The sequence below is a fragment of the Microbacterium sp. NPDC058389 genome (assembly GCF_042722305.1).
Classification (GTDB): domain Bacteria; phylum Actinomycetota; class Actinomycetes; order Actinomycetales; family Microbacteriaceae; genus Microbacterium.
This window is the reverse complement of sequence record NZ_JBHXJQ010000005.1, coordinates 1-50,517: the sequence shown is the minus strand read 5'-3', so window position 1 is coordinate 50,517 and position 50,517 is coordinate 1. Positions and strand designations below refer to the sequence as shown.

At 71.2% G+C, this 50,517-nt stretch carries 42 protein-coding genes; 14 read left to right on the top strand and 28 right to left on the bottom strand.

What is annotated here, in order from left to right:
• Nucleotides 1-113: 113 nt before the first annotated feature.
• Both ACFWJ8_RS08750 and ACFWJ8_RS08745 read right to left on the bottom strand, forming a co-directional pair.
• A complete protein-coding gene (locus ACFWJ8_RS08750) occupies nt 114-1,931 on the bottom strand; it encodes a glycoside hydrolase family 3 N-terminal domain-containing protein (protein ID WP_378810677.1) in 1,818 nt (605 codons plus the stop codon).
• On the bottom strand, nt 1,931-3,235 hold the full coding sequence (locus ACFWJ8_RS08745; protein ID WP_378810675.1) for an MFS transporter: 1,305 nt from the start codon (nt 3,233-3,235) through the stop codon (nt 1,931-1,933). The genes ACFWJ8_RS08750 and ACFWJ8_RS08745 overlap by 1 nt, the downstream gene beginning before the upstream one ends.
• Nucleotides 3,236-3,361: 126 nt before the next feature.
• On the opposite strand from ACFWJ8_RS08745, the gene ACFWJ8_RS08740 reads away from it, so the two are divergent.
• Nucleotides 3,362-4,642 carry a TetR/AcrR family transcriptional regulator gene (locus ACFWJ8_RS08740; protein WP_378810673.1) on the top strand — a complete coding sequence of 427 codons (1,281 nt, stop codon included), beginning with the start codon at nt 3,362-3,364 and terminating at the stop codon, nt 4,640-4,642.
• Nucleotides 4,643-4,660: 18 nt separating this feature from the next.
• On the opposite strand, the gene recQ is transcribed toward ACFWJ8_RS08740, so the two are convergent.
• Together recQ and ACFWJ8_RS08730 are read right to left on the bottom strand one after the other, a co-directional pair.
• On the bottom strand, nt 4,661-6,688 hold the full coding sequence (gene recQ, locus ACFWJ8_RS08735) for a DNA helicase RecQ (RefSeq protein ID WP_378810671.1): 2,028 nt from the start codon (nt 6,686-6,688) through the stop codon (nt 4,661-4,663).
• Nucleotides 6,689-6,791: 103 nt separating this feature from the next.
• Nucleotides 6,792-7,328, bottom strand: a complete 537-nt coding sequence (locus ACFWJ8_RS08730; RefSeq protein WP_378810670.1) for a DUF1697 domain-containing protein — start codon at nt 7,326-7,328, stop codon at nt 6,792-6,794.
• A gap of 105 nt (nt 7,329-7,433) precedes the next feature.
• On the opposite strand from ACFWJ8_RS08730, the gene ACFWJ8_RS08725 reads away from it, so the two are divergent.
• Nucleotides 7,434-8,309 (top strand): SDR family oxidoreductase, encoded by an 876-nt coding sequence (locus ACFWJ8_RS08725; protein WP_378810668.1) that lies wholly within the window; start codon nt 7,434-7,436, stop codon nt 8,307-8,309.
• Nucleotides 8,310-8,381: 72 nt separating this feature from the next.
• On the opposite strand, the gene ACFWJ8_RS08720 is transcribed toward ACFWJ8_RS08725, so the two are convergent.
• The 4 genes from ACFWJ8_RS08720 to ACFWJ8_RS08705 form a co-directional block, all read right to left on the bottom strand.
• Nucleotides 8,382-9,149, bottom strand: coding sequence for an SDR family NAD(P)-dependent oxidoreductase (locus tag ACFWJ8_RS08720; protein WP_378810666.1), 768 nt, complete (start codon nt 9,147-9,149; stop codon nt 8,382-8,384).
• Between the two features lie 43 nt (nt 9,150-9,192).
• The gene (locus ACFWJ8_RS08715; RefSeq protein ID WP_378810664.1) at nt 9,193-11,736 is read right to left on the bottom strand and encodes a DEAD/DEAH box helicase; all 2,544 of its coding nucleotides are present in this window, start codon (nt 11,734-11,736) and stop codon (nt 9,193-9,195) included.
• Nucleotides 11,737-11,766: 30 nt separating this feature from the next.
• On the bottom strand, nt 11,767-12,318 hold the full coding sequence (locus tag ACFWJ8_RS08710) for an AAA family ATPase (RefSeq protein WP_378810662.1): 552 nt from the start codon (nt 12,316-12,318) through the stop codon (nt 11,767-11,769).
• An 81-nt stretch (nt 12,319-12,399) separates the two neighbouring features.
• Nucleotides 12,400-13,245 carry an SGNH/GDSL hydrolase family protein gene (locus ACFWJ8_RS08705; RefSeq protein ID WP_378810661.1) on the bottom strand — a complete coding sequence of 282 codons (846 nt, stop codon included), beginning with the start codon at nt 13,243-13,245 and terminating at the stop codon, nt 12,400-12,402.
• A 175-nt stretch (nt 13,246-13,420) separates the two neighbouring features.
• Between ACFWJ8_RS08705 and ACFWJ8_RS08700 the strand changes: the two genes are divergently transcribed.
• Nucleotides 13,421-13,756, top strand: a complete 336-nt coding sequence (locus ACFWJ8_RS08700) for a GNAT family N-acetyltransferase (protein ID WP_378810660.1) — start codon at nt 13,421-13,423, stop codon at nt 13,754-13,756.
• Nucleotides 13,757-13,763: 7 nt separating this feature from the next.
• Complete coding sequence (locus ACFWJ8_RS08695; protein ID WP_378810659.1) at nt 13,764-14,753, top strand: pirin family protein; 990 nt, start codon at nt 13,764-13,766, stop codon at nt 14,751-14,753.
• A 110-nt stretch (nt 14,754-14,863) separates the two neighbouring features.
• Here ACFWJ8_RS08695 and ACFWJ8_RS08690 read toward each other — a convergent pair whose 3' ends face one another.
• Entirely contained in the window at nt 14,864-18,343 is a 3,480-nt protein-coding gene (locus ACFWJ8_RS08690) for a S8 family serine peptidase (protein WP_378810657.1), read from the bottom strand.
• 236 nt (nt 18,344-18,579) lie between these two features.
• Here ACFWJ8_RS08690 and ACFWJ8_RS08685 point away from each other — a divergent pair, with 236 nt between their 5' ends.
• From ACFWJ8_RS08685 to ACFWJ8_RS08665, 5 genes are all read left to right on the top strand, one after another.
• On the top strand, nt 18,580-19,131 hold the full coding sequence (locus tag ACFWJ8_RS08685; RefSeq protein WP_378810655.1) for an ECF transporter S component: 552 nt from the start codon (nt 18,580-18,582) through the stop codon (nt 19,129-19,131).
• 80 nt (nt 19,132-19,211) lie between these two features.
• Nucleotides 19,212-21,050, top strand: coding sequence for an ABC transporter ATP-binding protein (locus ACFWJ8_RS08680; protein ID WP_378810653.1), 1,839 nt, complete (start codon nt 19,212-19,214; stop codon nt 21,048-21,050).
• Complete coding sequence (locus ACFWJ8_RS08675; protein WP_378810651.1) at nt 21,047-21,898, top strand: energy-coupling factor transporter transmembrane component T; 852 nt, start codon at nt 21,047-21,049, stop codon at nt 21,896-21,898. The genes ACFWJ8_RS08680 and ACFWJ8_RS08675 overlap by 4 nt, the downstream gene beginning before the upstream one ends.
• A gap of 40 nt (nt 21,899-21,938) precedes the next feature.
• Nucleotides 21,939-22,814: a siderophore-interacting protein gene (locus ACFWJ8_RS08670; RefSeq protein ID WP_378810649.1), complete on the top strand. Its 876-nt coding sequence runs from the start codon at nt 21,939-21,941 to the stop codon at nt 22,812-22,814.
• Nucleotides 22,811-23,383 (top strand): ECF transporter S component, encoded by a 573-nt coding sequence (locus ACFWJ8_RS08665; protein ID WP_378810648.1) that lies wholly within the window; start codon nt 22,811-22,813, stop codon nt 23,381-23,383. The genes ACFWJ8_RS08670 and ACFWJ8_RS08665 overlap by 4 nt, the downstream gene beginning before the upstream one ends.
• Before the next feature lie 68 nt (nt 23,384-23,451).
• On the opposite strand, the gene ACFWJ8_RS08660 is transcribed toward ACFWJ8_RS08665, so the two are convergent.
• The 13 genes from ACFWJ8_RS08660 to ACFWJ8_RS08600 all read right to left on the bottom strand — a co-directional run bounded on the left by ACFWJ8_RS08660 (nt 23,452) and on the right by ACFWJ8_RS08600 (nt 37,897).
• Entirely contained in the window at nt 23,452-24,426 is a 975-nt protein-coding gene (locus ACFWJ8_RS08660) for an N-acetylglucosamine kinase (protein WP_378810647.1), read from the bottom strand.
• Nucleotides 24,414-25,673 carry a 6-phospho-beta-glucosidase gene (locus ACFWJ8_RS08655; RefSeq protein ID WP_378810645.1) on the bottom strand — a complete coding sequence of 420 codons (1,260 nt, stop codon included), beginning with the start codon at nt 25,671-25,673 and terminating at the stop codon, nt 24,414-24,416. The genes ACFWJ8_RS08660 and ACFWJ8_RS08655 overlap by 13 nt, the downstream gene beginning before the upstream one ends.
• Before the next feature lie 41 nt (nt 25,674-25,714).
• Nucleotides 25,715-26,887 carry an ROK family protein gene (locus tag ACFWJ8_RS08650; protein WP_378810643.1) on the bottom strand — a complete coding sequence of 391 codons (1,173 nt, stop codon included), beginning with the start codon at nt 26,885-26,887 and terminating at the stop codon, nt 25,715-25,717.
• Nucleotides 26,884-27,747, bottom strand: a complete 864-nt coding sequence (locus ACFWJ8_RS08645) for an ABC transporter ATP-binding protein (protein WP_378810642.1) — start codon at nt 27,745-27,747, stop codon at nt 26,884-26,886. Before ACFWJ8_RS08645 ends, ACFWJ8_RS08650 begins: the two co-directional genes overlap by 4 nt.
• On the bottom strand, nt 27,744-28,634 hold the full coding sequence (locus ACFWJ8_RS08640) for an ABC transporter ATP-binding protein (protein ID WP_378810640.1): 891 nt from the start codon (nt 28,632-28,634) through the stop codon (nt 27,744-27,746). The genes ACFWJ8_RS08645 and ACFWJ8_RS08640 overlap by 4 nt, the downstream gene beginning before the upstream one ends.
• On the bottom strand, nt 28,631-29,704 hold the full coding sequence (locus ACFWJ8_RS08635) for an ABC transporter permease (protein WP_378810638.1): 1,074 nt from the start codon (nt 29,702-29,704) through the stop codon (nt 28,631-28,633). The genes ACFWJ8_RS08640 and ACFWJ8_RS08635 overlap by 4 nt, the downstream gene beginning before the upstream one ends.
• Nucleotides 29,697-30,701: an ABC transporter permease gene (locus ACFWJ8_RS08630; RefSeq protein ID WP_378810636.1), complete on the bottom strand. Its 1,005-nt coding sequence runs from the start codon at nt 30,699-30,701 to the stop codon at nt 29,697-29,699. The genes ACFWJ8_RS08635 and ACFWJ8_RS08630 overlap by 8 nt, the downstream gene beginning before the upstream one ends.
• A 51-nt stretch (nt 30,702-30,752) precedes the next feature.
• Nucleotides 30,753-32,420 carry an ABC transporter substrate-binding protein gene (locus tag ACFWJ8_RS08625; RefSeq protein ID WP_378810635.1) on the bottom strand — a complete coding sequence of 556 codons (1,668 nt, stop codon included), beginning with the start codon at nt 32,418-32,420 and terminating at the stop codon, nt 30,753-30,755.
• Nucleotides 32,421-32,622: 202 nt separating this feature from the next.
• Nucleotides 32,623-33,597, bottom strand: a complete 975-nt coding sequence (locus ACFWJ8_RS08620; RefSeq protein WP_378810633.1) for an N-acetylglucosamine kinase — start codon at nt 33,595-33,597, stop codon at nt 32,623-32,625.
• Entirely contained in the window at nt 33,585-34,844 is a 1,260-nt protein-coding gene (locus tag ACFWJ8_RS08615; protein WP_378810631.1) for a 6-phospho-beta-glucosidase, read from the bottom strand. Before ACFWJ8_RS08615 ends, ACFWJ8_RS08620 begins: the two co-directional genes overlap by 13 nt.
• A 40-nt stretch (nt 34,845-34,884) precedes the next feature.
• Nucleotides 34,885-35,712, bottom strand: coding sequence for a carbohydrate ABC transporter permease (locus tag ACFWJ8_RS08610; RefSeq protein WP_378810629.1), 828 nt, complete (start codon nt 35,710-35,712; stop codon nt 34,885-34,887).
• Nucleotides 35,709-36,602, bottom strand: a complete 894-nt coding sequence (locus ACFWJ8_RS08605; RefSeq protein WP_378810627.1) for a carbohydrate ABC transporter permease — start codon at nt 36,600-36,602, stop codon at nt 35,709-35,711. Before ACFWJ8_RS08605 ends, ACFWJ8_RS08610 begins: the two co-directional genes overlap by 4 nt.
• On the bottom strand, nt 36,602-37,897 hold the full coding sequence (locus tag ACFWJ8_RS08600) for an extracellular solute-binding protein (protein ID WP_378810626.1): 1,296 nt from the start codon (nt 37,895-37,897) through the stop codon (nt 36,602-36,604). Before ACFWJ8_RS08600 ends, ACFWJ8_RS08605 begins: the two co-directional genes overlap by 1 nt.
• A gap of 201 nt (nt 37,898-38,098) precedes the next feature.
• On the opposite strand from ACFWJ8_RS08600, the gene ACFWJ8_RS08595 reads away from it, so the two are divergent.
• A complete protein-coding gene (locus tag ACFWJ8_RS08595; protein ID WP_378810625.1) occupies nt 38,099-39,247 on the top strand; it encodes an ROK family protein in 1,149 nt (382 codons plus the stop codon).
• 72 nt (nt 39,248-39,319) lie between these two features.
• The gene (locus ACFWJ8_RS08590) at nt 39,320-40,132 is read left to right on the top strand and encodes a PIG-L deacetylase family protein (protein ID WP_378810624.1); all 813 of its coding nucleotides are present in this window, start codon (nt 39,320-39,322) and stop codon (nt 40,130-40,132) included.
• Nucleotides 40,133-40,233: 101 nt separating this feature from the next.
• Here ACFWJ8_RS08590 and ACFWJ8_RS08585 read toward each other — a convergent pair whose 3' ends face one another.
• Together ACFWJ8_RS08585 and ACFWJ8_RS08580 are read right to left on the bottom strand one after the other, a co-directional pair.
• Nucleotides 40,234-41,397 carry an acyl-CoA dehydrogenase family protein gene (locus ACFWJ8_RS08585; RefSeq protein WP_378810623.1) on the bottom strand — a complete coding sequence of 388 codons (1,164 nt, stop codon included), beginning with the start codon at nt 41,395-41,397 and terminating at the stop codon, nt 40,234-40,236.
• A 168-nt stretch (nt 41,398-41,565) separates the two neighbouring features.
• Nucleotides 41,566-42,846: a D-alanyl-D-alanine carboxypeptidase family protein gene (locus ACFWJ8_RS08580; protein WP_378810622.1), complete on the bottom strand. Its 1,281-nt coding sequence runs from the start codon at nt 42,844-42,846 to the stop codon at nt 41,566-41,568.
• Between the two features lie 120 nt (nt 42,847-42,966).
• On the opposite strand from ACFWJ8_RS08580, the gene ACFWJ8_RS08575 reads away from it, so the two are divergent.
• Complete coding sequence (locus tag ACFWJ8_RS08575; protein WP_378810621.1) at nt 42,967-44,094, top strand: Rv2578c family radical SAM protein; 1,128 nt, start codon at nt 42,967-42,969, stop codon at nt 44,092-44,094.
• A gap of 20 nt (nt 44,095-44,114) precedes the next feature.
• On the opposite strand, the gene ACFWJ8_RS08570 is transcribed toward ACFWJ8_RS08575, so the two are convergent.
• A complete protein-coding gene (locus ACFWJ8_RS08570) occupies nt 44,115-44,474 on the bottom strand; it encodes a hypothetical protein (RefSeq protein WP_378810620.1) in 360 nt (119 codons plus the stop codon).
• A gap of 64 nt (nt 44,475-44,538) precedes the next feature.
• Nucleotides 44,539-45,477: an alpha/beta fold hydrolase gene (locus ACFWJ8_RS08565; protein ID WP_378810619.1), complete on the bottom strand. Its 939-nt coding sequence runs from the start codon at nt 45,475-45,477 to the stop codon at nt 44,539-44,541.
• A gap of 70 nt (nt 45,478-45,547) precedes the next feature.
• On the opposite strand from ACFWJ8_RS08565, the gene ACFWJ8_RS08560 reads away from it, so the two are divergent.
• Nucleotides 45,548-46,207: a TetR/AcrR family transcriptional regulator gene (locus tag ACFWJ8_RS08560; RefSeq protein WP_378810618.1), complete on the top strand. Its 660-nt coding sequence runs from the start codon at nt 45,548-45,550 to the stop codon at nt 46,205-46,207.
• A gap of 121 nt (nt 46,208-46,328) precedes the next feature.
• Here ACFWJ8_RS08560 and ACFWJ8_RS08555 read toward each other — a convergent pair whose 3' ends face one another.
• Both ACFWJ8_RS08555 and ACFWJ8_RS08550 read right to left on the bottom strand, forming a co-directional pair.
• Entirely contained in the window at nt 46,329-48,119 is a 1,791-nt protein-coding gene (locus tag ACFWJ8_RS08555) for a glycosyl hydrolase family 18 protein (RefSeq protein WP_378810616.1), read from the bottom strand.
• A 154-nt stretch (nt 48,120-48,273) separates the two neighbouring features.
• Nucleotides 48,274-49,692 (bottom strand): cellulase family glycosylhydrolase, encoded by a 1,419-nt coding sequence (locus ACFWJ8_RS08550; RefSeq protein WP_378810615.1) that lies wholly within the window; start codon nt 49,690-49,692, stop codon nt 48,274-48,276.
• 80 nt (nt 49,693-49,772) lie between these two features.
• Between ACFWJ8_RS08550 and ACFWJ8_RS08545 the strand changes: the two genes are divergently transcribed.
• A complete protein-coding gene (locus ACFWJ8_RS08545; protein ID WP_378810613.1) occupies nt 49,773-50,306 on the top strand; it encodes a hypothetical protein in 534 nt (177 codons plus the stop codon).
• Nucleotides 50,307-50,517: the final 211 nt, after the last annotated feature.

The following is a 50,517-nucleotide window of genomic DNA, read 5'->3' as shown; positions in this document are numbered from 1 at the left end:
GAGCGGGAGCGGTAACGGCGGTGGCGGCCACTCCGGGCTCCGCCCCCCCCCCCCCCGGGCCCGCCCCCCCGGGGCGGGCCCCCCCCCCCACTTCTCGGCGCCGGGGGACGTTGTTACAGCGAGAGCCCGTGGCCGAAGCGGAACAGCGGGTCCTCGGTGTCGAACGGCACGTCGGGGCGCGACGCCTCGACGGCCGCCATCGAGCGCGGGATGTCGAACGGCAGCCGGCCCTTGGCCTCGGCCGCGCCGGTGAGCACGTCGAGCAGGGCCGCCGAGCTCGCGCCCCAGTTGCCGACGACTGCGTGGGCGGCCTCGACGATCGGGCCGAGGATCGCCGGTCGGTCGAGGAACACGTCGACCACCGTCGGCACGGCGGCGGCGACCTCGGCGACGTGGGCCACGACGTCCTCGGGGAAGTCGAGCGAGCCGGCGTGGAAGAACGCCTCGAACCCGTTGCCGCGGTGCTCGTACGGCGCCTGGAGGCGCAGGACGGCGACATCGGCCTCTGCGGGCGTGGCGACGACCGTGCCGTAGGCGGCGGCCGTCTCGGCATCGATGCCCTCGACGTACACCTTCGCCCCGGCCGCGAACGGCAACACGGGTCCCTGAGCCTGTCGAGGGGCGCGGTTGGCGAGGATGGTCAGCGCGGCGCGCTGCGCCGCGTCGCCTGCGGCGCGGAACTCGGCCGAGCCCACGATACGGTCGGCGGCCTCGGCGTCGACGTACGGGTCCTCGAACAGGCCGAGGACGAACTTCTCGCGCAGCAGGCGCCGGGCCGAGGCATCCAGTCGGTCCTCGGTGATGCGGCCGTCCTCGACGAGCGCCACGAGCAGCTCGGGGCACGCCTCACCGCCGAACTGGTCGGCGCCGGCGTCGATGATCTTCACCATGCGCTCTTCGCGCGAGAGGTGCTCGACGCCCCACGCACGGGCCGGGAACGGCTGGCCCATGATCTCGGCGTCGGTCACGAGGCCCCAGTCGGTGCAGACGACGCCGTCGAAGCCGTAGCGCTCGCGCAGCAGCCCCGTCAGCACCGACTTGTTGAAGCCGAAGCCGACCTCTTCGTACTCGGTGCCGATCGGCATGCCGTAGTACGGCATGACCTGGCGCACGCCCGCCGCGAATGCGTCCTCGAACGGCTTCAGGTGCAGCTCGAACTTTCCGCCCGGATAGACCTGCTCGCGGCCGTACTCGAAGTGCGGGTCCTCGCCGTCCTGCTGCGGGCCGCCTCCGGGGAAGTGCTTGACCATCGTCGAGACCGCGCCGGGGCCGAACGCCGCGCCGTTCTGGAAGCCGCGGATGTAGGCGGCGCCGAGCTCTCCCGACACCTCCGCGTCTTCGCCGAACGTCTGCAGCTGCCGCGACCAGCGCGGCTCGGTCGCGAGGTCGACCTGCGGGTGCAGGGCCACGCGGATGCCGACGGCGGTGTACTCCTGGCGCGCGATGTCGCCGGAGCGCTCGACGAGCTCGGCGTCACGGGTCGCCGCGAGCCCCAGCGTGTCGGGCCACTGCGAGAAGGGGCCCGACAGCATCGCCGCGCCCGGGTTGTCGGTGAACGAGTGCCGCGGGTCGGTCGAGATCGTCACCGGGATGCCGAGACGAGTGGATGCCGCCAGCTCCTGCAGCGCGTTGTGCCAGCGCGCGATCGCACCGGCGGTGGGCGCCACACCCAGCAGGTTGAAGTGGTTCATGCCGCGCTCGAGCACGTACTCGCGGTTCGAGGGCAGGCCGAACACGGGGTCGGCGTCAGCGAGCTCGCCGTCCGGGCCCATGGTGATCATGGTCTGGAAGAACAGCCCGGCCTTCTCGTCCAGCGTCATCTCGCCGAGCAGCAGCTCGACGCGCTCCTCGACCGGCAGGCTCGAGTCGAGCCAGGGACGCTCTGCGGCGCCCGAAGCGGCAGTCGGATCCGTCGTCGTGGTGTCGGTCATCACTTCACTCCCTTGATGCGGTAGACGAGCACGGCGCCGGCGAGGGCCACGAGCGCGCCGAAGAGGTAGTACACGGTGTAGCCGCCGAGCGGCGTGGCGGCGCCGAGCGCGATGATGCTCGGGGCGATCGCCGGGGCGATCGACTGCGGCAGCGCGTTGGCGATGTTGAGGACGCCGAGGTCCTTGGCGGTGTCCTCAGGGTTAGGCAGCACCTCGGTCGCGAGGGCCAGGTCGACCGACATGAACGAGCCGGCGCCGAGGCCGATGATCGCCTGCGCGACGAGCACGACGGGGACGCTCGGCGCGAAGGCGAGGACGACGAGACCGACGACCATGATGCCGCCGGCGATCGCGACGAACGGACGCCGCTTGCCGATCTTGTCGGAGAGGATGCCGCCGAGGGGGCCCGAGATGGCCATCGCGACCATGGACGCGAGGTTCGCGACGAGGATCGTCGAGATCGCGGTCTGCTCGTCGAGGCCGAACTTCTCGGTCAGGTAGAAGGGCAGGAAGGTGGCGATGCCGGCGTAGCCGAACATGACGAGGAACTTCGTCAGCCACGTCCAGCCGAAGTCCGGGTGCTTGGCCGGGTTGAAGACGAACGAGCCGAAGAACTGGCCGATCGTGAAGCGCTGCGCGGGCTTCTCGTCGAGGCGGCGGTCCTTGAGCACGAGCACGAACAGCACGGCGAGCACGGTCGCGATGACGGCCGGCACGACGAAGCGCGCGAAGTCGTCCGACAGGAAGTTGACGAGGAACGAACCGGCGAGGATGCCGAGGGGCGTCGTCAGGCCGACGATGCCCGAGACCTTGCCGCGACCGCTGACCGGCACCTGGTCGGGGAGGGTCGCATTTGCCGCGGCGAGCACGGCGTTCATCGCGGCCTGCACGAGGCACCAGGCGATGAGGACGACCCACACCGAGTTCGCGACGCCGATGAGGGCGAAGCCGCCGAGGCCGACGAGCGTGCCGCCGAGGATCCACGGGCGGCGCATGCCGAAGCGCGACGTGGTGCGGTCGGACAGGCGGCCGGCGAGCGGGTTGGCGATGAGCGCGAACAGGGCGCCGACGCCCATGATGAGCCCGAGCTGCGCCGTCGCCTCCTCGGTGGTCTCGGTGATGTGCTGCACCTTGAAGGCCATCGACACGAGCACCGGCGTGAGCAGGGCGAGGTAGACGCCGAAGTTCGCTCCGGCAAGGCCGGGCGTGTAGCCGCGCGGGGTCTTCTCGGGCGTCGTTCCCGGCGCCTTGAAGCCGGTGGTGCCGGCGGCCGCAGCCGTCGCGGCGGAAGACAGCTCTGTCATCGGAGTCCTTTCTCGGGTGCGACGCGGGCTGCTGCGCCCGGCGTCGATTCACGAGAATACATGAAACTCGACCGTTTGGTAACTGAAATTCGACCGCGTGGTAATCGCGCTCGCTAGACTGTGGCCGTGACGACGATCTCGCCGGCGGCGACCGCCCGCAGCGCTCAGGCCGAGCGCACGCGCGCCGCGATCGTCACCGCCGCGCATGATCTGTTCGTGGCCCGCGGCTATCGCGCCTCCTCGCTGCGCGACGTGGCGGCCGCGGCGGCCATCAGCCACCCCGGACTGCTGCGCCACTTCGCCACCAAGGACGCCCTGCTCGCCGCGGTCGTCGAGTCGTTCGAGCGCGACAACGAGTTCGCCCTCCTCGAGCAGCTCGCCGCCGACGAGCCCGGCACGCTCGGCTACAGCCTCGTCGCGCAGCGCAACGAAGAGGTGCCCGGCTACCTCGCGCTGTTCGCGGCGCTCACCGGCGAGGCATCCAGTCCCCGTCACCCCGCCCACGAGATCGTGCGCGACCGGTACGCCCGGCTGCGGGAGCTGTCTACGGATGCCGTCGAGGAGGCCGTCGCGCAGGACACGGTGTCGTCCGACCGCGATCCGGCGGGCGAGGCCGTGCGCATCGCCGCCGCGTGGGACGGGCTGCAGCTGCTCGAGCAGTACCTGCCCGAGCGCGTCGACGTCGTGTCCGCGCTGGAGACGTACGAGGAGGGGCTGGCGCTGCCCGTCGGGTGGCGCGACGCCGACGACGCCCCGCCCGCCGAGCATCCGGCACCCGTGCCGCCGATGCCGTCCTTCGCCGCAGAGATCGCGTCCCCCACGGTCGGGTACCGCGTCGGCCGCGAGCGGCGCGCGCAGATCCTCGAGGGTGCGATCGCACTGTTCGCCCGTGAGGGGTACGGCGACACGTCCTTGCGCGACATCGCCGAGCGCGTCGGCGTGTCTAAGTCGACGCTGCTGCACTATTACGGCACGAAGGAGGAGCTGCTGAGCGCCGTGCTCAGCGAGCGCGACCACCTCATCGAGTCACGCGGATCGTATGTGCGGGCCACGCGGGCCGCCGACGAACTGCGGGCGATGCCCGGCGGCGCAGCCGAGAACGCCGCCACCGCCCCGGGACTCATCGAGGTCTACGCCGTGCTGTCGTGCGAGGCGCGGCCCGCCGACCACCCCGCGCACGCCTACTTCGAGGAGCGGTTCCGCGGTGTGCTCGACCACTTCGCTGCGCTGTTCCGCGCGGCACAGGAGGACGGCGACCTGCCCTCGCACCGCGACCCCGAGTTCGAGGCCGTGTGGCTCACCGCGATGTGGGACGGCCTGCAGTACCAGTGGCTCTACGACCGCTCGTCCGTCGACGTGGCCGCGCAGCTGACCGCGCACCTCGACGACGTGCTGCCGCGGGGCTGACGCGGACGACAGGAGAGGTCAGGCGGCGGCGATGACCTCCAGTACGGCGTCGCCGTAGGCCTCGCGCTTCTTGGCGCCGATGCCCGAGACGCCGTCGAGGTCGGCGAGGCTCTCGGGGCGGCGCTCGGCGAGCGCGCGCAGGGTCGCGTCGCCGAACACGATGTACGCGGGCACGCCGAGCTGTTTCGCGACGCCGGCGCGCCAGGCGCGCAGCGCTTCGAACACGCCCGCATTCGCCGGGTCGAGCGTCTCGGGCGCGCTCGACTTGCGCACGCGGGCGACACCGCCCGACCGGCCCATGACGTCGCGGCGCAGGGGCACCGGCGACTCGCCGCGCAGCACGCCGGCCGCGGGGTCGCCGAGCGCGAGCGTGCCGTACTCGCCTTGGGCGACGAGGATGCCGCGGGCCAGGAGCTGCCGGATGACGCTGCGCCAGTCCTGCTCGCTGAGATCGGCGCCGAGACCGTAGGTCGACAGCTGGTCGTGACCCTGCTGGCGGATGCGGTCGGTCGACGACCCCCGCAGGATGTCGATCAGGTGCCCTGCGCCGAACGCCTGGCCGCGCTCGCGCTGCAGGCGCACGATCGTCGACAGCAGCTTCTGGGCGGGGACCAGTCCGTCCCACGTCTCGGGAGCCTCGAGGCACGTGTCGCAGTTGCCGCACGGCTCGGACGCCTCGCCGAAGTAGGCGAGCAGGTTCTGCCGGCGGCATCCCACCGTCTCGCACAGCGCGAGCATCGCGTCGAGGTGCTGGCCGAGGCGGGTCTTGAAGGACCGGTCGCCGGGCGACTGGTCGATGAGCCGGCGCTGCTGCACGACGTCGCCGAGGCCGTACGCCATCCACGCGACCGATGCGGCGCCGTCGCGCCCGGCGCGCCCGGTCTCCTGGTAGTAGCCCTCGACCGACTTGGGCAGGTCGATATGGGCGACGAAGCGCACGTCGGGCTTGTCGATGCCCATGCCGAACGCGATCGTCGCGACCATGACCACTCCGTCTTCGCGGAGGAACCGCGACTGGTTCGCCGCGCGCGTCTCGGCGGGGAGCCCCGCGTGGTACGGCAGGGCATCCACGCCCTGCGCCGAGAGGAACTGCGCCGTCTGCTCGACCGACTTGCGGCTGAGCGCGTAGACGATGCCCGCCGCTCCCGAGCCCTGCGACCGGATGAACGCGACGAGCTGGCGCCGCGGATCGGACTTGGCTTCGATGCGGTACTGGATGTTGGGCCGGTCGAAGCTCGACACGAAGTGCCGGGCGTTCGGCAGTTGCAGCCGCTCGGTCATCTCACGGTGCGTCGCGGGCGTCGCCGTGGCCGTCAGCGCGAGGCGGGGGACGCCCGGGAACCGCTCGGCGAGCGCGCCGAGCGCGAGGTAGTCGGGCCGGAAGTCGTGGCCCCACTGCGAGACGCAGTGCGCCTCGTCGATCGCGATGACACTCAGCGTGCCGCGGGAGAGGAACCGCAGCGTGGCCTCGGTGTTGAGCCGCTCGGGCGCGACGTACAGCAGGTCGAGCTCGCCCGCGAGGTACGCGCGCTCGACCGCCGCACGCTCAGGCGGCGCCTGCGTCGAGTTGAGGTACGCGGCGCGCACGCCGTTGGCGACGAGCGCGTCGACCTGGTCGTGCATGAGGGCGATCAGCGGGCTCACCACGAGCCCCGTGCCCGGACGCGCCAGCGCCGGCACCTGGTAGCAGACACTCTTGCCGCCGCCGGTCGGCATCAGCACGACGGCATCCCCACCGGCGATCACGTGCTCGACGATCGCGCCCTGCTCGCCGCGGAACGCGTCGTAGCCGTACACCTCGCGCAGCACCGTGCGCGGGTCGGCTCCGGTGAAGTCGCGGCGCGGACCGGCTCCGGAGAACGGGTCGAAGCCCGCGCCCGCGCCCGCGTCGGACCACCCGGCCCGATCTGCCGGCGGCGCCCAGGCGTCCTCGGGCGGCGCCCACGAGTCGTCGACCGGGGGAACGCCGAACTCATCGGCCGGCGGCGCCCAGGCGTCGGGCTCCCACGCGAGATCGGCGTACGGGTCGCCCTGCGGAATCGTCACCCGTCCCAGGGTAGCCGCGGCATCCGACGCCCGCCTCGGTGCCGCTGCGCCGGTGCACAACCCGCGCCGGCTCTGGCCGGCACGGCACCTGAGGAGGAGCCGGTCAGCACCACTTCTCGGCGATCGCGGCGATCACCGTGCGGTTCCGGCTGGTCGTGACGCCCAGCAGCTTCGCGGCGTTGAGCGGATCGACCTGCCCCGCCTGATACGCCGGACCGAGCAGCGCGTGGGCCACGCGTCCACGCACCACCATGCGCCCCGCGTCGGTCGCGAGCCCCTCGACCCGTGCCGCGGTCGCGGCGGGCAGCTCGTCCTTCAAGAAATAGATGTAGTGCCGCGCGAGGTCCGGATCGTCGTCGCCGAGCTCCGCCGCCTCCGCCGCGATCCCGGCGATCTCGGCCGTCGTGAACACCATCGTCGGCACGTCGAACCCGCGGTCCTCGGCGAAGGCCGCCTCCAGCAGCGCCTCGATCTTCGCGCGCGAGCGCATCGGCGTCGTGAACCGCACGTTGCCGGTGTTGATGTGCGTCTCGACGTCGGTGAACCCGGCGGCCTCGACCGCCCGCCGGATGTCGTCCTTCGCGAACTTGCGGTTGGCCCCGAGGTTGATCGCGCGCAGGAAGGCCACATAGGTCGGCATACCGCCATCTTCCGCTATCGTCGTCGGCATGCAATGCCTGTGAACTTCGTCCTCACCGAATCGAAGAGCGGATGCCTCCTCCCGGCGTCCCTGAAAGGCATCAGCATGCACTCCCACGCCTCTCTGCCGCTGCGCGGCAGGACCGCCCTCGTCACCGGCGTCTCCCGCCGGCGGGGCATCGGCTTCGCCGTCGCGGCGGAGTACGCGCGCCTCGGCGCCGACGTCTTCCTCCACCACTACTCGCCCCATGACGCCGACCAGCCGTGGGGCACGGACGACCTCGAGGCCGTCCGCGACGCGCTGCGCGCGGAGCTGACGCCGGGTGCGCAGCTCGGCGACATGGCGGCCGACCTGCGGGACGCGGCATCCATCCCCCGCGTGATCGCGGCGGCGCACGCGCTCACCGGGCGCCTCGACATCCTGGTGTGCAACCACGCGCTGTCGGGCGGCGACGGGTCGATCCTCGACATGACGGCCGAGCGGCTCGACGCGCACTGGCAGACGAACGCACGCTCGACGCTGCTGCTGACGCGCGAGTTCGCGGCGCTGCACGCCGACGCGACGATTCCGGGGCGACAGCCCGGCGAGCGCATCGGGCGCAGCGAGCCGTTCGCGGAACCGACCGGCCGCGTGTTCTGGATGACCTCGGGGCAGATCAACGGACCGATGCGCGGCGAGGTGGCCTACGCCGCGAGCAAGGCCGCCCTGGCCGGGGTCACGCCGACGGTCGCCGCCGAGCTGCTCGACCTCGGGATCATCCTCAACACGATCGACCCGGGCCCCGTCGACACCGGGTACCTCGACCCCGACACCGCCGACCGCCCGCTGGAGGAGGTCGAAGCGTGGATGCGCGCGACCCCGTTCGGCCGTTTCGGCGAACCGGCCGACCCGGCCAGGCTCATCGCGTGGCTGTCGACGGATGCCGGGGCGTGGGTGGTCGGCCAGGTGCTGTCGACCGACGGCGGCATGCGCCTGACCTGAGCCCCTCCTCCTCACCCGGATCAGGAGAAGGAAGGGCTGAGGATGAGGGATGCCGAGGCCCTCGGCTGAGGGTCAGTACAGGGTGAAGCCGCCGTCGATCGTCACGATCGACCCCGTCATGAACGACGAGGCCGCGCTCGCGAGGAACACCACGGCCGGACCGAGCTCGTGCGGTTCGCCCGCGCGCTGCATCGGAGCCGGGTCGACGCACCACGGCTTGTACTCCGGGTCGTACACGGGCGACATGTCGGTGCGGATGTAGCCGGGTGCGATCGCGTTGACACGGATGCCGAGCGGCGCCCATTCCGCCGCGAGCCCCTTGGTCATCTGGTGTACGGCGGCTTTCGAGGTCAGGTAGGAGATCTGCCATCGCGGCTGATTGACGATCTCGGCCGACATCGACCCGATGTTGACGATCGTGCCGCCGCCGCGCCTCGACATCCGTCGGGCGACGGCCCGCGAGCAGAACCACACGCCGTCGACGTTGGTGGCGAGCACGTCGCGCCACACCTGATCGTCGACCTCGAGCGCCGCGCCGCCCACGCTGATGCCGGCGTTGTTGACGAGCACGTCGATCTCGCCGAACCGCTCGCTCACCTCGCCGACGGCGCGGTGCACATCTGCGGCGTCGGACACCTCGAGACGCACGCCGAAGGAGCGGATGCCGGCCTCGCGCAGCTCGTCGGCCGCGGCCTGCGCCGCGGCGTCGGTGCGCGCGGTGACGGCGACCGCCGCCCCCGCCTCGCCGAGCGCCTGGGCGATGGCCCTCCCGATGCCGCGGCTGCCGCCGGTGACGAGCGCGACCTTGCCGTGCAGGCCGAAGGTGTCGAGGACGGTCATGGGCACAGCCTTTCGATGGAGGGGGATGCCGGCACCCGGCCCGCTACAGCCGTACGACCTCGGTCACCCGCAGGACGGCGGTGCCGGCCTCTTCTGAGGCGGCGAGGTCGATGACGCCGCGGATCCGCCAGTCGTGGTCGCCCGCAGGGTCGTCGATCGTCTGCTCGACGCGCCAGGTTCCGCTCGCGGCATCCGATTCGTCCACCGTGACCAGTCGCGGGGAGCGGGCGGCGCCGCCGGTGAGGATCTCGTCGTGGTCGTCGAAGTACGCGTCGAGCACAGCCGGCCAGTCGACGTCCGGGTCGAGCTCGACGAGCTCGTCATCGCGCTGCAGCGCGGCCAGCTGCACGCGGCGGAACAGCTCGTTGCGCACCAGCACGCCGAACGCGCGGCGGTTGGTCAGCACCGACGGCGGCGCGGGCGGAACGACCGGCGCCGACGGGTCGTCGACGGGGTTGACGAGGGCCTCCCACTCGTCGACGAGGCTCGAGTCCACCTGCCGCACGACCTCGCCGAGCCACGCGACCAGGTCATGCAGGTCTTCGGTCTGCGCCTCGGCGGGCACGGTCTGACGGATCGCGCGGTACGCGTCCGACAGGTACCGCAGCACGAGCCCCTCGCTGCGCGCGAGCTGGTACAGCGAGATGAGCTCCGAGAACGACAGCGCCCGCTCGAACATGTCGCGCACGACCGACTTGGGCGACAGCTCGAAGTCGCGCACCCACGGCTGGCTCGACGCGAACACCTCGTACGCCTGGCTCAGCAGCTCGTCGAGCGGCTTCGGGTACGTCACCTGCTCGAGCAGCGCCATGCGCTCGTCGTACTCGATGCCGTCGGCCTTCATCGCCGCGACCGCCTCGCCGCGAGCCTTGAACTCCTGCTGCGACAGGATCGGGCGCGGGTCGTCGAGCGTGGCCTCGATGACGCTCACGACGTCGAGCGCGTAGTGCCCGGTGCCGGCCGCCCCTGCCGCGTCGTCCGGGTCCAGCAGCTCGATCGCGGCGAGCGCGAACGGCGACAGCGGCTGGTTGAGCGCGAAGTTCGGCTGCAGATCGACGGTCAAGTGGATGCCGCGGCCGCCGGCATCCCCGCGGTCGATCTCGACGACCTCGGCGGCGACCAGGGTGCGGAAGATGGCGATCGCGCGGCGCGCGAGGTCGTAGCGCCGGGCGCGGGGCTCGTGGTTGTCGAACACCAGGCTGCGCACGTTCGAGAACACATCGCCGCCGCGCGCGATGACGTTGATGAGCATCGCGGCGGTGAGCTGCAGCTGCGGAACGAGGGGCTCCGGCTCGGACTCGACGAGGCGTTCGAACGACCCGATGCCCCAGTTGACGATACCCGTGGGCGCCTTCTTGCGGACGATCTTCTTGCGCTTGGCGGGGTCGTCGCCGGCCTTGCGCAGCGCCGCCTCGTTCTCGATCTCCCACTCCGGCGCCATCACGACGACCGTCCCGGAGGTGTCGTAGCCCGCCCGGCCGGCGCGGCCCGAGATCTGGTGGAACTCACGCGCCGACAGCTGGCGCATCCTCGTGCCGTCGAACTTCGACAGCGCCGTGATCATCACCGTGCGGATCGGCACGTTGATGCCGACGCCGAGGGTGTCGGTTCCGCAGATGACCCGCAGGAGTCCGCGCTGCGCGAGCGTTTCGACGAGCCGGCGGTACCGAGGCAGCATGCCGGCGTGATGCACGCCGATCCCCGCGCGCACGTACCGCGACAGGGTGCGGCCGAACGCCGTGGTGAAGCGGAAGCCGCCGATCGCCTCCGCGATGGCGTCGCGCTGCTCGCGGCTCACGATGCGGATGGACGACAGCGCCTGCGCCCGCTCCATCGCGGCGGCCTGCGAGAAGTGCACGATGTACACCGGCGCCTCGCCGGTCTGCAGCAGCTCCTCGACGGTCTCGTGGACGGGGGTGCGGGCGTACGAGAAGTGCAGCGGGACGGGGCGCTCGACGCCGGTGATGCGGGTGACCGTGCGGCCGGTGCGGCGCTCGAGGTCCTCGGCGATCGTGGTGACATCGCCCAGCGTCGCAGACATCAGCACGAACTGCGCCCGCGGAAGGAGCAGCAGGGGCACCTGCCAGGCCCAGCCGCGCTCAGGGTCGCCGTAGTAGTGGAACTCGTCCATGACGACCTGGTCGACGGCGGCGTCGGCGCCCTGCCGCAGCGCGAGGTTCGCGAGGATCTCGGCCGTGCAGCACACGATGGGCGCGTCGGGGTTGACGGACGAGTCGCCCGTGACCATGCCCACGTTGGCGGCGCCGAAGATCTCGACGAGCGCGAAGAACTTCTCGCTCACGAGGGCCTTGATGGGCGCCGTGTAATAGGTGCGGCCTCCGGTGGCGACCGCGGCGGCGTGGGCCGCGACGGCGACGAGCGACTTGCCCGTGCCGGTCGGCGTCGACAGGATCACGTGGGATCCCGACACGATCTCGATGACCGCCTCGTCCTGCGCGGCATAGAGCGAGAAGCCCTGCTCGCCCGCCCACTCGACGAACGCGTCGTACAGGGAGTCCGCGTCGGGCGTGGCGCCGGGTGCGCCGGACGCCTCCGCGGCGGCGGCGATGGTGTCGAGAAGCGTCACCGCTCGAGTCTGCCAGGTCGCGGCATCCGCCTATCCCCCGATGCGCAGGCGGAACCGGCCGCTCTCGACGGCGGCGGCCAGAGCGTCGAGCGTGCCGGCCGGGGTGTGCGCGGAGGTGTCGATGACGTGGGTCTCCAGATCGCCCAGGTCGGCGAACTGCTCCCACATCGACAGGATCGGCCCCTCCTCGACCAGCGCCTCCGGCGCGGTCCGACCCTGTGCGCGGGCGAGGGTCTGCTCTCGCCCCGGACGCAGGACGACGTAGTGCAGGGGCGTGTCGGGGCGGCGCGTCGCCGCGCGGAGGTAGTGGTCCAGCATCCACGGGCCGACGACCCCGTCCACGACGACGTCGAACCCGCCGTCGGCGTACGCGAACGCGGCGCCCGCGATCACCTCGACGACGGTGTGGTTCTGGGCGTCCGCCTCGGGCAGGTACGGCGCGATGCCGCCCGACGCGATGTACGCCCAGAAGTCGTCCGTATGCAGGTGCACGCTCCGCGCGAGCACCGCCGCCAGGGCAGCCGCCGTCGTGGACTTCCCGGCGCCCGGAGGGCCGGTGACGACGATGACGGAACCGGGCATGCCGCCAGGCTACCGACCGGACGGAGGGGGATGCCGGGCGCCCGGCATCCCCTCTGTCGGCGTGATGCGGATGTTGCGAAGTCAACGCCCCAGGCTCATCAGGATGACCTGCGTGTACGCCGTGTACCCCGCGTAGGTCGGGTGCAGGAAGCCGGCCGGGTCGTTCACCGGATCGGTCCCGAACCACGGGTCGCTCGGCACGCCGGGCACGAGCTGCACGCCGTGGCCGGCGAACGCGCCGACGACGTCCACGTACGCGACGTTCACGCCCTGTGCGCCGGCGGACGCGACGGCGGCCTGGATGGCCGCATTGAGCGCGTCTGTCGCGCTGTTCACCGCCTGGACGAGCGCGGCGAGATCGTCGACGCCCTGACCGAAGGGCAGCGGCGTCAGCAGATGCGGGTACCCGGTCACCACGACCGTCGCGTTCGGCGCGCGCTGCGCGATGTCGCCGATCAATGAGCCGAGCGGTGCCGGCAGCCCCGGTGCGGCGCCGAGCGCGGCCGTGATCGCCGCGGCACACGGCGCGGTCGGCCCGCCGGCGGCGGCAGCCGAGCACGCCGCATAGATCTGGTCGAGCCCGAGGTCGTTCGCGCCCACGGTGAGCGTCACGACCGTCGTGCCGCGGTTCAGCTGCGGCAGCTGAGCCTGGACTCCGGCGATCGTGGCGCCGGAGCACGCCCCGTTGCGCAGCAGGTTGAACTTGGGCGCCTGGTCGAGCTGCGCCGCGTAGCCCCCGCCCGTGCGGGCGCAGGCGTCCAACGGCGCGCCGCCGCCCTGCCCCGCCCCGATCGAGTCGCCCAGGGCGACGTACTTCGCGACTGACGATGATGATGATGCGGCCGACGCCGGGCTCGCCGCACCGGCGGCGAGCAGTCCGACTCCGAGTGCCACTGCCGCGAGCGCGGCCATGAAGCGTCGTCTCATGATTCCCCCTCGAATCCTTGAACGGACCGAACGATTCCCCCATGAATCGGCCGACGGACTGGATGCCGCAGACGAGGCCGACGATAGACCCGTGCACGCGGCTGCACCAGGGGTCGCGCGGGTGGCGGAATCGGTGCGGCCGCCCGTACGTTGGAGAAGACGTGGAAGGGATGCCATGACTGCTGACGAGAACGAGACCGGTGCAGGCGAGATCACGGTCCGCCGCAACGACGACGCCGGACGCTACGAGGTGCGTGTCGGCGACGTGCTGGCCGGGTTCACCGAGTTCACACCCGACCCGCGCGGACGCCTGCGGTTCCCGCACACCGAGGTCGACCCGGCGTTCCGCGGCCGCGGGCTGGCGCAGATCGTGGTCGCCGAGGCGATGGCCGACGAGGCGCGCCGCGGCGAGACCGTCGTGCCGCTGTGCCCCGTGGTCGTGAAGTATCTGCGCGAGCACGACGTGCCCGGGCTGGACGTGCACTGGCCGAGCCGCGTCACCGTGGAGTGAACCGGCCATGACCCGGCTCGGAAGCTCCGACACCGTCGACCTCGAGACCGCCGTCGAGTGCGACGGCCCCCGCACACTGCTGCTCGAGGCCCGTGAAGTGCCGCTCGGCGGCGTGCGGGCGATGTCGGTGCACCGCTCGCTGCCGCAGCGCGAGCTCCCCCTGGTGGGCGCGTGGTGCTTCCTCGATCGCTTCGGGCCCCAGGAGACCCGCATGCGGGTCGAGCCGCATCCCCACATCGGGCTGCAGACCGTGACGTGGCCCTACCTGGGTGAGGTGCTTCACCGCGACACCGTCGGCAGTGACGTCGTCGTGCGCCGCGGCGCCCTGAACCTCATGACGAGCGGCGCGGGCATCGCCCACTCGGAGTACTCGGTGGGCGAGGACGCCACACCGCTCGATGCGCTCCAGCTGTGGGTCGCGCTGCCCGAGTCGCGCCGCCACGGCGCGCCCGCGTTCGAACAGCACGCGGTGCTGCCCGAAGTGTCGCTGCCGGCGGTCGCCGGCGACCCGGGCTCTGCCACCGTCGTGCTCGGCGAGCTCGGCGGCGTCGCCTCGCCGGCGACCGTGTACACGCCGATCGTCGGCGCGGAGCTGCGCATCCCGCCGGGCGCGACGGTGCGGGTGCCGCTGAACCCGGACTGGGAGCACGCGCTCGTCGCCGTGCACGGCGAGATCGTCGTCCCCGGTGTCGCGGACGCCGAGCCGATCGCCCTCGACACCGCGCACCTGCTCTATCTCGGCCTGAACCGCACCTCGGTCGAGGTGACGAGTGCCGTCGGTGCCACCCTGTTCCTGATGGGCGGCGAGCCGTTCGAGGACGACATCGTCATGTGGTGGAACTTCGTCGGCCGCACCCACGAAGAGATCGTCGAGGCCCGCGACGCCTGGGAGTCCGACAGCCCCCGCTTCGGTCACGTCGTCGATCACGGCGACGAGCGCATCCCCGCGCCGCCGCTGCCGGCCGTGCGCCTCACGCGCCGCCGCCGGCGCCTGTAGCGAGTGGATGCTCCCCACGCCCGGCATCCCGCGCGCCACGGCTCCGCAGACACGCGAAGAGGCGCCCGGGCCGCAGCCCGGACGCCTCTCGTCTGCAGAACCTCAGTCGGTCACTTCAGGACGATGAACGCGGTTCCGCCGAGTGAGGCCTCGACGGTGTCGCTGCCGGGATAGGCGACAGTGACGACGTAGATCCCGCGCTTCTGCTTGGGCAGGTCCACGGAGACCGCACCGTTGGCGAGCGTGCCGGTGTACTTCTTGTCGTTCACCAGCAGGTTCACCTTCCCCGTCGCCGCGGACCCGCCGGACGGGGTGACGTTGACCGTCACCGTCCAGGTCTGCGATGACGTTCCGGTGTAGCGGTTCATCTTGGCCGTCGTCTTCGATGAGAACTTCACGAAGACCGAGGCGCTGTCGGCGACGCCGGCGTTGATGTTGCCCTGCTGGGTGGCCGTCTCGCGCACCGAGAGAGCGTGCCCGATGTCGTCCGACGTGACCTTGTAGCTCTTCGCCGTCGCCCCGTCGATCGGAGCGCCGTCGCGCAGCCACTGGTAGGTCAGCGCGACGGTCTTGGGCTCCCACTTGCCGGGGTTCACCTTGAGCGTCTTGCCGACCTTCGCCGAACCCGTGATCACCGGGATCGACTTGGCGACGGGTGCGGCCGGGCCCGAGTCCACCGTGAGGACCGTACGCACGTCGGACTCGCCGTAGCGGACGACACCGAAGTAGCGGGTGTCGGGCGCGAGGCCGCTCCACGAGAGCGTGTAGCTCGTCGGCGTGCTCTCGGTCACCGGGAGCGGGTTGGGAGTCGCGGTGAGCGCACCCTCGCCGCCGGCCCCGACGACGGCCGTCGTCAGGTCCCACGTGAACGGATCGGTGAACGAGTAGACGTGCGCCTCGACCATGTAGGTGCCCGCCGTCGGGTCGTTCAGCGAGACCGACTCGTCGGCCGAGCCGCTCGCCGACTGCCACTTCTCGTAGTAGCGCAGATCGGTCGGGCTCACGACGCGGTAGACGAACAGGTCCAGGTCGGTGCCGGTGTCGTCGGACGAGTCGAGGTCGAACCGAGCGAGCGACGAGCCCTCCGGAACATCGACGAGGTAGTAGGAGTACCCGTCCTCGTCGCCCGATGTCTCGTTGCCGGAGTGCCCGGGAACGTCGACGCCGTTGCCGAAGATCTCGTCGGTCTGCAGCGTCGCCGCCGCCAGACCGCTGAGGTTCAGCGGCAGCTCACCGGTGATGCCGGGCGTGATCTGGACAGCCGTGCTGCCGTTGATCCCCGCGCCCGAAGCCGCCGCCGGAGCGTCGGCCGTGACCGGGTAGATCGCGATCGGCGAGCGCACCGTGGTCGGGCCGCTCCAGGTCAGGAAGCCCGTCGTCCACTGCTCGGGCGCGGCGGTCGTCTTGGTGAAGGTCACCTCGAACGTCGCCGTCTCCCCCACCGCAAGCGTCACCGATGCCGGCGACACGGTGACGTCGACCCCGGGGACCGAGACCGCGGCCGTGTAGGTGCCGGCGGTCGTGGCGCGGACCGTGCGGGTGACGGTCTGCGGTCCCGACAGCGAGCCGATGGCGATCGACGCGAGGTTGAGGTCGCTGCCGTCGATCGGGTCGACGCCGAAGTCGTACAGGTTCTTGCCCTGCAGATACTGCGCCCACTGGAGCGGACCGTTGTCGTAGATCAGACCGGGCTCGAAGTACCGCGTGGGATCGACATGGCCGGCCCCCTGCGAGAACGGGTCCGTGTCGGTCGATCCGTCATCGTTCTTCGTGTCGTAGGCGGTGGTCATCATCGCCGACTTGATCTCGCCGGGCGTCGCGTTCGGACGCTCGCCGAGGTACAGCGCCGCGAGGCCCGCGACGTGCGGCGACGACATCGACGTGCCGGACTTGAACCCGAACGTCGGGGCTTCGCCCGCAGCGTTGTGGGTCGCCGCCAGGATCGCCACACCAGGTGCGGTGACGTCGGGCTTGAGGATGTCGCTGCCGTCGGCGAGCATCGGGCCGCGGCTCGAGAATCCGGCGATCACCGGAGTCGGGGTCACGACGCCCGTGATGTTCTCGCTGTGGAGCGTCGCGGTGGCACCCGGCGTGCCCTGCACGTAGGCGAGCAGCGCGGCGCGGTACGTGTTCTGGATGTGCACCGTCGGCACCGAGTGGAAGTCGTTGTCGAGCGAGCCCGGCGTGACGTTCACGAGGATCATGCCGATGCCACCGGCCTCATCGACCGCCTGCGACTTCTCGACGCGAGCGTTCGTTCCGCGGTCGCAGACGACGATCTTCCCGGCGACCTTGGCGGGATCCAGACGATCGAGGAAGCAGAGCTTCGCCTCAGCGAGGTTCGCCCCGGAGAGCGCGACGTCGCCGGCGTAGACCACGTCACCCGTCACCGTCTCGCCGAACGGGACGCTCACGGATGCGCCGGCTGCGAGCGTGCCGTCGCCGAGCTCCACCGTGCCCTCGTAGGTCGGGATCGTGGATGCCGCGACGGTCGTGTACCACGGCGACGCGTGGTCGGCCGTGGAGGCGCCCGGACCGTCGTTGCCGGCACTCACGGCGACGAAGATACCCGCGGCAGCTGCGTTGAAGAACGCCGCGTCCTCGGTGGCGAAGGTCGTCGTGGCCGCCCCGCCGCCGATCGAGTAGTTGATGACGTCGACGCCGTCGGCAGCGGCTGCGTTGATCGCCGACATGAGGTCGCTGAGCGCGCAGATGTCGTCATCGGTGACGAGCTCATCCGGTCCGACGAAGCAGGCCTTGTACATCGCGACCTTGGCCGCGGGTGCGACGCCCGAGATGGCGCCGAAGTCGACGCCTTCGACGGAGGCGGCGATGTCGTTGTTGCCCGCCGCCGTGCTGGCGGTGTGCGAGCCGTGACCGTCGGCGTCGCGCGGCGACAGATAGTCGGGACCGAAGTCGAAGCCCGCGGCGGCAGCGCCGGCGCTGAAGTACTTCGCGCCGACGAGCTTGGTCGAGTAGGCGTCCACCGTCCACTCCTCGCCCGTCACGCGGTCGCTGCGGAACTGGTTGCCGTCGGCCTTGTCGAACACGACGGTGTTGCCGTCGAGGTAGGGCTCGGCGCCGGCCGTCGTGCCGAGCGCGCTGCCGGCGAACGACGGGTTCTCGGGGGCGATGCCGGTGTCGACGACTCCGACGACCACGCCCTCACCGGCCTGGTCGACGCCTCCGACCGCGTTCCAGACGCCGTTGTCGCCTTCGAGGCCGAGGAACTCGGTCGAGGTGACGGCGTCGGGGTGGAGGATCTCATCGGGGACGACGGACTTGACGCCGCGCGTTCCGGCCAGCTTCGCCGCCTGCGTCGCGGTCAGATTCGCCGTGAACGCGTTCAGCGTGACGGTCAGGCTGCCGTCCAGCTTGACTCCGGCATCCGCGGCGACGTCCTGCTGGCGGTCTTCGAGGAAGTTCGAGTAGCGCTGCACGTCACGGGACGTCGTGTCGAGCTTGGCACCGTCCTCGGGCTGAGTCGGGGCGAGGCCGGGCTCTCCGCCGTCGTATGTGGCGACAGGCGCTTCGTCCAGCAGGACGATGTAGCGGCCCGCGGAGAGGTCGATCGGGATGGGTTGGTTCACCTCCTCGGGTACTGCGCCGTAACTGGCTGATGCGGTGCCCGTGAACAGTGCGGCGAGTGTGACGACCGCGGCTGCTCTCTGGGAGGTTCGACCCATGTTGCCCTCCAAATTGTCGTGCAGGAAGTCGCTGCGCCACATCGTTGGGGCGCAGCTCGCTCAAACGTAACTCCCAGCGGAATCTCAGTAAATGAGAAGGGCGTGAGAATCGCAAGCACTCCGCCGAGTACTCTGGGCAAGTGGCCCCCCGAACCCGACTTTCGACGAGCGTTCTGCTCACCTGCGCGGCGATCGGCGTCGCGACGGGTGCGCTGCAGGCCGGCGCCGGCGCGCTGAGCGCGCCCGTCTCGGCCGCGGCGCCCATCCTGTACGGACTCGTCCTCGGCGTCCATGTGCTGCCCGGCGTGGTGGCGCAGGAGCTGCTGCGCCGGCCGTGGGTCGCCCTCATCACGCACCTCATCGCGGCGCTCGTGGCGAGCGCCGTCGTCCCGCTGTGGATCGGCCGCTACGTCGGCACGGCCCTCCTCATCGGCGGCCTGCAGGAGCTCATCGCGGCGACCTCGCGCTACCGCCGCTGGGACGCGTGGAGGTTCTTCCTCTCTGCCGTGATCGTCGGCGCCGTCATCGCCGCCGCGATCTGGTTCGCCGCCGACGTGACGCGGTTCCCGCTGTGGGGCCAGATCGTCTACGTCGCGCTGTTCGTCGTCGGACCCGTCGCATGGACGGCGGTGGGCCTCGCGATCGGCCGCGCACTGCGGCGTGCCGGGATCGCGCGTCGCAGCCAGCGCTGAGGCAGCCACGGTCCCGATGATTGGTCGGGCAAGTTAGGTACGGGTAAGTTAGGGAAGGCTTAGTTTCCTTCGACGATCGGATGCCCGTGCCCTCTGTCGTGCCGCTGCTGCGGGTGCGCGAGCTCGGTGTCACCCACGACGGCGAGCGGACGCCGGCCCCGGCCTCCGCGTCGTTCGACATCGCGCCGGGCGAGGTGGTGCTGCTGCTGGGGCCGAGCGGGTCGGGCAAGTCGACGCTCACGCTGACGCTCAACGGGCTGCTGCCCCAGTCGGTGCCCGCCACCGTGACCGGCACGGTCGAGGTCGACGGGCTCGACACGCAGACCACGCCCGTCGCCGAGCTGAGCACGAGGGTCGGCATGGTCTTCCAGGATCCCGACGCACAGCTCGTGACCGGCACGCTGCTCGACGAGGTGGCCTTCGGCCCGGAGAACCTGCGGATGCCGGTGGCCGAGGTGCTCGCCCGCGCCGAGGCGGCGCTGCGCCGGGTCGGACTGTGGGAGCGCCGTGCCGAGAACCCCGACCGCCTGTCGGGCGGCGGACGTCAGCGCCTCGCCATCGCGTGCGCGCTCGCGATGGGCTCGCCGCTGCTCGTGCTCGACGAGCCGACGGCCAACCTCGACCCCGCCGGCATCGAGGACGTCTACGCGGCATTGGCCGAGCTCGTCGCAGCGGGCGACCGGGCGATCCTGCTCGTGGAGCACAACCTCGACGCCGCCGTCGGCTTCGTCGACCGCGTCGTGGTGCTCGACCACGCCGGCCGCCTCGCCTTCGACGGCAGCGTCGACGACGTGCTGCGCGGCCACGCCGCCGACCTGCACGCCATGGGCGTGTGGCTGCCGGTGTCAGCGATCGCCGCGCTGCGGCTGCGGCGTGCGGGCTTCGTCCTCGACCCGCTGCCCCTGACCCCCGACGAGCTGCACGCAGCGCTGGAGGCGGAGGCCGGTCCGAGCCCCACCGTCGACGGACACCCTTCGACAGGCTCAGGAACCGGAGCATCGGTTTCGCCGGCACCCGGCACCCGGGTCGCGGGGCCCGCCACCCCGGTCGCCGTGCCGGTCACCCCGGTCGCTGAGCTTGTCGAAGCGCCCCACGCCCCCCTCATCGCCGTGCGCGACCTCACCCTGCGCCGCGGGCGCACGGAGGTGCTGCACGGCATCGACCTCGACGTGCCGCGCGGGGCGTTCGTCGCCGTCGTCGGCGCGAACGGCGCCGGCAAGACCTCGCTCATCCAGGCCCTCGCGGGCGTCGTCGCACCGCCCAAGGGCACGGTGCACGTCGACGGGCTCGACGTCGGGCGCGCCGACGCGCGCACGCTCAGCGCGCGCATCGGGTTCGTGTTCCAGAACCCCGAGCACCAGTTCATCGCGCACACCGTATTCGACGAGATCGCGCACGGGCTGCGGCTGCAGCACCTGCCGGACGACGAGGTGCGCACACGCACCGAGGCGCTCCTCGAGCGCTTCGGGCTGACCGACAAGGCCGAGAGCCACCCGTTCCTGCTGTCGGGCGGGCAGAAGCGCCGCCTGTCGGTCGGCACGGCGCTGGTGGCGGGGGCGCCCGTGCTCGTCCTCGACGAGCCGACGTTCGGTCAGGACCGCGCCCGCGCCGACGAGCTGCTGTCGCTGCTGGCCGAGCTCAACGCCGAGGGCACCACGATCGTCGTCGTGACGCACGACATGCAGCTCGTCACCGATCACGCCGACCGCACCGTCGTGCTCGCCGACGGCCGTGTGCTCGCCGACGGCCCCACCGCCGACGTCTTCGCCGACGACGATCTCATCCGGCGCGCCGGCCTGCGGCCGCCGCCGCTGCGGCGTGCCCTGCGGGGGCTGGTGCGGCATCCCGAGCTCTCGCGCGTCGCGCGGCTCGCCGACCTTCCCGACGGCGTCGAGGCTCCGACGGAGGGCGCCTCATGACCGATGCGGGACCCATCACCGCGGCCACGGCGGTGCATCGCCCCGTGGATCCGTACGCAGGTCGGGCGACGGCATCCCCGATCCGCTTCCTGTACGGCCTTAATCCGCTGGCCAAGCTCGCGGCGCCGCTCCCGGCGATGGTGCTGCTGGTGTTCGTGAGGGATGCCGCCACCCCGGCCGCCTTCCTGCTGCTGGCGTACGCGGTGCTGCTGGTGGGCGTGAACTTCACACGCCGGCTGGCGGCCGTGCTGCTGCTGGCGGTGCCGCTCAGCGCCGTCGTGATCGGGTTCGGGTTCGCGCTGTGGACCGACGCGTCGCGCGTGGACCAGTCGGTCGTGGTGTGGCAGATCGGCGGCTGGACGATGTACGCCGGCGCCCTCGCGGTCGGCTTCGCGACGGGACTGCGGCTGGCCTCGATCGTCGCGCTGACCCTCATCGCCGGGCTCTCGACCACGGGTCCCGACCTCGTGCGGGCGAGCGTGCAGCAGCTGCGCGTGCCGTACCGGATCGGGTACACGGCGCTGGCGGCGTTCCGCTTCGTGCCCCGCTTCGGACACGAGCTCGACGTCATCCGCCAGGCGCATCGCGTGCGGGGAGCCCACGGCGGGCGGGGTCCGTTCGCGGCGGTCGCGCGGTGGTTCGGGTACATCGTGCCGCTGCTGGCGGGCGCCATCCGGCATGCCGAGCGCGTGGCGCTGGCGATGGACGCGCGCGCCTTCGGCGCCCACCCCGACCGCACCGAGCGGCACCTGGTGCCGTGGCGCGTGCGCGACACCGTGTTCGTCGTGGCGTTCTGCGCGGTCTCGGCCGCGCTGCTCGTCGCATTCTTCCCGTGGGGGCTCGCGTGACGCGCACCCGCCCGACCCTCGATCGAAACGGAGCAGCCTGATGGCCCCGGCCCCTCGACTCGTCAAGCCTGAAGCCCCCGGTCTCGTGCACCTCACGGTGCTGCGCACCGCGAAGCTGTCGCCGCACTGGATCCGGGTGACCCTCGGCGGCGGCGAGATCGACCGCTTCCGCCCGATGGGCTACGACCAGTGGTTCCGCATCTTCCTGCCGCTCGGCGGCGACGAAGGTCTGGAGCGCATCCCGGCGAAGGCCAACAAGCTGTTCGGCTACCTCAAGTACCTCCGCATCCCCGACGGCGTGCGCCCCGTCATGCGCAACTACACCGTGCGCGCCTTCCGCCCCGCGACGGCGACGACGGGAGCCGAGCTCGACGTCGACTTCGTCGTGCACGGCACCGCCGAGGACGGCACCGCCGGCCCCGCGTCGCGCTGGGCGCAGTCGTGCCGGGCGGGCGAGAGCGTCGTCGTGATCGACGAAGGCCTGTCGTTCAACCCCGACCGCGGCACGGACCGCGTCGTGCTCGTGTCGGACGAGACCGGCCTGCCGGCGATCGCGGGCATCTGCGCCTCGCTCCCGGCGGATGCGTCCGGTCTCGCGATCGTCGAGGTCCCCTCGGCTGACGACGCACTCGCGTTCGCGCGCCCCGCGGGCGTCATCGTGCGGTTCGTCGTGCGCGAGCCCGAGGTCAAGCCGGGCACCCTCGCACTGCAGGCGCTGCGCGACGCCGCGCTGCCGGCATCCCCGTTCCACGCCTACGTCGCCGGCGAGCAGGCCCTCGCCACGGACGGCCGGCGTCATCTGGTCGCCGAGCGCGGCGTATCGAAGGATCACGTGAGTTTCATCGGCTACTGGCGCGTCGGCGCCGCCTCGCCCGCCCCCAAGTCCCAGCGGGCGACCGCCGAGGCGCACTCGTGAGCCGGGCGACCACGGCATACCTGCTCACCTGCGCGGCGATCGGCGTCGCCGGCGGCGTGATGCTGTGGGGTGCGACCGCGCTGTCGACGCTGCTGTTCGCCGTCGTGCCGTTCGTCTCGGTGGGCCTCGCGGGTCTGTGGCTCATGCCCGCCGTGATCGCCCTGCGGCTCATCGAGCGCCCGCTCGCCGGTCTGCTCGTCGGTCTCATCTCGGGACTCGTGGTGTTCCCGTACCTCGCGACCAACCTGTGGTGGGCGTTCTTCGCGGAGCTGCCGTTCCTCATCGTCCTGTACCGCAGCTGGCGCACCTGGCAGTACTACGCGGGCGCGGCCGTCGTGGGCGTGCTGTACCCGATCCTCGCCGCGGTGTCGTTCGACCTCGCGTCGATGACGATCGGCGCCCAGGTCGGCTTCTTCGCGCTGTCGGTCGCGAGCTGCGTCGGCGGCACGGCGCTGGGAATCGTCATCGCCGACCGGCTGCGCAGGGCCGGCGTCGCGAAGCTCGCACGTCGCCGTGGCCTCGCCGGCCGCGGCCTCGGTCGCGGCAGCGGTCCCGCCGGCCAGCACTGACGCGAACAGTGGATGCCGCCGCCCGGGCCCTTGCGGCGCGCCGGGTGGCGGCATCCATTGTTCGTCCGTCAGGCGTCGATCAGCGCGGCGCGTGCGCGGACCAGCGCCGCCGGGGCCGCACCGGCGTGGGCGAGGGCGGCCAAGGCGGCGCCGACGAGCGGCGGCGCGGAGAGCCGCACGATGCGCGCGTGCGGCGCGAGGTCGCGGACGCCCGCGGCGATGCGGTCGTCGAGCAGCGCATGGCCGGCTGCAAGGATGCTGCCGCCGAGAACGATCGGGACGTCCCGGTCGGCGAACCCCAGCCGGGTGACGATGGCGCGCACATAGGCCACGACCTCGTCGGCCTGCCGTTCGACGAGCATGCCGGCGACCGCGTCGCCCGCCGCGGCGGCGTCGAAGATCGCGGGCACGATGCCGAAGAGCTCGCTGTACGGGCGTCGCTCGAAGTGCAGCTCCTCGATGAGAACGGGAATGGATGCCGCCCCCAGGTGCTCCAGCAGCAGCATCGTCAGCATCGTCTCCGGACCGCGGCCGTCGACGTCCCGCGCGGCGTGCCACAGCGCCTCGGGACCGAGGCCCGAACCGCCGCCCCAGTCACCGGACAGTGCACCCAGAGATGGGAAGCGCACGGTCTCGCCGTCGGCGCGGACCCCGACGGCGTTCACGCCGCTGCCGCACACCACGGCGACAGCGTCTGGCTCCTCGGTGCCCGCGCGCAGCAGCGCGAACAGGTCATTGTCGACGACGACACTGCGGGACGCCCACTCGAACGGCGTGACCGCATCGCGATACTGGGCGATCTCGACGGGCAGATCCAGACCGGACAGGTACAGGTTGACCTGCGCGATCGGCGCATCCCCGGCGACCCCGCGCACGAGATCGTCGACCACCCCGACGGAGGCGGCGAGACCCTCGAAATGCGGGCTGCTGCCGGGGCCGCGGCGACGTCCGACGATCGCGCCGTCGAGGGTCAGGGCGACGGCATCCGTCTTCGTCCCTCCACCGTCCACGCCGATCGCAAGGCCAGGAGTCAGGATGCCCACGGGAGGAACCTCCCGTTCGCGGCCAGCAGCAGGTCGGTGAGCTTCTCGGCACGGTCGTGCTGCAGCACCAGCGGGTGCGCGCGCATCGCACGGAGCACTCTGTCACGGCCGCCGTGCACCGCGGCGTCCAGGGCGAGCCGCTCATACCCGGCGACCGCGGCGATGAGACCACGGATGTCGTCGTCCAGCGGTGCGACGGGGTCTGCGACGAACCGGCCGTCGCGGAACGTCGCGGGCACTTCGACGACGTGATCGTCGGGCAGGAACGGGAGCGTGCCGTCGTTGCGCAGGTTCACGACGCGGGCGGGGGCGTCCGCGTCGCGCATCGCGGCGAGCAGCTCGACGGCCGCCTCGGAGTAGAACGCGCCGCCTCGACGCTCCAGCGCCTCGGGCTTCTCGTCCACAGTCGGGTCGGCGTAGAGCGCCAGCAGCTCGTTCTCGATCGCCCGCACCGCCTCGGCCCGCGAAGGCTCTGCCCGCTGTTCGGCGAGCACCTCGTCATGCGCGTAGTAGTAGCGCAGGTAGTACGAGGGCACCACACCCAGACCGGTCAGCAGCTCGGGCGCGAGGTGGACCTCGCCGGCGAGTGCGGCGAGGCCGTCGGTCAGCATGCCGGGAAGCCTGTCGATGCCGTCCACCCGCACCGAGCGCTCCCACGTGAGGTGATTGAGGCCGACGTGACCCAGCGACACCCGAGCGGGGTCGACGCCGAACATGCCGGCGAAGCGCCGCTGGAACCCGATGGCCACGTTGCACAGGCCGACCGCACGGTGTCCCTCCGACAGCAGCGCCCGCGTCACGATCCCCACCGGGTTGGTGAAGTCCACGATCCAGGCGTCCGGCTTCGCGTGTGCGCGGACGGCGTCGGCGATGCGCAGCACGATCGGCACCGTCCGCAGTGCCTTCGCCAGCCCGCCGGGGCCCGTCGTCTCCTGCCCGATGCAATGCACCTCGTGCGGCCACGTCTCGTCCGAGTGCCGGGCCTCCTGACCGCCCACCCGCAGCTGCACCAGCACCGCGTCGGCGTCGGCCACGCCCGCGACGAGGTCGGTCGTGGTGAGCACGGATGCCGGGTGACCCGCGCGTGACAGCATCCGCCGCGCCATCCCGCCGACCAGCGCGAGCCGCGACTCGTCCGGATCCACCAGCGCGATCTCGTCGAGCGGCAGCACGTCGCGCATCCGCGCGAACCCGTCGATGAGCTCAGGGGTGTAGGTCGAACCGCCCCCCACGATCGCGAGCTTCATCGATTCCTCCTTCTGGTGTTGCGGTGTGTCATGGAATTGCGTCAGCCGACCGCGATGGTCTCTTCGAGGCACTCGCGGATGTGGGTCGTGAGCAGCCGCCGCGCACCGCGCAGGATCGACTGGGTCGGAACTCCGCTCGCGCGGACCTCGAGCACCCGCCGCGCGCGTCGTGTCTCCGGGCGCTCTCGGTCGAGGCGCTCCTGCACGAGGGCAGCGAGCTCGTCGCCCCCCGCGATGCCGGTCTGCCCGCCGAGGACGACCAGCCCCGGGTCGAGGAGCGCCTCGACCAGCCGGACGGCGACCGACACCCGGTCGGCCAGCGCCGACATCAGCTCGGGATGCCCGGCGAGGCGCGTGAGCGCCGTCTCGACCGTGTCACCGGCCGCGCCGCCGAGGAGCGGGATCACGCCCTGCGGGCCGAGCAGGTCGGTGAAGTCGTTCGCGTCGGGCGCGTAGGCGAGGGCGGACCGGGGGACCGACAGATAGCCGATCTCACCGGCGCTGCCGGACGCCCCGCGCTGCACGACGCCTGCGACATCCACACCGACGCCCACACCCCACCCCATCCACAGGTAGGCGAAGCTCTCGGCGTCCGCCGCCGTGCCGTGGTTGCGCTCCGCGATCGTGGCGAGGTTCACGTCGTTCTCGAGGATCACGGTCATACCGGTCGCCTCCTCGATGCGCGCCCGCGCGCCCACCAGCGGCCAGCCCGGGAGTGTGTCGGTGAGGCTGACCTCGTCGACGTCGGCGTCGACCGCGGCCTGCACGCCGATCGCCACCACGCTGACCGAAGTCCGCGGAACCCCCGCGGCGCGACAGGCGGCGTCGATCGCAGAGATCACGTCGGACTCGGGCGAGCGATCGAGGTCGGCCGTCGGGAGGACGACGACGGGGTGCTCGGCATCCGTCGGATCGGTCACGACCGCCTCGATGGCGTCGGCGAGGATGCTGATGGCGACGCCCGTCATGCTGTCGCGCCGGACGCCGTAGACGGTGGCGTTGGGTCCACGCGCCTCTGAGGTCTCGCCCATGGGCTCGATGAGGCCGACGCGCTCGAGTCGCTGGATCATCTGCCCCGCGGTCGGCTTCGACAGGCCCGAGAGCTGGCCCAGGCGGGAGCGGCTGAGAGGGCCGTGCTCGAGCAGCAGCCGGAAGGCGGTGCGGTCGTTGTGAGCACGCAGCCACGTGGGCGTGCCCGGATCGATGGTGGTCACACGCTCTCCTTCGTCACGGCCGCACGCACTTCGTCGCGAAGCATACCGATCCGCTCGGGGTCGGGTGCGGCGCCGAGGAGGGTGCGGGTGTAGTCGTGCTGCGGGTCGAGGATGACGGTGTCCGCGGGCCCGCGTTCGACGATGTCGCCGCGGTACATCACGAGGATCTCGTCCGAGAAGTGGCGGGCGGTGGCCAGGTCGTGGGTGATGTAGAGCACGCCCAGGTGGTCCTCGCGCTGCAGCTGGGCGAGCAGGTTCAGCACGCCGAGGCGGATCGACACGTCGAGCATCGACACCGGCTCGTCGGCGACGATGAACTGCGCGCCGGGTGCCAGTGCCCGGGCGATCGCGACGCGCTGCCGCTGCCCACCCGACAGCTCGTGGGGACGACGGTCGGCCATCCGGTCGCTGGGGCTGAGCCGCACCCGATCCAGCAACTCCAGGGTGCGCCTGCGCAGCTCGGCGCGGCCGATGCCGGGGTTGTGGATCTTGAGCGGCCGCTCCAGGTGGTGCGCGATGGAGTGGAACGGGTTCAGCGACGCGAACGGGTCCTGGAACACCATCTGCACATCGCCCCGGTACGCGGCCGCGTCCCGCCCGCCCCGGCTCGCGGGCTTGCCGTCCAGCAGGATCTGCCCGCTGGTGGGCGTCTCCAGACGCGCCAGCATCTTCGCGATCGTCGACTTGCCCGACCCGGACTCCCCCACCAGCGCGATCGTGCGCCCTGCCTCGAGGGTGAACGAGACATCCTTCACCGCGTGCAGAGTCGAGACCTTCAGGCCGCTGCGCAACCGGAAGTCCTTCACCAGGTTGCGCGCCTCCAGCGTGCGCGGCGTGGACGGGGCGGACGCGGCGGTCATGCCGCACCTCCTTCGACAGTGGCCGCCGGGCCGAGCGTCGCCGAGACCGACTGCGCGCCGGTGCGCACGAAGTCGCCCCGTTCGCCACGCAGACTCGGGAAGCTGGACAGCAGCCTCTTGGTGTACTCGTGCTGCGGACGCCGGTAGATATCGGTCGCCGTCCCGAGCTCGACGATCTGCCCCTGCAGCATCACCGCGATCCGGTCACTGATCTCGATCAGCATCGGCAAGTCGTGCGTGATGAAGATCACCGCGAACCCCAGCTTCTCCCGCAGCCGCATGATCTCCCGGATGATGCCCCGCTGCACCACCACATCCAACGCGGTCGTCGGCTCGTCCATGATCATCACCTGCGGGTCGAGGGCGAGCGCCATCGCGATCATGACGCGCTGCCGCATCCCGCCCGACAGCTCGTGCGGGAAGCTCGTCAGGCGCTTCGGGTCGACACCCACCAGCTCCAGCAGCTCCTCGCTGCGCTGCTGCTTCTGCCGCTTGGACATGTCGGGCCGGTGCGTGGTGAACACGTCGAACAGCTGCGCCCGGATGTTGATCACCGGGTTCAGCGAGTTCATCGCACCCTGGAACACCATCGACACCTTGTCCCACCGGAACCGGCGCAACTCCTCATCGGCCAGCGCGACGACGTCGATGTCCTCCCCGGTGCGATCGTGGAACACGACCTCACCCGCGGTCATCAACGCCGGCGGCTTGAGCAGCCGGTTCATGCCATACGCGAGCGTCGTCTTGCCACACCCCGACTCCCCCGCCAACCCAAGGATCTCGCCACGATTCAGCGTCAGCGACACGTCCCGCACCGCCTTCACCGGCGGATCGACCTCGTACTCGATCGAGACATTGGTCGCCGTCAGCACCGCGTCGCCGGTCATGCGACCGCACCTCCTCCGGCGATACCGCGTCCGGCACGGGCCGCGCGTCGCTGGTTGCGGGCCACCTTCGGCGCCAGCCGCAGCTTCGGGTTGACCACCTCGTCGATGGCGAAGTTGATGAGCGACAGGCCCGCGCCCAGCAGCGCGATCATGAGGCCCGGCGGCACGAACCACCACCATGCGCCGCTGCCGACCGCCTGACCTGTCTGCGCGTCGTTGAGCATCGTCCCGAGCGTGATCGATCCCGTCGGGCCGAGACCCAGGTACGACAGACCCGCCTCGCCGAGCACCGCGAAGATGATGCCGAAGATGAGTTGCGCGGCGATCAGCGGCACGAGGTTCGGCAGGATCTCGACGAAGATCACGCGCATCGGCTTCTCGCCCGCAACGCGCGCGGCGGCGACGTACTCCCGCGTTCGCAGCGAACGCGACTGCGCACGCAGCACGATCGCCGACCCGGCCCACCCGGTGACCCCGAGGATGATGGCGACCAGGAACGAGCTCCGCGCGAGGGGACCGAGGCCCGGTGCGTTCTGCACGTAGGCGGCGATCACCATCACCAGCGGCAGGCCCGGGATCACCAGCATGATGTTCGTTATCAGCATGAGGATCTCATCGGCGACCCCGCCGAAGTACCCCGCGAGGATGCCGAACACGATCGCCAGCAGCAGCGCGACGAACCCGGCGACGAACCCGACGAACAGCGACTCGCGCGTGCCGTGGGCAAGCTGCGAGAACACGTCGTAGCCGAGCTTGGTCGTGCCCAGCAGGTGCTCGAGGCTCGGCGGCTGCAGCGACGGGTTGTCGGAGTCGCGCGGATCCTGCGCGAAGGGCGGCACCAGCAGGCCGAACAGCACGATCAGCCCGGTGATGACGACACCGGTGATGAGCTTGCCCGACCAGGTCGGCAGCAGGTGACGGATGCCTCCCAGCCGCCGGGTCGTGATCGCGAGGGTCGTCGCCTCATCGGCCGCGAGCGAGCGCTCGGTCGCGCGCACCGCCTCGGCCGTCGCCGGCGAGGCCAGCGGGGTCTCGTCCTCGACGATCGTGTCGGTCGTCGGATCAGCCATTGTGCCTCACTCGCGGATCGATGAGTCCATAGATCAGGTCCATCACGAAGTTCGCCGCAAGAACGGTGAGCGTGATGACCAGGAACACGCCCTGCATGAGCGCGTAGTCCAGCCCCTGCACCGACTGGATCATGAGCTTGCCGATGCCGGGGTAGCTGAACACCTGCTCCATCACGATCGAGCCGGCGACGACGAAGCCGAGCGCGATGCCGAAACCGGCGAGGCTCGGGATGGAGGCGTTCCGGGCGGCGTAGCGGCCCCGGATCCGGCGCGGGGAGAGACCCTTCGCCTCGGCGGTGACCACGTAGTCCTCGGCCATCGTCGACACCATCATGTTGCGCATGCCCAGCAGCCACCCGCCGACCGACGAGATCACGATCGTCGCCGCGGGCAGGATGGCGTGCTGGACGGCGCTCCAGAAGAACGCCCAGCTCCACTCCGGCCCGGCCGGGAACGCGAACACGTCGTAGCCGCCGACGATCGGCAGCAGGCCGAGCTGCACCGAGAACACGGCGACCAGCACCAGCGCGAGCCAGAAGTACGGGATCGACTGGAACACCGACGTGATGGGCACGAGGTGGTCGACCCAGGTGCCGCGACGCCAGCCGACCCATGCGCCCACGACGATCCCGATGACGAACGAGAGGACGGTCGCGGTGCCGACGAGGATCACCGTCCACGGCAGCGCCCCGGCGATGAGGTCGCTGACCTCGGCGGGGTACCTGGTCGACGAGACGCCCAGGTCGCCGTGGAGCAGGCGCCCCCAGTACGCGATGTACTGGTCCCACAGGGTCATGCCCTTCTCGGCGCCGAGGATCGCCCGTACCGACTCGACGGTCTCCGCCGAGAGCGGCCGGCCGCCGCTGGCCCGGCGGAGCTTTCCCAGCATGATCGCTGCCGGGTCGCCGGGGAGCAGGCGCGGGAGGAGGAAGTTGAGTGAGATCGCGGCCCACAGGGTCACCACGTAGAACGTGATGCGACGCGCGTAGAACTTCATGCCTTCCCCTCCCGCTCCTGCTCGATGTCAGTCATCCGGTCCGTCGCCTCATCACTTCGCGGGCGTCAGGTGCGTGAGCACCACGGCCGACGCCGCGGACAGGTACGGCAGCGGGTTCGCGTACAGGTCGCCCTCGGTCGGCCAGCCGCTGAATCGGTCGACGTTGAAGAACGCCTGCGATGCGTTGAGGACGACGGGGATGTACGGAAGATCCTGCGCGATCTGTGCCTGGATGGTGGCGTACGCCTCCTTCTTTGCGGCCTCGTCGAGCGTGCCGGCGGCGACCTCGACGGCGGCATCCACATCGGCGTTCTGGTAGCGGGCGTAGTTCTGCCCCGAGACCGGGTCCTCACCGACCTTCGCGGTGGACTTGCTGGCGAAGTACTGGTCGTAGTTCGAGAACGGGTCGGCGACGAGCGACTGGGTCAGACCGTAGAGGGCCATCTGGAAGTCGCCGCTCGAGATCGGGGTCCAGTACTCGGCATCCGACACGGTGCGGTAATTGACCCGCAGCCCGGCGTCGGCCGCCTGCTCGCTGATGAGCTTCGCGGCGTCGTTGTAGTCGGTCCAGCCGTCCGGCGAGAACAGGTCGATCTCGAGAGCGGTGCCGTCCTTGCCGTAGAAGCCGTCGCCGCCCTTCGTGTAGCCGGCGGACTCCAGCACCTTCTGCGCGGCGGCGATGTCGGCATCCTGCGGGCTCGTCGCCAGCGCGGCGTCGCTGAGCCACTGCTCGTCGCGGGGCAGCAGCACGAACGCGGGCGAGCTCTCGGCGACCAGGCCCGCGAAGGCCTTCTCGGCGATCGTGGAACGGTCGATCGCGAGGTCGAGCGCCTGGCGCACCGCGGGATCGGTCTGCGGACCGCTGCAGCCGAGGTCGGCATTGGAACAGGTGAGGATGACCGTCGGGTCCTGCTGGTTGTTCATCGTCGCGATCTTGCCGTTGCCTGTGACGCTGTCGGGGTTCGCGATGAACTGGCCCACCCAGTCGAGCTGGCCGGTGGAGAGCATGTCCTGCGCGGACTGGTTGGAGTCCAGGCCGATGTACTGCACCTCGGTGACCGCCGGCTCGCCGTCGCGGAAGTACTCGTTCGCCTCGACGGTGTACGCGGCGTCGGAGAACGTCTTGAGCTTGTACGGGCCCGAGCCGACCGGCTCCGGGTTGGTCTCGGAGGCGTAGTCGTCGATCTCCGACCAGATGTGCTCGGGGATGATCCAGGTCGATCCCAGGAGCAGCGATGCGGACGTGAAGCGCGGTTCGCTGTAGGTCAGCACGACGGTGGTGTCGCTGGTCGCCTCGGCAGAGACCATCTTCTCGTCGACGTTCGAGCCGTACCCGAAGGTGAACGCGACGTCGGCGGCGGTCAGGTCCTCGCCGTCGTTCCACTTCAGGTCGGGCTTGATCTCGACGGTGAGGGTCTTGCCGTCCTCGCTGTACTCGTAGCTGTCGCCGATGAGGCCGACCGGCGGGTCGGAGGAGAGCTGGTTGAAGAAGAACAGGGGCTCGTAGATGGCCCCGAAGGTCGCGTGGACGGCGGTGTCCACGGCGAACGGGTTGAAGTTCTCGCTGATGGGGTTCGCGCTGCCCGCCCACACCCGCAGCACGGACGCGTTCGCGCCCGACGACGAATCGGACGGTCCGCAGCCCGTGAGCATGAGCGAGACCGCTGCGGCACCGGCGGCGATCGCCACCGACGCCTTGCGCACTCTCCGGCTAGACATTGCGTATTCCTTTCGGCTCCTGGCAGGGACGGCCGGTGGCATTCGAGACGCCATCGACTCGCTCACAATATAGGCAAGAACATTACCGAAAACAACCTTTTTTGTTACGAGCTCGTCTCAGGAACGACGAATGCCCCGGACCCGGCCTCCGAAGAGGCTCAGGCCCGGGGCATCCCGGACGATGTGCGGCGTGAGCCGCGGCTCAGGCCTCCGACAGTGCGCCGCGGGCGCGGGCCAGCGCCTCGGGGCCCGCTCCCGCCTGCGCGAGCGCGGCGAGCGCCGCTCCCACGATCGGCGGCGTCGACAGCCGCACGAGACGCGCGTGCGGCGCGACCTCACGGACGCCGGCGGCGATGCGGTCGTCGAGCAGCGCGTGACCGGCCGACAGGATGCTGCCGCCCAGCACGACCGGCACCGCACGATCGGCGAAGCCGAGGCGCGCGACGATCGCCCGCACGAACGCGACGACCTCGTCGGCCTGCCGTTCGACGAGCTCGACGGCCGCGGCATCGCCGTGCGCGGCGGCGGCGAACACGTCAGGGGTGACGGTGTACAGGTCGCTGTGCGGCCGCCGGCCGAAGTGGATGTCCTCGATGAGGTCGGAGATGGATGCCGCCCCCAGCCGTTCCAGGATCAGCGGCGTGAGCGCGGTGCGGGGTCCGCGGCCGTCTGCCTCGCGGGCCGCGTGCCACATCGCCGCCGGGCCGATCCCGGAGCCGCCGCCCCAGTCACCCGACAGCGCGCCGAGCGAGTGGAACCGCACGACCTCGCCGTCGGCCCTGACGCCGAGCGCGTTGACGCCGCTGCCGCAGATGACCGCGACGGCGTCGGGCTCCTCGGTGCCGGCCCGCAGCGCCGCGAACAGGTCGTTGTCGACGACGACGTCGCCCTGCGCCCAGGCGCGGTCGGCGATCGCGTGACGGTACTCGTCGATCTCGACCGGCAGGTCGAGCCCCGACAGGAACAGCGACGCCTGCACCACTGGAGCGTCGCCGGCGACGCCGCGGACGAGCTCGTCGATCAGGTCGACCGACGCGGCGAGGCCCTCGAAGTGCGGGCTGCTCCCCCGGCCGCGGCGACGCCCGACGAGTGCGCCGTCGAGCGTCAGGGCGACGGCATCCGTCTTGCTCCCGCCGCCGTCGACGCCGACGGCGAGGCCCGCGCTCACGACGCCCACGGCAGGAAGCCCGCGTTGGCGGCCAGCAGCAGGTCGGTGAGCTTCTCAGCGCGGTCGTGCTGCAGCACCAGCGGGTGGGCGCGCATCGCGCGCAGCACGCGGTCACGTCCGCCGTGCACCGCGGCGTCGAGCGCGAGCCGCTCGTACCCGGCGACGGCCGAGACGAGCCCCCGGATGTCGTCGTCGAGCGGCGCGATCGGGTCTGCCACGAAGCGGCCGTCGCGGAAGGACGCGGGCACCTCGATCACGTGGTCGTCGGGCAGGAACGGCAGCGAGCCGTCGTTGCGCAGGTTCACCACGCGTGAGGGCGCGGCGGTGTCGCGCATCGCGGCGAGCAGCTCGACGGCGGCCTCGGAGTAGAACGCGCCGCCGCGGCGCTCCAGCGCCTCGGGCTTCTCGTCCACAGTCGGGTCTGCATAGAGCGCGAGCAGCTCGTGCTCGATCGCCCTCACCGCCGCGGCGCGGGACGGCTCCACGAGCTGCGCGGCGAGCACCTCGTCGTGCGCGTAGTAATAGCGCAGGTAGTACGACGGCACCACGCCCAGACCGGTCAGCAGCTCGGGGGCGAGGTGCACCTCGTCCGCGAGCGCGTCCAGCCCGTCGGCGAGCATCGACGGCAGCCGGTCGACGCCGTCGACCATCACCGAGCGCTCCCACGTGAGGTGGTTGAGGCCGACGTGGCCGAGCGACACCCGAGCGGGGTCGACGCCGAACATGCCGGCGAAGCGCCGCTGGAACCCGATGGCCACGTTGCACAGGCCGACCGCGCGGTGTCCCTCCGACAGCAGCGCCCGCGTCACGATCCCCACCGGGTTGGTGAAGTCCACGATCCAGGCGTCGGGCTTGGCGTGTGCGCGCACGGCGTCGGCGATGCGCAGCACGACCGGCACCGTCCGCAGCGCCTTCGCCAGCCCGCCGGGGCCCGTCGTCTCCTGGCCGATGCAGTGCACGTCGTGCGGCCAGGTCTCGTCCGAGTGCCGGGCGTCCTGACCGCCCACGCGCAGCTGCACCAGCACCGCGTCGGCGTCGGCCACACCTGCGACCAGGTCGGTCGTCGCGACGACGGTCGCCGGGTGACCCGCGCGTGACAGCATCCGCCGCGCCATCCCGCCGACCAGCGCGAGCCGCGACTCGTCCGGATCGACCAGTGCGATCTCGTCGAGCGGGAGCACGTCCCGCATGCGGGCGAACCCGTCGATGAGCTCGGGGGTGTACGTCGACCCGCCGCCGACGATGGCCAGTTTCATGTCGTTCTCCTAGTTGGTTCTCGAGGGTGGATGCCGGCGCTCAGCCCTTGACGGCGCCCGCGGTGAGCCCCGACACGAGCTTCCGCTGGATGAGCAGGAAGAAGACCAGCACCGGGAGCGAGAAGATGACGGACGCCGCGATGGTGGCGCCGTAGTCGATCTGGTTGGACGTCGAGAACGACACCAGCCACACCGGCAGCGTGTAGTTCTGCTGCGACCGCATCAGGACGTACGCGAACAGGTAGTCGTCCCACGCGTTGATGAACGCGAAGATCGACGTCGCGACGATGCCGGGCGCGAGCAGCGGCAGCACGACCCGCACGATCGCCTGGAAGCGGCTGCAGCCGTCGATCATGGCGGCCTCTTCGAGCTCGATCGGCAGGTTCACGACGAACCCACGCAGGTTCCACACCGTGAACGGCAGCACGAAGGTCAGGTACGTCAGCACGAGGCCCGGCATGAAGTCGAGCCCGCCGATCTGGCGGAGCATCAGATAGAGCGGGATGATCATCGCCGAGCCCGGGATCATCTGCACCGCGACCAGCACCACGAGCAGCGCCTTGCGGCCGAGGAAGGTGAACCGCGCGGTCGCGACAGCGGCGCCGACGGCCACCACCATCGCCAGCACGACCGTCGACAGCGACACCGTGAGCGAGTTGCGCAGGTAGACGAAGAAGTCGTCGCCGCCGAGCGCCCGCGTGAAGTTGTCGAGGCTGATGGGCCACGGGAAGAACTGCGGCGTCGCCGACAGCACGTCGCCGGGGGCCTTGAAGGCGGTCGCGAACATCCAGTAGACCGGGAAGATCATCACGACGAGGACGATCATCGCGGCGACCGACGCCCACGTGCGCGAGCGGCGCGAGTTCATGAGATTTCTCCTTGCGCGGACAGTCGACGGACGTACACGATCGCGAACGTCGAGAGGATGAGCACGGTGAGGATCGAGATCGCCGCGCCGGCGCCGTAGTCGTTGGCGCTGAGGGCCTTGACGTACGCGTAGATCGAGAGGGTCGTCGTGCCGCCGGCCGGACCGCCCTGGGTGAGCACCCAGAACGGCGTGAACGAGTTGACCGACCAGATGACCTGGAGGGTCGTGAGCACGCCGATGATCGGCGCCAGCATCGGCACGGTGATGTTGCGTGTGATCGCGCCGGCCCGCGCGCCGTCGAGCGCCGCGGCCTCGTACAGCTCTTCGGGGATCTGCGTCATGCCGGCGTAGAGCGTCAGCGCGACGAACGGGAGGCCCTTCCAGACGACCATGACGATGATGATCGTCAGCGCCTCGAAGGTGTTGCCGAACCAATTGTGGGCCGACAGATCGCCGAAGATCACGAGCCGGGTGAGGATCCAGTTCATGACGCCGTACTGCGGCTGGAACATCCACTGCCAGATGATCGCCGACGACACCATCGGCATCGCCCAGATGAGCACGAGCCCCACCAGCAGGGTCACCCTGGCCCAGCCTGCCGCCTTGCGCAGCAGCTGGGCCAGGGCGAACCCGGCCACCATCACGGCGAGCACCGTGACGATCGTGACGCCCGCGGTGCGCGCCAGCACCTCCCAGAACTGGGGGTCGGTGAGGACGCGCGTGTAGTTGTCGAAGCCGACCAGCGGCGCCTCACCCGTGAACAGCGACCGCGAGTCGAACCGCTGGAACGACAGCAGGATCAGGCGCGCCATCGGATACGCGAGGATCGCCAGGAGGATGAGGACGGCGGGCGCGATGAGCGCGTACGCCAGCCGCCGGTCGGCCCGCATCAGTTGCCCGTGCTGTTCAGGACGTCGGCCACGTGCGCGTCGTACGTCTTCGCAGCAGCCGCCGCGTCGTCGCCCGCCGCGATGCTCGAGAAGAACTGCTCGTTGTAGCGTTCGGTCTCCAGCGTCGCCCAGCCTGGCACCGCCGGGAGCGCCTTGTTGTACTTCGACGCCTCGACGCTCGCCTCGATGAACGGCGTCGCACCGCTCTCGGGCATGAATGCGGGCGTGATCGGCAGCTGGTTCTGCTCGAGCACGAGGCGCGTCTGGATCTCCTTGCCCGTGATGATGCGCAGCCACGCCTTCGCGGCCTCGGGGTTGTCGGTCGCAGCCGAGATACCGATCGTCGACCCCGACACGATGACGGGCAGCGGCGTGCCGGTCTCGAACCCGGGCATGGGCATGAAGCCGAGCTGGTCGGCGAGCTCGGGGTTCTTCTCGACCACCGACGCGGGCTCCCAGCCGCGCGCCGAGATGATCGCCGTGCCGCGGTCGGCGAACACCTGCGCCTGGTCGGGGTTGTTGGTGTTGACGCCCACCGACGAGGGCGTCGAGCAGCTGTTCTGGAAGTCGCGCCAGGCGGCGAGGCCCTCCTGCGCCTCGGGCGTCGACAGACCGCCCTCCCACGCGCCGTCGTCCTCGGCGGCGAGCTCGCCGTCGAGGGCGAACACGAACGGCGCACCCGAGAACCAGTACTGGCCGGGCATGTAGAAGCCCGAGAAGTTCGGCGTGCTGCCGAAGGTCTGGCTCAGTCGTGCGCACACGTCCTTGAGCTCGTCGAGGTCCTGCGGCAGCTCCGTGATGCCCGCCTCGGCGAACATCGCCTTGTTGTACATGACGATCTTCGTGCCGCCGTACATCGGCACCGCGTACAGCTTGCCGTCGTACTCCGACGGCGCTGCGAGGCCCTCGAGCCACGTGTCGGAGTCCTCGAAGCTGTCGCGGTCGGCCGTGATGTCGAGCAGTCCGCCCGAGTAGGTCTGCAGCGGCGTCTGCGTGTTGCCCATCTCGACGATGTCGGGGCCGTTGCCCGACGCGAGCGCGGTGGTCAGCTTCGTGGTGATGTTGTCCCACTGCTGCACTTCGACGGTCACCTCGACGTCCGGGTACTCCTCGGCGAACGTCGCGTTGATGTCGTCGATGATGTCGGTCTCACCGGGCCCGCCGGCCATCAGCCAGATCGTGAGCGGGGCGTCGTCGGACGCCGCGGACTGCGCGGGGGTGCCGGAGCACCCTGCCGCCAGCAGTCCCACGGCCGCGATGGCCGTGAAAAGCGCCGGGCGAAGGGTCGTCTTCATCGAGGTTCCTTCCTCTGATCGCCCACGTCGACGTGGGGCGGTTCGGGTTTTCGGATGAGTGGTGCGTGCGTTGACGCAACTGTCTCCGGCAGATACTGTCTCTGACGTTACCCATATTTGTCAACAGCCCGGACCACGAAGGAGCACCACCGTGACGGCATCCAGACGCCGCGAGCGTCGCATCTGGCAGGATCTGTCCTGATGAAGTCGGGAACTCCGCGAGTCCTGCGCACCCTCAACGAAGGCGCGGTCATCGACGCGCTCTTCGAGCACGGCGCCATGACCCGCCCCGAGATCGAAGCGCACACGGGCCTGTCCAAGCCCGCCGCCGCCCGCCTGCTGCTGCGCGTCGAGGCGGCCGGCGTCATCGAGCGCGCCGGCGAGCGCCCGAGCCGCTCCGGTCCGCCGGCCGCGGTGTGGCGCGTCAATCCGCGCGCCGCGCTGGTCGCCGGCGTCACCGTGCGCGCCGGCCTGCTCACCGCCGAGGTGTGCGATCTGCAGGGCGAGACGATCGGCGTCGCCGAGTCCGACCGGACGGTGGCGGATGCCGCCGCCGCCGTCGATGCCGTGCACGACGTCGTCGCGCGCGCCGTCGGCGACATCGCACAGCTCGACGAGGTGCGCGACATCGCCATCGGCCTGCCCGGCACGATCGACCCCGACACCGGCATCCTCCGCTATGCACGGAGCCTCGACCCGTGGGTGGGCATCGACCTCATCGGCCTCGTCGGCGACCGCTTCGCCGGCGCGACGGTCCAGACCGCCAACGACGTCGCCCTCACCCTCACGGCCGAGACCGCGTACGGCTCGGCGCAGCAGAGCTCCTCGGTCGCTCTCCTCTGGGTCGGCTCCGGCACGCGTGTCGCCTACGCACGCGACGGCGTGCTGATGCTCGGTCCCCACGGCGCCGCGGGCGAGATCGGCACGATCGTCGCTCCCGCGTTCGGCGGCGAGGCCGATCGCAGCACGCCCCGCGGGAGGGCCGTGCCCGGAGGCGGCATGCTCGTCGAACAGCTGCTGGGACCGGCATCCATCGACGCGATCGGCGACGATTCCGCCGAGACGGCCGCACGGATCGCGGCGGTGCTGTCATCGGTCATCGCACTGCTCGACCCCGAGCTGGTCGTGCTCGCGGGCTCCGTCGCCGACGCCGGCGGAGCGACGCTCGCGAGCGCCGTCGAGGACGCGCTCGCCTACCTCCCCCACGAGCGGCCGCACGTCGTGTGCGCCGAGCTCGGCGCCCGCGCGCAGGTGCGCGGCGCGGTGCACCTGGCGCAGCTCAGCGCCCGGGCCCGGTTGGTCGACGCCGGCAGCATGGCCGACGTCGTCCTGCCGGACCCGGCACGCTGAGCCGCCGCCGGCCCCTCCAGCGACCCTCGTCGCGCGCCGTCGTGCGCGCTCTCTCCTTCGTGAAAGGCCCCCATGAACCGTCATCTGAAAGTCCTCGTCGTCGTCGCGCACCCTGACGAGGCCGAGGAGTACGCCGCCGGCACGCTGTCTCTCCTCGCCGACCGCGGCCACCACGTCAAGGTGCTCTCGACCACCAACGGCGACGCCGGCCACTACACGCTCGCGCCCGACGACCTCGTGCGCCGGCGCCTGGCCGAGGCGTACCGGGCGGCCGAGGCGATCGGACTCGCCGACTACGAGGTGTGGGACGAGCACGACGGCGACATGGTCGACACGCAGGAGCTGCGCCAGCGCATGCTGAGAGTCATCCGCCAGTGGCGCACCGACCTCGTCCTCACCTTCACCGACGAGGGTCCTGGTCACAACGACAACCGCCTCGCGGCCAAGCTCGTGCGCTCCGTCGTCGGCCTGACGTCGCTGCCCAACCCGTGCCGCGACATCCCGCCGCTGGCCGAGCGCCCCGCGGTGCTGCGGATGATCGACTACGGCTCGGTCGACCGCCACCGTCACGATGTCGCCGTCGACATCACGCCGGTGCTCGACCGCAAGCTCGACGCGTGCGCGGCGCACGCGTCGCAGTTCCTCGAGTTCGCCCCCGCGCAGCGCGACCTCGTCGCCCCCGATGCCGCAGACCGGGCCGCGGTCGACGCGTTCATCCTCACGCACTGGAGCGAATACTTCGAGACCCCCGCCGGCGCCGTGCCCGCACTGCAGCGGGCGTACGGCGACGCCGCCGGCGGCATCCGCTACGCCGAGTCGTTCGAGATCGCGCCGTACGGCCGCGCGCTGACCGTCGCCGAGGCCGACGCGCTGCTGCACGGCTGAGACGACGGACGCCGCCGCCCGGGCCCTCGCGAGGGCTCCGGGCGGCGGCATCCAGCCTTACTGGCTCACAGCCCTTCGACGGGCTCGGCGCCCGTCCGGGGTCAGCGCTTGCCGACGATCTGGCGCGACACGAGGTCGCGCATGATCTCGTTCGTGCCGCCGTAGATGCGGTGCACGCGGGCGTCGAGGTAGGCGCGGGCGATCGGGTACTCGGTGATGTAGCCGTAGCCGCCGTGCAGCTGCACGCCGACGTCGAGCAGCTCCGCCTCGCGGTCGGTGGTCCAGAACTTGACCTTCGCAGCCTCTTCGGCCGTGAGCTTCTGGTCCTTGTAGAGCATCATCGCGCGGTCGGTGTACGCCCACATGACGTCGACCGTGGTCGCCATGTCGGCGAGCTTGAAGCGCGTGTTCTGGAAGTCGGCGATGCGCTCACCGAACGCCTCGCGGCTGAGGACGTACTCGCGGGTCCAGGCGAACGCGGCCTCGCCGGCGGCCGCTGCGGCGACGCCGATCGACAGGCGCTCCAGCGGCAGGTTCATCATGAGCTGGATGAAGCCGAGGCCTTCCTTGCCGCCGATGAGGTTCTCCTCCGGCACGAAGACGTCCGTGAACGACAGCTCGGCCGTGTCCCAGCCGTGGAAGCCCATCTTCTCGAGCTTCTTGCTGTGGTCGAAGCCCTCCATGCCGTCCTCGAGGATCAGCAGACTGAAGGCGTCGGGACGATTGCCCTCGCCGGTCTTCACGAACGTCACGACCATGTCGGCGGTCTTGCCCGACGAGATGAAGGTCTTGGCGCCGTTGACGATGTAGCCGCCGTCGACCTTCTTGGCGGTGGTCTTGATGCCGCGGAGGTCCGACCCGGCACCCGGCTCGGTCATGGCGAGGGCGCCGAGGATCTCACCGGTGGCCATGCCCGGCAGCCACTTCTCCTTCTGCTCCTGCGTGCCCATGTGGACCACGTAGGGCACCGCGAGGTCGTCCTGGATGCCGAGGGCGCCGGCCAGCGAGCCGAGGCCCGCGCCGATGGTCTCTTCCAGAACGATCGAGCGGAAGCGGTAGTCCTGCAGCATCCCGGCGCCGCCGAACTCCTCGGGCACGCTCAGGCCGATGATGCCGGCCTCGCCCGCCGCGAGCATGGTCGCGCGGTCGATCTCGCCGGCCGCATCCCACTGCTTGCGCTTCTCTTCGGACGCGTAGCGCTTGATGAACTCCTTGACGACGTCGCGGAACGCCTCGTGGTCCTCGTCGTAGATGTCGCGCTCCATGTGCGCCTTCCTCTCGTCTTGCCGTCTGCACTGAGGCGGTAGAGATTGAATCCCAAGAGGAATGGTACTCAGTTTCACCGAATGGTCCCCACCCCTTCTCCAGTCGCCGCTTCGCGTCGCCCGGAGCCTCGGGGGCGTGGGCCCAGCCGCAAGCCGGCCGCCGCTCGGTCAGTTGAGGTAGTTCGGCGCTGCCTCGAGCCCGAAGAACTCCTCGAGCGAGGTCCAGCCGCCGTCGTGGTACGCCTTGGCCAGCTCCGGGCCCACGTACCGCAGGTGCCACGGCTCGGGCGTGTAGCCGGTGACGGGCGTCGCACCCTCCACGTACCGCACGATCCAGCCGTGCTCCCACGCGTGATCGACGACCCACTGCCCCTGAGGGGATGCCGCCAGCTCGTCGAGGCCCGTGCAGCTCCCCGCGCACGCCACGACGTCGGCGCTCAGCCCCAGCTGATGCTCGCTGTAGCCCGGCCGGGCGCTCACGAGGTCGGCCCGCTCGCCTCGTTCGGCGAAGTGCCGCCCGTACGTCACCTGCTGCGTCTGGTACGACCGGAACCCGCTCTCCAGCGCGAGTTCGCCCGCACCCGCGTCGCGCGCCGCGGTGACCATCGCCGAGAGTGCACCGGCCGCGTCGGCCCGCAGCGCCCCGCCTTCGATGTTGCGGACGCCGTCGGGCAGCACGAGGCTTCCCGGTCGATAGTCGACGGGGCTGGCGGGACGGTGCTTGTCGAGGACGGTCCAGATGCGCGACGAGTCGCTCAGGTCGACGCACGGCGCGCGGCCCTCGACGACGGCCGCACGGAACGCCTCGCCGCCGCCCGCGGCGACGACCGCCCCCTCGTCGTCGCCGGCCTGCAGCGCGGTCGTGAACGTCGAGAGCGTGCAGAGGTCCGCCGCGGGCGGCGACTCCTTCACCTCGGGGACGGGCAGCTGCTGGATCGTGGGCGGCGCGACGGTGAGCGCGAGCGCGGTGTCGGGCGACTCGACCGGCGGCGCCATCATCGCGGTCACGGCGGCCGACGAGCCGAGCAGCAGCGCGGCGCCTGTCGCCAGCCCCGCGACGAGCGCGATGCGCCGCGGGAGCCGGCGTGGCCGCACATGACGGGCCGGGGTCGCATCCTCGGTCACGAGGGTGTCCAGCGGTTCGGAGGGCGGCAGGGCGGCGGCGCTCTCGACGAGCGGAGCGGTGGATGCCGCCGGCCCGGTGCCGATCGTCAGCACGGGCGCGGTGTCGACGGTGAACAGGGGCACCGTGTCGGTGGGGGCGGGCGGGGACGAGACCGCCTCGGCCGCGGCGCGTTCGGCATCGAACGAGGCGCGGCGGATCGGATCCTCGCCGACCACGTGCCCGGCCGCGCGGGCACGACGTTCTGCCTCTTCGCGCATCGCTCGGGCGGCGCGACGAGTCTCGGGGGCGGCTCGGGGGGTGGCGAGCCCGCCAGGCTCCGTCACGTCTGCCATTCTGGCCGCGACCGCCCGATTTGGCCAGGCGGACGGCATCCGCACGCGTGGTGTTCGATATTGATGACTCGGTGTCTTGACTTAACTTCGAAGCTTTGTTCTCATGGAGACATGCGGTGGCAGGGGCAGGAACTGGGGGTGGCGGATGCCGCGGCCCTGCCCGGCATGGAACAGCTCAACGGTCTGGTGCGCTCGGTGACCACTCCCGAGTTCGCCGGTGTGACCTTCCACGAGGTGCTGTGCAAGTCCGCCCTCAACCACGTGCCGAGCGTCTCCGCGATGCCCTTCGACTGGACCGTCAACCCGTACCGGGGCTGCTCTCATGCGTGTGTGTATTGTTTCGCTCGGGGGACGCACGAGTACCTCGAGCTCGACGCGGGGCGGGACTTCGACACCCAGGTCGTCGTGAAGATCAATGTGGCAGAGGTGCTGGGCAAGGAGCTGCGGCGCGGCAGCTGGCAGCACGAGCCGGTGATGCTCGGCACGAACACCGACCCGTACCAGCGGGCCGAGGGGCGCTACAAGCTCATGCCGGGCATCGTGTCGGCCCTCACCGAGTCAGGCACGCCGTTCTCGATCCTGACCAAGGGCACACTGCTGCGACGCGACCTGCCACTGCTGCGCGAGGCCGCCGGCGAGGTGCACGTGTCTCTCGCGATGTCGATCGCGGTGTTCGACGACGAGTTGCAGCACCTCATCGAGCCCGGCACGCCCAACGCGACGGCGCGGCTCGAGACCGTGCGGGCGGCGACCGAGGCGGGGTTCCGCGTGACGGTGTTCCTGATGCCGATCATCCCGCACCTCACCGACTCGATCGCGGCGATCGACCACGCACTCACGCGCATCAAAGATGCCGGCGCGGTGCGCGTCGTGTACGGCGCGCTGCATCTGCGCCCGGGCGCGAAGCAGTGGTTCCTGCAGTGGCTCGCGGAGCGGCATCCCGAGCTCGTCTCGTCGTACCGAGGCCTCTACCCGGGTGCGACGGCGACGGCCCCCAAGGCGTACCGGTCGTGGCTCGCGAAGCGGGTGCGCCCGCTGCTGCGCGTGCACGGGCTCGACGGGCACGCCGAGGACGACAACGTGCGCGGCGGTCCGGTCGCGGGACTGGCGTCGCGCGCCGACGCCCGGGCGGCACCGCCCATCGTCACCACGTCCCGCGGACGTGCGGCAGCAGGGCCGCGCGCCGCGAACCCGGGGGCTCGCAGAGCGGCGGAGGAGGCATCCACCCGGCTGTTCTGACGCCCGCTACAGCTCGGGCCCTATCGGCGCGCCTCTCGGCGCAGGCGTTGCGATGCCTTGCGACGCGCCTGCTCGCGGCGGGCACGCTCGTCGCCCGCAGGTCGCGGGAGCACGCCGCGTGCGGCACGGATCAGATACCCGCCGTTGTCGACGACGAAGCCGATGCCGGCGAAGACGCCGATGCCCAGACCGATGATCGCGATCCAGGCCGGAGTCGGCCGGGCGATGCCGACCGTGTCGAGAGGCCCGATGCTGTCGATGACCATCTGCACCAGCAGCGTTGCGCACAGCCCGGCCACAGCGAGCCCGACCAGCAGCAGCACCACCGCGGCGATCACTCCGGCAGTCGTGAGCACCTCTTCGCGTCGCCGTTTCAGCACCGTTCGATTCTGCCGTACCGGGCGCTGCTCGCCTCCCGGTGCGCGGGACGAATCGACCGGCGACTCAGCTCACGCCGACCGGCTCCGCCCGCGACGTCAGCGGTGCGGCAGCCTCGGTCGTCGGTGAGACGGGGTGGCGGGCCACCTCTGCCGTGACGAACTCCACGACGGCATCGAGCACGACATCCGCTGCAAGGATGCGGTTGTGACCGAGGCCCGTCGTCGGCAGGACGGCCGCACCGGGGTTCGCCGCGGCGATCCGCCCCGACTCGCCGAACGGCACCACGCGGTCGCCCTCGTCGTGCACGACGAGGAGCGGCGCGCCGGCCGGCAACGGGCGACGCACGGTCGAGAGCCATGAGAACGGGTCGGGGTCTCCGGGGAAGTAGCGGGCGGCGAACCGCTCCCGCAGGCCCGCACTGACGGCATCGGAATGCCCGAGCATGCGCTGGAAGCCGCGGAACAGCTCGTCGACATCGGCGGGGGCGGCGATCGTGACCGCGCGTGCGGCCTCCACCTCCCCGGCGGTGGCGACGAGGGTCGCCAGGCCACCGAACGAGTGGCCGACCATCGCGTCGAAGCCGCCGTACCGCTGCTGCAGCTCGGCATAGGTGGCGAGCCAATCGGGGAGGTAGGTGCGCCGCCCGCCCGACCCGCCGTGCGCCGGGGCGTCGAACGCGACGACGCGGCAGCCCTCGGCGACGAGCTCGCGCACGAGCGCCGAGAACTGGCTCGCGCGCCCGAGCCAGCCGTGCGACAGCACGACGGTGCGGGGGCCGCGGCCCCACTCGTAGACCGCGACGTCGACGCCTCGACGGTCGATGCCCGGGATGCGGATGGTGCGGCCGCGCGCGAGCGACATGGTGGGGGCGTCGTCGTCGGACACGGGGCGAGGCTTCGCGACGTGCGCGAACATCGGCATCGCGACGGCGGCGCCGAGGCGGGGCGACACCGCGCCGGCGGTGCGGACCGCTGCGGCGGGCAGGCGGAGTGCGGGATTCATGATGCTCCGATCCGAAGAATACGAACGATCGTACTTATGAATACGAACGATCGTACGGTAACCTCGGAGCGTGACACAAGCCCCGATCGACCGGCGTCGCGTCCGCGGCGACGAGTCGCGGCGCGTCGTGCTGGACCACGCCGTGCAGAGCGCGACGGTCGACGGCCTCGACGGCCTCACGATCGGACGGCTGGCGGATGCCTCCGGCCACAGCAAGAGCGGCATCGCGACGCTCTTCGGCTCGAAGGAGCAGCTGCAGCTGGCGGCCGTCGCCGCGGCCCGCGACGTGTTCATCGACACCGTGACCACTCCCGCACGCGCCCGGACACCTCGGGGGCTCGCGCGGGTGTGCGCGCTGCTCACGGACTGGCTGACCTACTCGCGCGAGCGCGTGTTCCGCGGCGGCTGCTTCTTCGCCGCGGCGTCGGTCGAGTTCGCCGCCAAGCCCGGCGCGGTGCGCGACGCCATCGTGGCCGCCGACCAGGAGTGGGAGGACTACCTCACCGCCAGCCTCGGGCATGCGATGACCGCCCGCGAACTGCCGCTGCTCGACGACGCCCGCCAGCTGACGTTCGAGTTCGTCTCGCTGCTCGAGTCCGCGAACACGCGCTCCCTGCTGCACGAAAGCGTCGAGCCCTACGAACGCGCCGAGATCGCCCTCCGGTCACGGCTCCTCGCGCTCGGCGGCGACCCTGCGCTCATCGAGACGATCGGCTCCACGGCCGCCTGACACCGCGGCCGAGTGGATGCCGGGCGCCCGGCATCCATCGTTCCCGAGCTCAGGGCGCATGATCGAACGCACGCGGCGGGCGCCCCCCGCGGGGACGCCCGCCGCGTGGCGAGGGTGGGGTTCAGCGCTTCCAGGGGCTGTGCTTGCCTCCGGGAACGTCGTTGCGGCTCCACCACTGGGCGGTGTAGGTCGTGCCGTTGTACACGACCTGGTCGCCCTTGTCGTAGATGCGGTCGGCGTACCAGCCCTGCACCGTCGCCGGATCGACGCCGCACGCGGTCAGCGTGCTCCAGGGGCCTTTCGCGGACGCGCCGGGCTGGTCGCCCTTCGCGTACCACTGCGCCTCGAACACGCGTCCGTCGAGGAACACGAGCTCGCCCCCGCGATAGGTGGTGCGGGCGTTCCAGGGCGCCGCGGCCGCCGACGGGGTCGCCGCGCAGTCGAGCTTGGCCGCTCCTGCGACCGGACCGGGCGCCGCGGCGCGCAGCACGTCGGCAGAGGCGGCCGGGAGGTCGCCGGCGACGTCGTTGCCGACCTCCCAGAAGTCGACCCCGCCGAGACCCTTCGAGATCGCCCACGCCGCCTTCTCGGCGACCGCGGTCTCGTCGTCGAACGACCAGAACTGGCGGTTCGCGGCGTCGTAGCCCCACGTCGCGTTGAAGCGGCCGTCTGCGGTGGACTCGTGGTGGATCTCGAGGTCGCGCGCCTTCAGCTGGTCCCACGTGATCTGGGTGAGGCCCGGACCCGAGGCGGTCCACGGCGCCGCCTCGGCGTCGGACCAGCCCTGGCCGTAGGCGGCGAGACCGAGATTCAGCTGCGACGGGTCGACGCCGGCGTTCACGTACGACGCGACGACGGTGTCGAGGCCGAGACCCCAGTTGTGCGCGGGGTCGCCGTACACGTTGCCCTGGTGTCCGGTCTGGGGAGTCCACGAACCCCACAGGTCGTAGCCCTGCAGGTTGGCGAAGTCGAGGTACTCGAACAGCTCCGGGTCGTTCCAGCCGCCGGCCGCGATCTGGGTCGGACCCGCCGGCAGGAACGCCGAGATCTCGTAGTCGCGACCGGTCTGGGCCTCGACCGCGTTCAACTGCGCCCGCAGCTCCTTCACGAACGCGAGGAAGTTGGCCTTGTCGTTCACCGGGTCGACGGTGTTGCCGACCTCCTGCGCCCAGTCCGGAGCGCCGGGCCACTCCCAGTCGAGGTCGAACCCGTCGAACACGCCGGCCGCCGCACCCGCACCGCCGCGCCCGGCGATGGCCGGCAGGTTGCCGCGGATGTACAGGTCGATGCAGGAGCCGGCGAGCGCCGAGCGGCTCTCGGGCGTCGCGACGGCCTTCGAGAACGACTTCGACCACGACCAGCCGCCGAGCGACACGTTGACCTTGAGGTCGGGGTAGAGGCGCTTCAGCTGTGCGAGCTGGTTGAAGTTGCCGGCGAGCTTCTGCTTCGCCGTGTCGGCGATGCCGAGCACGGACTGGTCGGCGGTGAAGGCGTGCAGGAAGTCGCTGTCGGCGTCGCCGGCGGTGTCGGTCTGACCCGGACCGGCGGCGGGGGTGTCGGAGATGAAGCACGTGTACGGCTGGACGCCGTCGAGCCCCTTGGCACCCGCCGCGCGGGCGGCGTCGAGGGCCGCCTGGTCACCCGCGATGTTGCCGAACGAGTAGTTCAGGTGGGTGAGGTCGGCGCCCACGCCGCCGTCGACGAACACGCGCTTGACGGTGGCCTGGGCTTCGCCGGTGGCCCGCCACTGCCCGTAGTAGCCGACGTTGCGGTAGGCGTTGATCGTCGTGGTCGGGGTGGAGTCCTCGCTCGCAGCGACGGCGGGCGGCGCGGCGAGCAGGCCGATGGCGAGCGCACCGGTGACGGCTCCGGTGAGGGCGGCGGTGAGGGCCGGCTTTCGGTGTCTGGACACACAAGCTCCTTCGGTTGTGGGGTCGGGCATCCGGTCCGCTTAATTAGGTAACCGTCCTAACAAATGCCCTGCCCACAATTCTGGCATCGAACGCCCGCCCACCGGAAGAGCGGAGAAGGGATGCCGCCGCCCGCGGCCGCCCGTCGCCCCGGCGTCAGCGCGCCGGCGTGATGGTGACGGTCTCGGCGCCGGGGTCGATCGTGAAGGCGAGCACGCGGGTGGCGGCATCCCACTCGACGACCTCCCCGCCCTCGACGGCACCGCCCTGCGGGAACCGGTCGGCGGGGAGGTACGCCTCGCTCGTGCCGCCCGGGTCGCCCGTGCCGTCGAGGTGCAGCACGAGCTCGCCGTCGCGGACGGTCCAGGACGACACCGGTCCCGCCAGCACACGCGGGTGCGGGCGATCGATCGTGCTGACGAGGTTCCGGGGCGTGCCGTCGGACTCGTACGGCCCCCAGCTGCCCGGATCGCGAGACCAGTACACGACGCCCATCCCCGCCGCGTCCGCGGTGCGGTAGACGAGATCGACGTAGTCGAGGGCGCCCGGAAGGGTGGTGTCGAGGCCGAACTCGCCGAGGATGACCGGCACGCCGCCCAGCGCTTCGGCGGCGCGCGTCGTGTTGGACGCCCACGCGGACACCGTGCCCGTCACGAGGTCGCGGCTGATGCCAGAGAAGCCGTCGCCGAGGTCCATCGGCAACGGGTACAGGTGCGGGCAGAACGCGATGCGCGGATCGCCTTCGCGGGCGTCGTCGATGCGGCCGAGCCCCGTCGGCAGACCCCAGTTGAACCCGAGCGCCTGGGGCTCGACGCACACCCACGTGTCGGCATCCACGTCGCGGATCGCGTCTGCGGTGCGCTGGTACAGCGACGTCAGCGGTCCGGCCTCGAAGGCGGGGCCCTGCACCGTGCCGCCGTAGGGCTCGTTCATGAGGTCGTAGGCGACGACGGCGGGCTCGTCGGCGAAGCGCTCGGCGACGGCGCGCCACGCGTTCGCGTAGTGTTCGGCGAGCTCCGGGTGCTCCCCGGTGGTGTTCCAGAAGTTGTCGAACGCGCGGATGACACCGGGCTCGAGGTAGTACAGCTCCCACATGTCGTGGTCCGCGACCGGCAGCCCGTCCATGTACGTCGCCCACTCGGGCGCGCCGTTGCCGGTGTCGCCGCTCGGCGTGATCGCGCCGCTCCACAGGTCCTGATGCATGTCGAGCATCACGTGATAGCCGCGGTCGGCGTACCAGCCGACGCGCTCGGCGACGTCGTCGAGGTAGTCCTGGTCGTACTCCCCCGGCTGCGGCTCGACCTTGCGCCACGAGATCAGGAACCGCACGAAGTCCGTACCGGTGTCGGCATATTCGGCGTCGAGGTCGTCCTCGGTGAACGCCGGCATGCCGTCGGGCGCCGACTTCGAGCTCGACGCGGTGTTGAACCCGTTCGCGACGATCGTGCGACCGTCGTCGTCCTGGACGAAGGACGAGACGGATGCCGGACCAGGCGTCCGCAACGCGGCTGCGGCGCCGCCGACCACGACCAGGGCGCCGAGAGCGATCGCCAGCATGGCGCGCGGACCGAGCATGCGAGACCGTCCTCTCCGACGGGGCCGGCGCGGGCCTCCGGGGGTAGGGACCCGCGCGCATCGGAGGCTATCATCGACCGGTGCCGACGAAGACACCCCCCGCTCTCGGACGCTCCGACATCACGACGCTCGCGATGCTGCTCGTCCTCGCCGTGCTGGCCGGGATCTGGCCGCTCACCGGCACGCTGACCACGTGGGTCCCGTACCTCGCGATCCCCGCGGCCGTCGGGCTCCCGTACCTGTGGCCGCCGCTGCGCCTCATGCCGCTCGGCGAGACCACGTGGGCCTTCTGGGTCGCCGACACCGTGGGGGTGCTCGTCATGCTGGCCGTCGCCTGGGCGATGCTGCGCGCCTCCTCCCGCAAGCGGCTCCGCCCGCGAGCGGGCCGCGCGTTCGGCCGCGGGCTGTGGGTGACGGTCGTCGCGATCGTGGCGGGCAACCTCGTGCGCGCCGTGTTCTCGAGCTTCGTGGTGCATGCCGACCTGGGCACCTACGTCGCGACCGTGGCCGCCGGCATCCTCGTCTCGGCTGTCACCGCCATCGTGCCGGGCCTTCTCGTCGGCGCGGCCGCCGCGATCGCCGCCGCGACCGTGCGCGCCCCGCAGACGGCCTGAGTCGCGGCGCCGCGCTTCGTCTCGTCGCTGGCGCTCCTCGCTCAGCGACCGGACCCTGAGTAACCCGGACGCTGAGCGAGCGCCAGCGAGACGAAGCGCGTGCCCGGAACGCCGCAGCTGCCTCCGTCACCACGCTTCGTCTCGTCGCTGGCGCTCCTCGCTCAGCGACCGGACCCTGGGTAACCCCAGACAGATAGACCCCAATAAGATC

Coding starts and splice junctions, on each gene's coding strand:
- ACFWJ8_RS08750 (WP_378810677.1), bottom strand. CDS start 1,931: ATGACCGACACCACGACGACGGATCCGACTGCCGCTTCGGGCGCCGCA.
- ACFWJ8_RS08745 (WP_378810675.1), bottom strand. CDS start 3,235: ATGACAGAGCTGTCTTCCGCCGCGACGGCTGCGGCCGCCGGCACCACC.
- ACFWJ8_RS08730 (WP_378810670.1), bottom strand. CDS start 7,328: ATGCCGACCTATGTGGCCTTCCTGCGCGCGATCAACCTCGGGGCCAAC.
- ACFWJ8_RS08725 (WP_378810668.1), top strand. CDS start 7,434: ATGCACTCCCACGCCTCTCTGCCGCTGCGCGGCAGGACCGCCCTCGTC.
- ACFWJ8_RS08720 (WP_378810666.1), bottom strand. CDS start 9,149: ATGACCGTCCTCGACACCTTCGGCCTGCACGGCAAGGTCGCGCTCGTC.
- ACFWJ8_RS08710 (WP_378810662.1), bottom strand. CDS start 12,318: ATGCCCGGTTCCGTCATCGTCGTCACCGGCCCTCCGGGCGCCGGGAAG.
- ACFWJ8_RS08705 (WP_378810661.1), bottom strand. CDS start 13,245: ATGAGACGACGCTTCATGGCCGCGCTCGCGGCAGTGGCACTCGGAGTC.
- ACFWJ8_RS08700 (WP_378810660.1), top strand. CDS start 13,421: ATGACTGCTGACGAGAACGAGACCGGTGCAGGCGAGATCACGGTCCGC.
- ACFWJ8_RS08695 (WP_378810659.1), top strand. CDS start 13,764: ATGACCCGGCTCGGAAGCTCCGACACCGTCGACCTCGAGACCGCCGTC.
- ACFWJ8_RS08680 (WP_378810653.1), top strand. CDS start 19,212: ATGCCCGTGCCCTCTGTCGTGCCGCTGCTGCGGGTGCGCGAGCTCGGT.
- ACFWJ8_RS08675 (WP_378810651.1), top strand. CDS start 21,047: ATGACCGATGCGGGACCCATCACCGCGGCCACGGCGGTGCATCGCCCC.
- ACFWJ8_RS08670 (WP_378810649.1), top strand. CDS start 21,939: ATGGCCCCGGCCCCTCGACTCGTCAAGCCTGAAGCCCCCGGTCTCGTG.
- ACFWJ8_RS08655 (WP_378810645.1), bottom strand. CDS start 25,673: ATGAAGCTCGCGATCGTGGGGGGCGGTTCGACCTACACCCCTGAGCTC.
- ACFWJ8_RS08645 (WP_378810642.1), bottom strand. CDS start 27,747: ATGACCGCCGCGTCCGCCCCGTCCACGCCGCGCACGCTGGAGGCGCGC.
- ACFWJ8_RS08640 (WP_378810640.1), bottom strand. CDS start 28,634: ATGACCGGCGACGCGGTGCTGACGGCGACCAATGTCTCGATCGAGTAC.
- ACFWJ8_RS08635 (WP_378810638.1), bottom strand. CDS start 29,704: ATGGCTGATCCGACGACCGACACGATCGTCGAGGACGAGACCCCGCTG.
- ACFWJ8_RS08630 (WP_378810636.1), bottom strand. CDS start 30,701: ATGAAGTTCTACGCGCGTCGCATCACGTTCTACGTGGTGACCCTGTGG.
- ACFWJ8_RS08625 (WP_378810635.1), bottom strand. CDS start 32,420: ATGTCTAGCCGGAGAGTGCGCAAGGCGTCGGTGGCGATCGCCGCCGGT.
- ACFWJ8_RS08615 (WP_378810631.1), bottom strand. CDS start 34,844: ATGAAACTGGCCATCGTCGGCGGCGGGTCGACGTACACCCCCGAGCTC.
- ACFWJ8_RS08610 (WP_378810629.1), bottom strand. CDS start 35,712: ATGAACTCGCGCCGCTCGCGCACGTGGGCGTCGGTCGCCGCGATGATC.
- ACFWJ8_RS08605 (WP_378810627.1), bottom strand. CDS start 36,602: ATGCGGGCCGACCGGCGGCTGGCGTACGCGCTCATCGCGCCCGCCGTC.
- ACFWJ8_RS08600 (WP_378810626.1), bottom strand. CDS start 37,897: ATGAAGACGACCCTTCGCCCGGCGCTTTTCACGGCCATCGCGGCCGTG.
- ACFWJ8_RS08595 (WP_378810625.1), top strand. CDS start 38,099: ATGAAGTCGGGAACTCCGCGAGTCCTGCGCACCCTCAACGAAGGCGCG.
- ACFWJ8_RS08590 (WP_378810624.1), top strand. CDS start 39,320: ATGAACCGTCATCTGAAAGTCCTCGTCGTCGTCGCGCACCCTGACGAG.
- ACFWJ8_RS08585 (WP_378810623.1), bottom strand. CDS start 41,397: ATGGAGCGCGACATCTACGACGAGGACCACGAGGCGTTCCGCGACGTC.
- ACFWJ8_RS08575 (WP_378810621.1), top strand. CDS start 42,967: ATGCGGTGGCAGGGGCAGGAACTGGGGGTGGCGGATGCCGCGGCCCTG.
- ACFWJ8_RS08565 (WP_378810619.1), bottom strand. CDS start 45,477: ATGAATCCCGCACTCCGCCTGCCCGCCGCAGCGGTCCGCACCGCCGGC.
- ACFWJ8_RS08550 (WP_378810615.1), bottom strand. CDS start 49,692: ATGCTCGGTCCGCGCGCCATGCTGGCGATCGCTCTCGGCGCCCTGGTC.